This is a genomic window from Demequina subtropica (genome assembly GCF_000971235.1).
Lineage (GTDB): Bacteria > Actinomycetota > Actinomycetes > Actinomycetales > Demequinaceae > Demequina > Demequina subtropica.
In genome coordinates, this window is sequence record NZ_BBMB01000001.1 from 138006 (window position 1) to 195676 (window position 57671).

At 71.8% G+C, this 57671-nt stretch carries 52 protein-coding genes (1 of these 52 only partly in view); 34 read left to right on the forward strand and 18 right to left on the reverse strand.

Features of this window, described 5'->3' with window-relative positions; genetic code table 11:
• From infB to AOM06_RS00795, 18 genes are all read left to right on the forward strand, one after another.
• On the forward strand, window positions 1–2436 hold a 2436-nt coding region (infB, locus tag AOM06_RS00710; protein WP_062301531.1), incomplete at its 5' end, for a translation initiation factor IF-2.
• Complete coding sequence (gene rbfA / locus AOM06_RS00715; protein ID WP_062301267.1) at window positions 2436–2870, forward strand: 30S ribosome-binding factor RbfA; 435 nt, start codon at window positions 2436–2438, stop codon at window positions 2868–2870. The genes infB and rbfA, both read left to right, overlap by 1 nt.
• A 3-nt stretch (window positions 2871–2873) precedes the next feature.
• Complete coding sequence (gene truB, locus AOM06_RS00720; protein ID WP_062301269.1) at window positions 2874–3812, forward strand: tRNA pseudouridine(55) synthase TruB; 939 nt, start codon at window positions 2874–2876, stop codon at window positions 3810–3812.
• A 36-nt stretch (window positions 3813–3848) separates the two neighbouring features.
• Window positions 3849–4823, forward strand: a complete 975-nt coding sequence (locus AOM06_RS00725) for a bifunctional riboflavin kinase/FAD synthetase (RefSeq protein WP_062301271.1) — start codon at window positions 3849–3851, stop codon at window positions 4821–4823.
• A 93-nt stretch (window positions 4824–4916) separates the two neighbouring features.
• A complete protein-coding gene (locus tag AOM06_RS00730) occupies window positions 4917–5666 on the forward strand; it encodes an amino acid ABC transporter ATP-binding protein (RefSeq protein ID WP_062301273.1) in 750 nt (249 codons plus the stop codon).
• A 61-nt stretch (window positions 5667–5727) separates the two neighbouring features.
• Window positions 5728–6618, forward strand: a complete 891-nt coding sequence (locus AOM06_RS00735; RefSeq protein WP_439644712.1) for a glutamate ABC transporter substrate-binding protein — start codon at window positions 5728–5730, stop codon at window positions 6616–6618.
• 57 nt (window positions 6619–6675) lie between these two features.
• Window positions 6676–7326, forward strand: coding sequence for an amino acid ABC transporter permease (locus AOM06_RS00740; RefSeq protein WP_062301277.1), 651 nt, complete (start codon window positions 6676–6678; stop codon window positions 7324–7326).
• Window positions 7323–8390, forward strand: coding sequence for an amino acid ABC transporter permease (locus AOM06_RS00745; protein WP_062301279.1), 1068 nt, complete (start codon window positions 7323–7325; stop codon window positions 8388–8390). Before AOM06_RS00740 ends, AOM06_RS00745 begins: the two co-directional genes overlap by 4 nt.
• Before the next feature lie 138 nt (window positions 8391–8528).
• A complete protein-coding gene (gene rpsO / locus AOM06_RS00750) occupies window positions 8529–8798 on the forward strand; it encodes a 30S ribosomal protein S15 (RefSeq protein ID WP_062301281.1) in 270 nt (89 codons plus the stop codon).
• A 314-nt stretch (window positions 8799–9112) separates the two neighbouring features.
• Window positions 9113–11329 carry a polyribonucleotide nucleotidyltransferase gene (locus AOM06_RS00755; RefSeq protein ID WP_062301284.1) on the forward strand — a complete coding sequence of 739 codons (2217 nt, stop codon included), beginning with the start codon at window positions 9113–9115 and terminating at the stop codon, window positions 11327–11329.
• A 278-nt stretch (window positions 11330–11607) separates the two neighbouring features.
• The gene (locus AOM06_RS00760; RefSeq protein ID WP_062301286.1) at window positions 11608–12927 is read left to right on the forward strand and encodes a M16 family metallopeptidase; all 1320 of its coding nucleotides are present in this window, start codon (window positions 11608–11610) and stop codon (window positions 12925–12927) included.
• Window positions 12928–13066: 139 nt separating this feature from the next.
• Complete coding sequence (locus AOM06_RS00765; protein WP_169747700.1) at window positions 13067–14287, forward strand: efflux RND transporter periplasmic adaptor subunit; 1221 nt, start codon at window positions 13067–13069, stop codon at window positions 14285–14287.
• A 40-nt stretch (window positions 14288–14327) separates the two neighbouring features.
• Window positions 14328–15053 carry an ABC transporter ATP-binding protein gene (locus tag AOM06_RS00770; protein WP_062301291.1) on the forward strand — a complete coding sequence of 242 codons (726 nt, stop codon included), beginning with the start codon at window positions 14328–14330 and terminating at the stop codon, window positions 15051–15053.
• Window positions 15050–16282, forward strand: coding sequence for an ABC transporter permease (locus AOM06_RS00775; RefSeq protein WP_062301293.1), 1233 nt, complete (start codon window positions 15050–15052; stop codon window positions 16280–16282). Before AOM06_RS00770 ends, AOM06_RS00775 begins: the two co-directional genes overlap by 4 nt.
• Before the next feature lie 38 nt (window positions 16283–16320).
• A complete protein-coding gene (locus AOM06_RS00780; RefSeq protein WP_156163520.1) occupies window positions 16321–17292 on the forward strand; it encodes a hypothetical protein in 972 nt (323 codons plus the stop codon).
• Window positions 17292–19229 carry an efflux RND transporter periplasmic adaptor subunit gene (locus tag AOM06_RS00785; RefSeq protein WP_062301297.1) on the forward strand — a complete coding sequence of 646 codons (1938 nt, stop codon included), beginning with the start codon at window positions 17292–17294 and terminating at the stop codon, window positions 19227–19229. Before AOM06_RS00780 ends, AOM06_RS00785 begins: the two co-directional genes overlap by 1 nt.
• 47 nt (window positions 19230–19276) lie before the next feature.
• Window positions 19277–20020 carry a 4-hydroxy-tetrahydrodipicolinate reductase gene (dapB, locus tag AOM06_RS00790; protein WP_062301299.1) on the forward strand — a complete coding sequence of 248 codons (744 nt, stop codon included), beginning with the start codon at window positions 19277–19279 and terminating at the stop codon, window positions 20018–20020.
• On the forward strand, window positions 20017–20475 hold the full coding sequence (locus AOM06_RS00795; protein ID WP_062301301.1) for a hypothetical protein: 459 nt from the start codon (window positions 20017–20019) through the stop codon (window positions 20473–20475). Before dapB ends, AOM06_RS00795 begins: the two co-directional genes overlap by 4 nt.
• 114 nt (window positions 20476–20589) lie before the next feature.
• Here AOM06_RS00795 and AOM06_RS00800 read toward each other — a convergent pair whose 3' ends face one another.
• From AOM06_RS00800 to AOM06_RS00840, 9 genes are all read right to left on the reverse strand, one after another.
• Window positions 20590–21072, reverse strand: coding sequence for a GNAT family N-acetyltransferase (locus AOM06_RS00800; protein WP_062301303.1), 483 nt, complete (start codon window positions 21070–21072; stop codon window positions 20590–20592).
• A gap of 19 nt (window positions 21073–21091) precedes the next feature.
• The gene (locus tag AOM06_RS00805; protein ID WP_439644708.1) at window positions 21092–21415 is read right to left on the reverse strand and encodes an AzlD domain-containing protein; all 324 of its coding nucleotides are present in this window, start codon (window positions 21413–21415) and stop codon (window positions 21092–21094) included.
• Window positions 21412–22104: an AzlC family ABC transporter permease gene (locus AOM06_RS00810; RefSeq protein ID WP_062301534.1), complete on the reverse strand. Its 693-nt coding sequence runs from the start codon at window positions 22102–22104 to the stop codon at window positions 21412–21414. Before AOM06_RS00810 ends, AOM06_RS00805 begins: the two co-directional genes overlap by 4 nt.
• Complete coding sequence (locus AOM06_RS00815; RefSeq protein WP_169747701.1) at window positions 22101–23855, reverse strand: GNAT family N-acetyltransferase; 1755 nt, start codon at window positions 23853–23855, stop codon at window positions 22101–22103. Before AOM06_RS00815 ends, AOM06_RS00810 begins: the two co-directional genes overlap by 4 nt.
• Before the next feature lie 54 nt (window positions 23856–23909).
• Window positions 23910–24431 (reverse strand): dihydrofolate reductase, encoded by a 522-nt coding sequence (locus tag AOM06_RS00820; RefSeq protein WP_062301307.1) that lies wholly within the window; start codon window positions 24429–24431, stop codon window positions 23910–23912.
• Window positions 24431–25234: a thymidylate synthase gene (locus AOM06_RS00825; RefSeq protein WP_062301308.1), complete on the reverse strand. Its 804-nt coding sequence runs from the start codon at window positions 25232–25234 to the stop codon at window positions 24431–24433. Before AOM06_RS00825 ends, AOM06_RS00820 begins: the two co-directional genes overlap by 1 nt.
• Before the next feature lie 61 nt (window positions 25235–25295).
• Window positions 25296–25973 carry a GAP family protein gene (locus tag AOM06_RS00830; protein ID WP_062301310.1) on the reverse strand — a complete coding sequence of 226 codons (678 nt, stop codon included), beginning with the start codon at window positions 25971–25973 and terminating at the stop codon, window positions 25296–25298.
• Between the two features lies 1 nt (window position 25974).
• On the reverse strand, window positions 25975–27606 hold the full coding sequence (locus AOM06_RS00835) for a SulP family inorganic anion transporter (protein WP_267127757.1): 1632 nt from the start codon (window positions 27604–27606) through the stop codon (window positions 25975–25977).
• Between the two features lie 108 nt (window positions 27607–27714).
• Complete coding sequence (locus AOM06_RS00840; protein WP_062301314.1) at window positions 27715–29511, reverse strand: alkyl/aryl-sulfatase; 1797 nt, start codon at window positions 29509–29511, stop codon at window positions 27715–27717.
• A gap of 236 nt (window positions 29512–29747) precedes the next feature.
• On the opposite strand from AOM06_RS00840, the gene AOM06_RS00845 reads away from it, so the two are divergent.
• The 6 genes from AOM06_RS00845 to AOM06_RS00870 all read left to right on the forward strand — a co-directional run bounded on the left by AOM06_RS00845 (window position 29748) and on the right by AOM06_RS00870 (window position 39676).
• Window positions 29748–31619: an alkyl/aryl-sulfatase gene (locus AOM06_RS00845; protein WP_062301316.1), complete on the forward strand. Its 1872-nt coding sequence runs from the start codon at window positions 29748–29750 to the stop codon at window positions 31617–31619.
• An 83-nt stretch (window positions 31620–31702) separates the two neighbouring features.
• Window positions 31703–32035, forward strand: a complete 333-nt coding sequence (locus AOM06_RS00850) for a cupin domain-containing protein (RefSeq protein ID WP_062301319.1) — start codon at window positions 31703–31705, stop codon at window positions 32033–32035.
• Between the two features lie 51 nt (window positions 32036–32086).
• Window positions 32087–32980, forward strand: coding sequence for a 4-hydroxy-tetrahydrodipicolinate synthase (gene dapA, locus AOM06_RS00855; RefSeq protein WP_062301321.1), 894 nt, complete (start codon window positions 32087–32089; stop codon window positions 32978–32980).
• A gap of 10 nt (window positions 32981–32990) precedes the next feature.
• A complete protein-coding gene (locus tag AOM06_RS00860; RefSeq protein WP_062301324.1) occupies window positions 32991–34673 on the forward strand; it encodes a ribonuclease J in 1683 nt (560 codons plus the stop codon).
• A 93-nt stretch (window positions 34674–34766) separates the two neighbouring features.
• Window positions 34767–37433 (forward strand): FtsK/SpoIIIE family DNA translocase, encoded by a 2667-nt coding sequence (locus AOM06_RS00865; protein WP_082105178.1) that lies wholly within the window; start codon window positions 34767–34769, stop codon window positions 37431–37433.
• Entirely contained in the window at window positions 37418–39676 is a 2259-nt protein-coding gene (locus AOM06_RS00870; protein WP_082105180.1) for a putative bifunctional diguanylate cyclase/phosphodiesterase, read from the forward strand. The genes AOM06_RS00865 and AOM06_RS00870 overlap by 16 nt, the downstream gene beginning before the upstream one ends.
• A 19-nt stretch (window positions 39677–39695) precedes the next feature.
• Here AOM06_RS00870 and AOM06_RS00875 read toward each other — a convergent pair whose 3' ends face one another.
• The 8 genes from AOM06_RS00875 to AOM06_RS00910 all read right to left on the reverse strand — a co-directional run bounded on the left by AOM06_RS00875 (window position 39696) and on the right by AOM06_RS00910 (window position 47372).
• Window positions 39696–41036 (reverse strand): CapA family protein, encoded by a 1341-nt coding sequence (locus AOM06_RS00875; protein WP_082105181.1) that lies wholly within the window; start codon window positions 41034–41036, stop codon window positions 39696–39698.
• Between the two features lie 93 nt (window positions 41037–41129).
• On the reverse strand, window positions 41130–41894 hold the full coding sequence (locus AOM06_RS00880) for an IclR family transcriptional regulator domain-containing protein (RefSeq protein ID WP_082105183.1): 765 nt from the start codon (window positions 41892–41894) through the stop codon (window positions 41130–41132).
• Window positions 41878–42561, reverse strand: coding sequence for a TetR/AcrR family transcriptional regulator (locus AOM06_RS00885; protein WP_228372801.1), 684 nt, complete (start codon window positions 42559–42561; stop codon window positions 41878–41880). Before AOM06_RS00885 ends, AOM06_RS00880 begins: the two co-directional genes overlap by 17 nt.
• 49 nt (window positions 42562–42610) lie before the next feature.
• Window positions 42611–43570: a phosphotriesterase family protein gene (locus tag AOM06_RS00890; RefSeq protein WP_228372802.1), complete on the reverse strand. Its 960-nt coding sequence runs from the start codon at window positions 43568–43570 to the stop codon at window positions 42611–42613.
• Window positions 43571–43601: 31 nt separating this feature from the next.
• Complete coding sequence (locus AOM06_RS00895) at window positions 43602–44627, reverse strand: DctP family TRAP transporter solute-binding subunit (protein ID WP_228372803.1); 1026 nt, start codon at window positions 44625–44627, stop codon at window positions 43602–43604.
• A 35-nt stretch (window positions 44628–44662) separates the two neighbouring features.
• Window positions 44663–45568: a shikimate dehydrogenase gene (locus AOM06_RS00900; RefSeq protein WP_062301329.1), complete on the reverse strand. Its 906-nt coding sequence runs from the start codon at window positions 45566–45568 to the stop codon at window positions 44663–44665.
• Window positions 45565–46839 carry a TRAP transporter large permease gene (locus tag AOM06_RS00905; RefSeq protein ID WP_062301331.1) on the reverse strand — a complete coding sequence of 425 codons (1275 nt, stop codon included), beginning with the start codon at window positions 46837–46839 and terminating at the stop codon, window positions 45565–45567. The genes AOM06_RS00900 and AOM06_RS00905 overlap by 4 nt, the downstream gene beginning before the upstream one ends.
• Window positions 46836–47372 carry a TRAP transporter small permease gene (locus AOM06_RS00910; RefSeq protein WP_062301333.1) on the reverse strand — a complete coding sequence of 179 codons (537 nt, stop codon included), beginning with the start codon at window positions 47370–47372 and terminating at the stop codon, window positions 46836–46838. Before AOM06_RS00910 ends, AOM06_RS00905 begins: the two co-directional genes overlap by 4 nt.
• 134 nt (window positions 47373–47506) lie before the next feature.
• Between AOM06_RS00910 and AOM06_RS00915 the strand changes: the two genes are divergently transcribed.
• A complete protein-coding gene (locus tag AOM06_RS00915; RefSeq protein ID WP_062301335.1) occupies window positions 47507–49333 on the forward strand; it encodes a sugar phosphate isomerase/epimerase and 4-hydroxyphenylpyruvate domain-containing protein in 1827 nt (608 codons plus the stop codon).
• Here the strand turns inward: AOM06_RS00915 and AOM06_RS00920 are convergent.
• Window positions 49311–50678 carry a CapA family protein gene (locus tag AOM06_RS00920; RefSeq protein WP_082105187.1) on the reverse strand — a complete coding sequence of 456 codons (1368 nt, stop codon included), beginning with the start codon at window positions 50676–50678 and terminating at the stop codon, window positions 49311–49313. The genes AOM06_RS00915 and AOM06_RS00920 overlap by 23 nt on opposite strands.
• Before the next feature lie 83 nt (window positions 50679–50761).
• Here AOM06_RS00920 and pgsA point away from each other — a divergent pair, with 83 nt between their 5' ends.
• The 9 genes from pgsA to miaA form a co-directional block, all read left to right on the forward strand.
• Window positions 50762–51331, forward strand: coding sequence for a CDP-diacylglycerol--glycerol-3-phosphate 3-phosphatidyltransferase (gene pgsA / locus AOM06_RS00925; protein ID WP_228372804.1), 570 nt, complete (start codon window positions 50762–50764; stop codon window positions 51329–51331).
• Window positions 51312–51800 (forward strand): CinA family protein, encoded by a 489-nt coding sequence (locus AOM06_RS00930; protein WP_062301337.1) that lies wholly within the window; start codon window positions 51312–51314, stop codon window positions 51798–51800. The genes pgsA and AOM06_RS00930 overlap by 20 nt, the downstream gene beginning before the upstream one ends.
• Window positions 51801–51891: 91 nt before the next feature.
• Window positions 51892–52203 (forward strand): helix-turn-helix domain-containing protein, encoded by a 312-nt coding sequence (locus AOM06_RS00935; RefSeq protein WP_062301339.1) that lies wholly within the window; start codon window positions 51892–51894, stop codon window positions 52201–52203.
• A 4-nt stretch (window positions 52204–52207) separates the two neighbouring features.
• Window positions 52208–52444 carry a DUF3046 domain-containing protein gene (locus tag AOM06_RS00940; protein ID WP_062301340.1) on the forward strand — a complete coding sequence of 79 codons (237 nt, stop codon included), beginning with the start codon at window positions 52208–52210 and terminating at the stop codon, window positions 52442–52444.
• Window positions 52445–52629: 185 nt separating this feature from the next.
• The gene (gene recA, locus AOM06_RS00945) at window positions 52630–53712 is read left to right on the forward strand and encodes a recombinase RecA (protein WP_062301342.1); all 1083 of its coding nucleotides are present in this window, start codon (window positions 52630–52632) and stop codon (window positions 53710–53712) included.
• 3 nt (window positions 53713–53715) lie between these two features.
• Complete coding sequence (locus tag AOM06_RS00950; protein ID WP_062301344.1) at window positions 53716–54273, forward strand: regulatory protein RecX; 558 nt, start codon at window positions 53716–53718, stop codon at window positions 54271–54273.
• Between the two features lie 27 nt (window positions 54274–54300).
• Window positions 54301–55761, forward strand: a complete 1461-nt coding sequence (locus AOM06_RS00955) for an HD domain-containing protein (RefSeq protein WP_062301346.1) — start codon at window positions 54301–54303, stop codon at window positions 55759–55761.
• A gap of 3 nt (window positions 55762–55764) precedes the next feature.
• The gene (gene miaB, locus AOM06_RS00960) at window positions 55765–57270 is read left to right on the forward strand and encodes a tRNA (N6-isopentenyl adenosine(37)-C2)-methylthiotransferase MiaB (RefSeq protein ID WP_062301349.1); all 1506 of its coding nucleotides are present in this window, start codon (window positions 55765–55767) and stop codon (window positions 57268–57270) included.
• Window positions 57267–57671, forward strand: the start of a protein-coding gene (gene miaA / locus AOM06_RS00965; RefSeq protein WP_082105189.1) for a tRNA (adenosine(37)-N6)-dimethylallyltransferase MiaA. The gene runs 585 nt beyond the window's last position; only the first 405 of its 990 coding nucleotides appear in the window; the start codon lies at window positions 57267–57269; its stop codon lies beyond the right edge, outside the window. The genes miaB and miaA overlap by 4 nt, the downstream gene beginning before the upstream one ends.

The following is a 57671-nucleotide window of genomic DNA, read 5'->3' on the forward strand; positions in this document are numbered from 1 at the left end:
GCCGCGGCGCAGGCCGCGCCCAAGCCGGCCCCCAAGCCCGCCGCGCAGAAGTCGGCCCCCGCCGCCGAGGCCCCCGCGGCATCGGCGCCCAAGCCCGGCGCGCCGCGCCCGAACGTGCCGCTGCCCAGCGACATGCCGCGCCCGCGCCCGCGTCCGGCCGGCAACAACCCGTTCAGCGACCGCTCCGCCGGTCCGCGTCCCCGCCCGCGTCCCGGCGGCAACAACCCGTTCCAGGCGAACCGCCCGGGCCCGCGTCCCGGCGGTGCCGGTGCGGGTGCCGGTGCCGGCGGCGGCCGTCCCGGCGCGCCCGGCGGCGCCCGTCCCGGCGCGCCCGGCGGCGCCCGTCCCGGCGGCGCCACGGGCACCCCGGGTCGCGGCTTCGGCCCGCGCCCGGTCGGCGGTCCCGGCCAGGGCGCTCCCGGCCGTCCCGGTGGCGGTGGCCCCGGTGGCTTCGGCGGTCCCGGCGGCCGTCCGGCCCCCGGTGGTCGCGGTCGCGGCGGCGGCACCGCTGGTGCGTTCGGTCGCGCCGGTGGCAAGCCGGTCCGTGGCCGGAAGTCGAAGCGCGCGAAGCGGGCAGAGTACGAGCAGCAGCAGGCCCCCGCGATTGGCGGCGTGCAGATCCCTCGCGGCGACGGCAACACGCTGATCCGTCTGCGCCGCGGTGCGACGCTCACGGACTTCGCCGAGAAGATCGACGTCAACCCCGCGTCGCTCGTGACCGTCCTCTTCCACCTGGGCGAGATGGCCACCGCGACGCAGTCGCTCGACGAGGAGACCTTCGAGGCGCTCGGCGGCGAGCTCGGCTACGTCATCCAGATCGTGTCCCCCGAGGAGGAGGACCGCGAGCTGCTCGAGGACTTCAACATCGACATCGAGGCCGAGCTGGCCGCCGAGACCGATGAGGAGCTCGAGGCGCGCCCGCCGGTCGTCACCGTCATGGGTCACGTCGACCACGGAAAGACGCGCCTTCTCGACGCGATCCGCAACGCGGACGTCATCTCGGGCGAGGCCGGCGGCATCACCCAGCACATCGGTGCCTACCAGGTGCACACCACCCACGAGGGCAACGACCGCGCCATCACGTTCATCGACACCCCGGGTCACGAGGCGTTCACCGCCATGCGTGCCCGTGGTGCGAAGGTCACGGACATCGCGATCCTCGTGGTCGCGGCGGACGACGGCGTGATGCCGCAGACCATCGAGGCGCTCAACCACGCCCAGGCGGCCGACGTGCCGATCGTGGTCGCGGTCAACAAGGTGGACAAGGAGGGTGCGAACCCGGCCAAGATCCGCCAGCAGCTCACCGAGTACAACCTGGTGGCCGAGGAGTACGGCGGCGACACGATGTTCGTCGACGTGTCCGCGCTCAAGGGCCAGGGCATCGACAGCCTCCTCGAGGCCGTCCTGCTCACCGCGGACGCGGGTCTCGACCTGCGTGCGAACCCGAACAAGGACGCCCGCGGTGTGGCCGTCGAGGCGCACCTCGACAAGGGCCGCGGTGCCGTGGCGACCGTCCTGGTCAACTCGGGAACGCTGAAGGTCGGCGACGCGATCGTCGCCGGCACCGCCTACGGTCGCGTCCGTGCGATGTTCGACGAGCACGACAACCAGGTCCAGGAGGCGCTGCCCGCGCGTCCGGTCATGGTCATCGGTCTCACGTCGGTGCCCCGCGCCGGCGACACCTTCCTGGTGGCGGACGACGACCGCACGGCGCGTCAGATCGCCGAGAAGCGTGAGGCCGCCGAGCGTGCCGCACAGCTCGCGAAGCGTCGCAAGCGCATCTCCCTCGAGGACTTCAACAAGGCCCTCGAGGAGGGCAAGGTCGACACCCTCAACCTCATCATCAAGGGTGATGTGTCCGGTGCCGTCGAGGCCCTCGAGGACGCGCTGCTCCAGATCGACGTGGGCGACGAGGTCGACCTGCGCATCATCCACCGCGGTGTCGGTGCGGTGACGCAGAACGACGTCAACCTCGCGACGGTCGACAACGCCATCATCATCGGCTTCAACGTGCGCCCGGCCGAGCGCGTCCAGGACCTCGCGGACCGCGAGGGCGTGGACATGCGCTTCTACTCGGTCATCTACCGCGCGCTCGAGGATGTCGAGGCCTCGCTCAAGGGCATGCTCAAGCCCGAGTTCGAGGAGCGTCAGGTCGGTGGCGCGGAGATCATGGAGATCTTCCGCTCCTCCAAGTTCGGCAACATCGCGGGCTGCCTCGTGCGCACCGGTGTCATCCGCCGCAACGCGAAGGCCAAGGTGGTGCGCAACGGCGTCGTCATCGGCGAGCCGACCATCGAGACGCTGCGCCGCTTCAAGGACGACGCCACCGAGGTGCGCGACGGCTTCGAGTGCGGTATCGGCCTCGGCAAGTTCAACGACATCCAGGTCGGCGACATCATCGAGACCTTCGAGATGGTCGAGATCCCGAGGTCCTGATGGCTGACAAGGCGAGGGCTCTGAAGCTCGCGGGCACGATCAAGAAGATCGTCGCCCGCGGGCTTCAGACCGAGATCAAGGATCCGCGGCTGGAGTTCGTCACCATCACGGATGTCCGTGTGACGGGCGACCTCCAGCAGGCCTCGGTGTTCTACACCGTGCTGGGTGACGAGGCGGCCCGCGAGGACGCAGCGAAGGGCTTGGCGAAGGCCAAGGGCCGGCTGCGGTCCCTCGTGGGCGCGGGCCTCGGCATCCGTCTCACGCCGACGCTCGAGTTCCACCTCGACGCGGTCCCCGAGACCGCTGCGAGCCTCGACCGTGCCCTCCACGAGGCGCACGTGCGGGACGAGGAGCTCAAGCGCCTGCGCGAGAACGCGGCCTTCGCCGGCGAGGCGGATCCGTACAAGCGGCCCGCGGACGAGGATCAGGATTAGGCCATGGGCAGACGAGGCCCGGAGCCCGCTCCGGGCATCGTCGTCGTGGACAAGCCTCAGGGCTGGACGTCCCACGACGTGGTCGGGCGTGTGCGGCGCTTGGCGCAGACCTCCAAGGTCGGCCACGCCGGCACGCTCGACCCCATGGCCACCGGCGTCCTGATTCTCGGAATCGGGCGCGCCACGCGCCTGCTGACGTACATCGTCGGGCACGATAAGGGTTACGAGGCGACCATCCGTCTCGGACAGGCGACTGTCACGGACGATGCGGAGGGAGAGGTCACCGGGGCCACGGACACGTCCGCGGTCACGGACGGGGCCATCCGTTCCGCCATCGTCCAGCTCACGGGGGAGATCCTCCAGCGACCGAGCGCGGTGAGCGCGATCAAGGTCGACGGCAAGCGCGCGTATGCGCGAGTGCGCGGGGGCGAGGACGTCGAGCTGCCAGAGCGACCGGTGACGGTCGCGGCGTTCGATGTCCTCGCCATCCGGCGCGCCACGGCCGAGGACGGCACCGCCGTGATCGACCTCGACGTGTCGGTCGAGGTGTCCTCGGGCACCTACGTGCGCGCGCTCGCACGCGACCTGGGCGCGGCGCTCGGCGTCGGCGGCCACCTCACCGCGCTGCGTCGCACGCGCGTCGGCGGCATCGGCCTGGACCTCGCGCGCACGCTCGAGGACCTCGGCGCGGTCGTCGAGTCGGGGGAGGCCCTGCCTCGTACCTCGCTCGCCGAGGCCGCAGCGGCGACGCTCCCGGTCCTCGAGGTGTCCGATGCGGATGCCACGGCGCTCGGCTTCGGCCAGTTCATCGACGCGAAGGTCGACGGCCCGACGGTCGCGATCGCTCCCGGGCCCCGCGCGATCGCGGTGCTCGAGCCCAAGGGTGGCCGTGCCAAGCCGGTGGTGGTGTTCGAGCCCGCCGGCGCATCGTCCCCCTCCTGACGGGCGGTTCCCGGCCGCTCGGGCACAATGTCCCTCATGCATGTGTGGCGCTCGCTCGCGGAGATCCCCGACCTCGGCCCGGCCGTGGTGACGCTTGGGAACTTCGACGGCGTGCATCGTGGCCATCAGGCGGTGCTCGAGGCGATGGTCGCCGACGCTCGCGCGCGCGGCCACGTCGCGCTCGCCATGACGTTCGACCCGCACCCCAAGGCGGTGCACGACCCTGCGCACACCCCCGAGCTCATCACGGGGGTGGACGACCGCATCGAGCGGCTTGCGGCCACCGGGCTCGACGGCGTGCTGGTGGTGCGCTACACGCTCGACTTCGCCCGCCAGACCCCGGAGGAGTTCGTCCGCGACTACCTGGTGCGCGGCCTGCGCGCCTCGTGCGTCGTCGTCGGCCGCGACACCCGCTTCGGGCGCGGCAACGCCGGGGACGTGGAGACGATGCGGGCGCTGGGGGCCGGGCTCGGCTTCGCCGTCGACATCATCGACGATGCCTGCGCCGTCTCCGAGTCGGGGCGGCGCTGGTCGTCGACATGGGTGCGCGAGCTTCTCGAGGCCGGCGACCTGCCGGGCGCCAACGACGTGCTGGGCCGCGAGCACCGCATCCGCGGCATCGTGATCCACGGCGACGCGCTCGGCCGCGAGATCGGCTTCCCGACCGCGAACCTCGACCACTCGGCGGGGATGATCCCGCGGCACGGGGTCTATGCGGCGTGGCTCACGGTGCTCGATGCGCGCGGCAACACGCGTGCGGCGGAGCTGGTGGGGGAGCGGATGCCGGCCGCCGTGAGCCTCGGGATGAACTACACGGTGGGCGGCACAGACCTGCGGGTCGAGGCCTTCGCGATCGACCGCACGGGGATCGATCTGTACGACACCGAGGTGGCGCTCGACCTCGTGGAATGGCGCCGGCCGATGCTCGACTTCGGCTCGCTCGACGCGCTCATCGCGGCGCTGGGGGAGGACGTCGACTGGTGCCGCGAGGTGCTCGCGATCCGCGCATGATGTCCCTCGCGAGGGTGTTACCAGGGGATTAAGTCTCGGTCACGATCGCGTCGCGATCGCGCTTTGTCCGGTTCGTCGGGCTATGGTCGGAAGATGCCAACCTCAAGCGACGCTCTCGTGGTGCTCGACAAGGTCAACAAGCACTTTGGGGACCTTCACGTGCTCCAGGACATCGACCTCACCGTCGCGCGCGGTGAGGTGGTCATCGTGATCGGCCCGTCGGGCTCGGGCAAGTCGACGCTGTGCCGCGCGATCAACCGTCTCGAGACCATCGACTCGGGCACCATCACGGTCGACGGCGAGGTGCAGCCGCAGGAGGGCAAGGCGCTCGCGCACATGCGCGCCGAGGTGGGCATGGTGTTCCAGTCCTTCAACCTCTTCGCCCACAAGACGATCCTCGAGAACGTCACCCTCGGCCCGGTCAAGGTGAAGAAGGAGCCGAAGGGCCAGGCGCGTGACGAGGCGATGGCGCTGCTCGAACGCGTCGGCGTGGCCAACCAGGCCCACAAGTACCCCGCGCAGCTCTCCGGAGGCCAGCAGCAGCGCGTCGCGATCGCGCGCTCCCTGGCGATGAGGCCGAAGGTGATGCTGTTCGACGAGCCCACCAGCGCGCTCGACCCCGAGATGATCAACGAGGTGCTCGACGTCATGGTCACGCTCGCGCATGAGGGCATGACGATGATCGTCGTCACCCACGAGATGGGCTTCGCGCGCAAGGCGGCGAACCGCGTGGTGTTCATGGCGGACGGGCGCATCCACGAGCAGGCGACGCCCGAGCAGTTCTTCACGAACCCGCAGTCCGAGCGGGCCAAGGACTTCCTGTCGAAGATCCTCACGCACTAGGGGATCCCGAGGTTCCAACATCAGCGCCCTGGCAGGGGCGAGGGAGAGGAGAAGGACCATGATGATCCGAAGGAAGGCGGCCGTGGCCGCGCTGGGGGTCGCCGCCGCGGCGATGCTCGCCGCGTGCGGGTCCGATGACGGCTCGGAGACCGACGACTCGATGGCGGGCGACGATGCGATGGCCGCGGGGGACTTCCCCGAGGGCTCGACCATGGCGGCGCTCGCCGAGGCGGGCAGCATCACGATCGGCACCAAGTTCGACCAGCCGCTGTTCGGGCTCAAGCCGCCGTCGGGCGATCCGGTCGGCTTCGACGTGTCGATCGGCAAGATCATCGCTTCGGAGCTGGGCATCGACGAGGACTCGATCGAGTGGGTCGAGACCGTGTCCGCGAACCGCGAGCCGTTCATCGAGGACGGCTCGGTCGACATCGTCGTCGCGACCTACACGATCAACGACGACCGCAAGGAGCTGGTGAGCTTCGCCGGCCCGTACTACAACGCGGGCCAGGCGCTCATGGTGATGGTCGACAACGAGGACATCGCCAGCCCCGACGACCTCGCGGGCAAGAAGGTCTGCTCGGTCGAGGGCTCGACGCCCGCGGCGAACATCGAGGAGAACTACCCCGACGCCGAGCTGTCGCTCTTCGCGGCCTACGGCGACTGCCTCGACCCGCTGCGCAACGGCCAGGTCGACGTGGTCACCACGGACAACGTGATCCTCGCGGGCTACGTCGACCAGTACCCCGACGAGTTCAAGGTGGTGGGCGAGCCCTTCACCGAGGAGCCGTACGGCATCGGCCTCGCGCACGACGACACCGAGTTCCGCATGTGGATCAACGACGTGCTCGAGGAGATCTTCGAGGACGGTCGCTGGCTCGAGGCGTGGAACGAGAACGTCGGCGACATCCTGCCGGAGCCCGAGGTCCCGACCGTGGACCGGTACGAGAACTAGCGGCATCGCCGTGCGGCCCGTCCCCGGACGGGCCGCACGGTCCGTCCGGAGGAGAGCATGGGCACGTTCATCGACGAGTTCGGCACCATCTGGGGCGCGTTCCTCGCGACGCTGAGCCTCACCGTGGTGTCGGGCGCGCTCGCGCTCGTGTGGGGCACGCTGCTCGCGGTGATGCGCGTGTCGCCCGTCGGTCCGCTGCGGACCTTCGGCACGGGCTACGTCGAGCTCGTGCGCAACACGCCGCTCACGGTGATGTTCTTCTTCTGGGTCTTCGTCGCCCCGTCCATCGGCTTCGTGCCGCCGCTGGGCTTCTGGATCGCGGTCATCGCCATGACGCTCTACACGTCGTCCTTCGTGTGCGAGGCGCTCCGCTCCGGCGTGAACTCCGTCGGGGTCGGCCAGGCGGAGGCGGCCCGCAGCATCGGCCTGACGTTCGGCCAGACGCTGTCCCAGGTGGTGCTGCCGCAGGCGTGGCGCACCGCGATCCCGCCGCTCATCTCGGTGCTCATCGCGCACACCAAGAACACGTCGGTCGCGGCCGGCTTCGCGTACTTCGAGCTGGTCGCGAGCATGCAGCGGCTCACCAACAAGCACCCGGCGGACGGCATCGTCATCTTCTTCGGGATCGGCCTCATGTACCTGGTCATCACCATCCCACTCGGGCTGCTCGCGGCCCGGATCGAGCGGAAGGTGGCGTTCGCCCGATGAGCGGATCGATCCTCTACGACGCCCCCGGCCCCCGTGCGAAGCGCCTGGACCGGACCCTCAACATCGTCTTCTCGCTCGTCTTCGTGGGCGTCGTCGCGTGGATCGGCTACTCGTTCTGGCAGCGCGACATCTTCAACGACCGCTGGGCGGTGCTGTGGGAGGGCGCGCGCGGCCAGACCCCGGCGGACGTCTGGGGATCGCTCGCTCGCGGCCTCGGCCGGACGCTCCTGGCGGCCGGCATCGCGGCGCCCATCGCGATGCTCATCGGCGCCGGGATCGCGATCATCCGTCGCGGGGCGCGCTCGCGCTGGGCGTCGGCGCCGCCCACCGTGCTGACCGAGCTCGCGCGCGGCCTCCCGGTGCTGCTGCTGATGTTCCTCGCGAAGCTCGTCTTCGGCTGGCCGTTCCTGTGGTCGGTGGTGTTCGGCCTGGTGGTCTACAACGCGGCCGTGGTGGCGGAGATCCTGCGCGCGGGGCTCGCCGCGCTGCCGAAGGGGCAGCGCGAGGCGGGGCTGAGCATCGGCCTGTCCACCATGCGCACCACGCTCATCATCGAGCTCCCGCAGGCGGTGCGGATCATGCTGCCCGCGCTCATCTCGCAGCTGGTCGTCCTGCTCAAGGACACGTCGCTCGGCTTCATCATCGCGTACGAGGAGCTGCTGCGGACCATGAAGCTCAACTCCGAGTTCTTCGGCTCGGAGTCGCGCATCGTGTTCTTCACGGTGGGTGCCGGGATCTACATCCTCATCAACATGTCCGTCTCGCGCCTGGCCACCTTCGTCGAGCGTCGCCTGCGGGAGGGCGGCGGAGGGAAGGGCCTCGAGCCTCCCGAGATCGGTCCCGCGGGGCCCATCCCTCAGTCCGGCGTCGGCGGGCCCGCCCGGGAGGAGGGGGCGCACGCCGGCGACCCGGTGTTCGGCGCGGGGCGCCGTCCCGAGTCGCGCCCGATCCCGCAGCGGCGTCCCGGCGACGACGACGAGGGAGAGCGCCGCCGTCAGGCGTATCTTGGTGACCCGACCGCGCAGTCCCTGCGGCACAACACGCGCACGGGCGACAGCCGGTAGCGCGCGGGCCTGGGTGCGGTCGCGGGGGAGCGCCCGCGTCCTGTATGCTTGATCGTCGCCGTAAGAACGGCCGCGGATCCCAGAGCACCGGAGAACAAGCCCGGTTGCGCCGCGCAGCGAGACGAAAGAGAGATCACAGTGGCGCTCGACGCAGCAGTGAAGCAGTCCATCATGGCCGAGTACGCGACCCGCGAGGGCGACACCGGCTCTCCCGAGGTCCAGGTCGCCGTCCTGACCCAGCGCATCAAGGACCTGACGGAGCACCTCAAGGAGCACAAGCACGACCACCACTCGCGTCGTGGCCTGCTCCTCCTGGTCGGCCGTCGCCGCAACCTCCTCAACTACCTCCAGCGTGTCGACGTGGAGCGCTACCGCGCCCTCATCGCCCGTCTGGGCCTGCGCCGCTAAGCGCGCAGCCCCGCCAGGCGTCTGCCCGGCCGCTCCCTCCATTCCGAGGTCGTAGCGGCCGGGCTTTCGCGTCTCCGGGGACGAGCGCGCCTTCCGTCCGCCGTGCGTCCTGGGTATGCGCTGATAGGATGTTCGCGGTCCGGTTCGCCGGGCCACCCAACTCAACCTGGCAGGCCAGCCGGATGCTGATCCTCGGTGGTGATGGGCAGAACCTCCTCCCGGGGGAACAGTTCTGAGCATTTCGACTGACGATCAGTGACGCGGCGTGAGCCGCATCCGCCTGCCTGCCACGAATAGGCAAGGAGCAACTCCTGATGGAGGGTCCTGAGATCCAGTTCGCCGAGGCCACGATCGACAACGGTCGCTTCGGCACCCGCACCGTCCGGTTCGAGACGGGACGTCTCGCCAAGCAGGCCGCCGGCTCCGCCGTCGCGTACCTCGACGGTGAGACCATGCTGCTGTCCGCGACCACGGCCTCGAAGGCCCCGCGCGACGGCTTCGACTTCTTCCCCCTGACCGTGGATGTCGAGGAGCGTCAGTACGCCGCCGGCAAGATCCCCGGCTCGTTCTTCCGCCGCGAGGGCCGTCCCACCACGGACGCCATCCTCACGTGCCGCCTCATCGACCGTCCGCTGCGCCCGTCCTTCGTGTCGGGTCTGCGCAACGAGATCCAGGTCGTCGTCGACGTCCTCGCGATCCACCCGGACGACCAGTACGACGTCATCGCGATCAACGCGGCGTCGATGTCGACCCAGCTCGCCGGTCTGCCCTTCTCGGGCCCCATCGGCGGCGTGCGCATCGCGCTCGTCGAAGGCCAGTGGGTCTGCTTCCCGCGCTGGTCGGAGATGGAGAACGCGGTCTTCAACATGGTCGTGGCCGGCCGCGTCGTCGGTGACGACGTCGCCATCATGATGGTCGAGGCCGAGGCGACCGAGAACGCCTTCGAGCTCGTCTCCGAGGGTGCGCAGGCTCCCACCGAGGCCGTCGTGGCCGAGGGCCTCGAGGCAGCGAAGCCGTTCATCCGTGCGCTGTGCGACGCGCAGTCCGAGGTCGCCGCGAAGGCCGCCAAGGAGACCGCGGAGTTCCCGCGCTTCCTCGACTACCAGGACGACGTGTTCGCCGCCGTCTCGCCCGCGATCGAGGGCGACCTCGCCGAGGCGCTCCAGATCGCCGACAAGCAGACCCGCGAGAACCGTCTCGACGAGATCAAGGCCGGCGCGCTCGAGCAGTTCGCCGGTCAGTTCGAGGGTCGCGAGAAGGAGGTCTCGGCGGTCGTCCGTTCGGTCACCAAGCAGACCATCCGCCAGCGCATCCTCAAGGACGGCGTCCGCATCGACGGCCGTGGCCTCAAGGACATCCGTCCCCTCTCGGCCGAGGTCGCCGTGGTGCCCCGCGTGCACGGCTCCGCGATCTTCGAGCGTGGCGAGACCCAGATCATGGGCATCACCACGCTGAACATGCTCAAGATGGAGCAGCAGATCGACTCGTTCTCGCCCGAGACGCACAAGCGCTACATGCACCACTACAACTTCCCGCCGTTCTCCACCGGCGAGACCGGTCGTGTGGGCTCCCCGAAGCGTCGCGAGATCGGCCACGGTGCGCTCGCCGAGCGTGCCCTGGTGCCCGTGCTCCCGTCGCGCGAGGACTTCCCCTACGCGATCCGTGAGGTGTCCGAGGCGCTCGGCTCGAACGGCTCGACCTCGATGGGCTCGGTCTGCGCCTCGACGCTCGCCATGCTCAACGCCGGTGTGCCGCTCAAGGCCCCCGTCGCGGGCATCGCGATGGGCCTCGTGTCCGACACGGTCGATGGCGAGACCCGCTACGCGGCGCTCACCGACATCCTCGGCGCCGAGGACGCGTTCGGCGACATGGACTTCAAGGTCGCCGGTACCAGCGAGTTCGTCACCGCGATCCAGCTCGACACCAAGCTCGACGGCATCCCCGCCTCGGTCCTGGCCAGCGCGCTGCAGCAGGCGTACGACGCCCGCGTCCACATCCTCGGCGTGATGGCGCAGGCCATCTCCGAGCCCGACGAGATGAGCCCGCACGCCCCGCGCGTCATCGCGGTGCGCATCCCCGTCGACAAGATCGGCGAGGTCATCGGCCCCAAGGGCAAGATGATCAACCAGATCCAGGACGACACCGGGGCAGACATCTCCATCGAGGACGACGGCACGGTTTATATCGGCGCCACCGACGGTCCGTCGGCGGAGGCCGCGCGCGCCGCGATCAACGCGATCGCGAACCCGCACGTCCCCGAGGTCGGCGAGCGCTTCGTCGGCACCGTGGTGAAGACCGTCGCCTTCGGCGCCTTCATCTCGCTCACCCCGGGCAAGGACGGCCTTCTGCACATCTCGCAGATCCGCAAGCTCGTGGGCGGCAAGCGCGTCGACAACGTCGAGGACGTCCTGTCCGTGGGCCAGAAGATCCAGGTGGAGATCACCGAGGTCGACCCGCGCGGCAAGCTCTCGCTCGGCGTGGTCGAGGAGGCGGGCGCCGAGGCGGCCGCCGAGGAGACCGTCGAGGCCTGATCCTCGTCTGACGCAGTTCCGCTCGAAGGGCGGTCGGGGCGACCCGGCCGCCCTTCGGCGCATCCAGGCGGCCCCGGCATCGTCCCGTCTCCCACCGTCCATGGAGGTCGGGACGCTCACCACTCCTCGATCCTTGAGGAGCCCATCTCGCGGGACAGCCACCTCCGCCGACGCGCGGGGCCCGGAGCTGAGCGTCCCGCGAGGCGGCCTGCGCGCACATTCGGGAGTGCTGAGCGTCCCGACCTCGGAGGGGCGGTGGCGCGACTAGGCTCGCCCTCATGCCTCACATGCTTCCCCTCGTGCACGCCGGAGCGATCGGCTCGGACATCACCGTCGAGCAGGACCACGGTGCCGTCATCCGCCGCTCGATCCTCCCCGGCGGCGTGCGCGTCCTCACCGAGCAGATCCCCGGCATGCGCTCGGCGACGCTCGGCGCGTGGGTCGGCGTGGGCTCGCGCGACGAGGCGCCGGAGCACGCCGGCTCGACCCACTTCCTCGAGCACCTCCTCTTCAAGGGGACCGCCCGGCGCACCGCGCTCGACATCGCCGAGGAGTTCGACCGCGTGGGCGGCGAGTCCAACGCCCTCACGGGCAAGGAGTACACCTGCTACTACGCCCGGGTGATCGACACCGACCTGCCGATGGCCGTCGACGTCATCCTCGACATGGTCACCAGCGCGCGGCTGGACCAGGCGGACTTCGACATGGAGCGCGGGGTAATCCTCGAGGAGCTCGCCATGAACGAGGACGACCCGGGCGACGTCATCCACGAGCGCTTCACGGAGGCCGTCCTGGGCGGTCACGTGCTGGGCCGGCCCATCGGCGGCACCCCCGAGATCATCAACGCCGTCACGCGCGACGCGGTGTGGGCCCACTACAAGCAGCACTACACCCCCGAGGGGCTGATCATCACGGCCGCCGGGGGAGTGGACCACGATGCCGTCTGCGCGATGGTCGCCGAGGCGCTCACGCGCGGCGGCTGGGACCTCGCCGCAGGAGTGATCCCCGCGGGCAGGCGCGATCGGTTCGCTCCCGTCGAGGCGACCCTCACCCCGGAGGTCCGGATCACGCGGCACGAGCTCGAGCAGGCGCACGTGCTGCTCGGCACGCGCGGCTTCAGCGCCACCGACGAGCGCCGCAGCGTGCTCGCGGTCTACAACGCGATCCTGGGCGGCGGCATGAGCTCGCGCCTGTTCCAGGAGATCCGGGAGAAGCGCGGCCTCACCTACGCCGTGTACTCGTTCGGCGCGCCGAGCACCGAGACCGGCGTGTTCGGCGTCTACGGCGCGTGCACGTCCGCCAAGGTCGACGAGGTGGAGCGGCTCATGGCCGTCGAGCTCGAGCGGATGGCGGAGGGCATCACGCCGGCCGAGCTCGAGCGGGCCAAGGGCCAGATCGCGGGATCGATGGTGCTGCGGCTCGAGGACTCCTACTCGCGCATGTCGCGCCTGGGGAAGGCCGAGCTGGTGTTCGGCGACCTGTGGTCGATCGCGGAGATGCTCGACGACGTCCACGCGGTCACCACCGACCAGGTGCGTGCGCTCGCGGCGGACATCGCGTCGCGCGAGCGCGTATCGGTGCGCGTCGGGCCGGCATAACACCGTCTGCCTGCAGTGCTTATGTTGCCCTTATCCACCTCCCAGGCTTCTCCCAGGTTCCGTTCATAACTTCGCATCGTCAAGGCGTGACGATGCGAACGGACGGACGATGCCCAAGAACACTTCCAGGTGGACCCGCGTGCGAGCGTGGGGGATCCCCACCGGCACCCTGCTGGCCGGTGCAGGACTCGGCGCAGGAGCGATGGTGCTGTGGGGCACCGGGTCGGACCCGGTGCAGGAGACGCGGACGATGGACGCGAGCGGTCAGCAGACCGTGACCGTGTCGCTGCAGACGCTCGAGGAGTCCGTCTCCGCCACGGGCTCGCTCGCGGCGGTCTCCACCGACTCCCTCGCGTTCGAGGCGTCGGGCACGGTGACGGCCGTCAACGTGGAGGCCGGCGACGTGGTCGAGGAGGGCGATGTGATCGCCACCATCGACACGCTGCAGCTCACGGCGTCGCTGCGCGCGGCGCAGGCCGACCTCGCCGCGGCGAAGGCCAACCTCTCCAACCTCAAGGATGAGGACGACGAGTCGGACGCCAGCGCGAAGCAGATCGCGGCGGCGAAGGCGCAGGTCGCGCTGCTCAAGGAGTCGGTCGAGGACGCCGAGGACGCGATGGACGACGCGACGCTGGTCGCGGACATGGCCGGCCTGGTCACGTCGCAGCCGTACGAGGTCGGCGACGTGGTGTCGAGCGGGTCGTCGGGCGGGTCGGGATCGACCGGCATGGCCACCGCCTCGACGTCCTCGAGCTCGTCGAGCGCCGTCACCATCGTCGGCCAGGACGAGTGGACGGTCTCCGTCAGCCTCTCGGAGGACGAGGTCGCGCTGATCGACGAGGGCGACCAGGTGACGTTCACCGCCGAGGACGTCGACTCGGAGTTCTACGGGATCGTGACCGAGATCGCGAACCTGCCGACCACCACGGGCGGCAGCGCCACGTACGCCGTCGAGCTCCAGGTCACGGGCGACGTCGAGGGCCTGTACGAGGGCACGTCCGTCACCGCGGAGATCGTCTACCTCCGCCAGGTCGACGTCCTCGCGATCCCCACCAACGCGATCACCACCGCCGACGGCGTGTCGACCGTGACCGTGGTGGACGATGCGGGCGACGAGGAGGAGCGGACCGTCACCCTGGGCGAGTCGATCGGCACCTACACCGAGATCACCGACGGGCTGGAGGAGGGCGAGCAGCTGGCCGTGACCGTGACCACCGCCGCGGGCGGATCGGGCTCCGAGTCCGGCTCCGACGAGCAGGAATGGGGCCAGTTCCCGGGCGGCGGCGAGATGCCGAGCGGCGACTTCGGCGGCGGGCAGATGCCTGCCGGTGGCATGGGCGGCGGGATGCCCGGCCAGTAGGCCGGCCCCACCGATCTGGATCGATCTGACGAGGACGCACATGACCGCCACCGCCATCACGCCCTTCGAGACCGTCGCACCGGTCATCGAGCTCTCGGGCGCCCGCAAGACGTACCACACGGGGGACATCGAGTTCGAGGCCCTCCGCGGCATCGACTGCCGCATCTATCCCGGCGAGTACGTCGCCATCGTCGGCCCGTCGGGGTCCGGCAAGTCGACCCTGATGAACATCCTGGGATGCCTCGACGTCCTCACGAGCGGCAGCTATGTGCTCGCGGGCGAGGACGTCTCGCACATGGACGAGGTCGCGCTCGCCTCGGCCCGCAACCGCCGCATCGGGTTCGTATTCCAGCAGTTCCACCTGCTCTCGAGCCTCACGGCGCTGGGCAACGTCGAGCTCCCGCTCATCTACGCGGGCGTCGCGCCGGCCGAGCGTCGCAAGCGCGCGATGGTCGCGCTCGAGCGCGTGGGCCTGGGTGACAAGAGCCGCAACCATCCCGGCCAGCTCTCCGGAGGCCAGCAGCAGCGTGTCGCGATCGCGCGCGCGCTGGTGACCGAGCCGGCCATCGTGCTCGCGGACGAGCCCACGGGAAACCTCGACTCGCACTCGACGCGCGACGTGCTCGGGATGCTCGACGACCTCCACGCGGAGGGCAGCACCATCGTGCTCATCACGCACGAGTCCGACGTGGCGGCGCGTGCCGGCACGGTCTACAACGTCACCGACGGTCAGTTCGTCGGCATGGGAACGGAGATCGCCAAATGAGGCCCGCAGACCTGCTCGCCAGCTCCTGGCGGGCGATCCGCTCGCACAAGATGCGCTCGGCGCTCACGATGCTCGGCATCGTGGTCGGCATCGCGTCGGTCGTGCTCACCGTGGGTCTGGGCCTCGGGACGCAGAAGGACGTGAGCGAGCAGATCGCGGCGCTCGGCTCGGACCTGCTGATCGTGTCGCCCGGCTCGTCCACGGACGAGAGCGGCATGCGGGGCGGCTTCGGCTCCGGCACGACCCTGACCCGGGCCGACGCGGATGCGCTGGCCTCGACGGTCGCCGTGCCCGACGCGCTGGCCGTCGCCGCGGAGAAGACCGCGAGCGTCTCGCTCGAGTACGGCGAGAGCAACTGGACCACCACCGTGACCGGGACGTCGACCAGCTGGCCCGAGGTCCGCTCGCGCGAGCTCCTCTACGGCACGTTCTTCACGGACGAGGATGTGGCGTCGGGTGCGAGCGTGATCGTGCTGGGCGCGGAGACAGCGGAGGAGCTGTTCGGCACCGCCGCCGTGGTGGGCCAGGACGTCACGATCGACGACGACACCTACGAGGTGGTCGGCGTGCTGAGCGAGGCCGGGTCCTCCGGCGACACCTCGCTCGACGACATGGCGGTGGTGCCCATGACCACGCTGGTCGAGCAGCTCGACGACTCGGGCTCGAGCGAGTCCGTGGCGACGATCTACATCAAGGCGGCCGCCTCGAACCTGCTGAGCGCGGCCTCGCAGGAGGCGGAGTCGCTCCTGCTCAACCTCCACGGCATCGCCTCGGCGGATGGCGCGGACTTCACCATCGACGTCCAGGACTCGCTGCTGGACGCTGCGACGTCGGTCTATCAGAAGCTCACCGTGCTGCTCACCGGCATCGCCGCGCTGGCGCTGCTCGTGGGAGGCATCGGCGTCATGAACATCATGCTCGTGTCGGTCACCGAGCGGACCCGCGAGATCGGCCTGCGCAAGGCGCTCGGCGCGGCCCCTGCGAACATCCGCAACCAGTTCCTCATCGAGGCGATGATCCTCGGGCTCAGCGGCGGCGCGATCGGCGTCGCGATCGGCGTCGGGCTGGCGCTCGCGCTGCCCACGGTGCTCGGCTCGACCATCGTGATCTCGGGCCTGGCCCTGGTGGTCTCGGTGGTGGTCGCGGTGGGGATCGGCGCGGTGTTCGGCGTGTACCCGGCGGCGAGGGCGGCGAAGCTCGCGCCCATCGACGCGCTGCGTGACCAGTAGACGTGACCAGATCAGAACAGGAACCAAGGACCATGACCATGAACCGCAAGAACACGAACCGGACGACCTTCCTGGCGGCCGCGTGCGGCGTGGCGCTGCTCGCGGGCTGCTCCGCCGACGCGACGGAGACCGAGCCCTCGACCGCACCGTCGGGTGGGTCCGACACCGTGCTCGGTGAGGCTCCCGGCGCCGATCAGGGCGAGCGCGAGGGGATGGGCGGCGGCCGCGGCGGCCTCACCGGCGAGATCGCGTACGTCTCCGACGGCGTCGCGCAGGTGCAGGACGGCGACTCCCAGACCGCCGTCAGCTTCGACTCGTCGACCGAGATCAGCCTCGAGGTGACCCTCGCGTACGGCGACCTCGCGATCGGCGACTGCGTGGTGGTGACGCTCTCCGACGACGAGACGGCGTCCGAGGTGACCGTGTCGGATCCCGAGGACGACGGCACCTGCGCCACCGACACCGGCTTCGGCGGCGGGATGCCCGACGGCGAGATGCCAGACGGCGACTTCCCTGCGGACGCCGACATGCCGACCGACATGCCGAACGCGATGCCTGAAGGCATGGAGGCGCCCGAAGGCATGGAGGCGCCCGAGGGCATGGAGGCGCCCGAGGGCATGGAGGCGCCGGAGGGGATGGAGCAGCCGGGAGACGGCGACGGGGGCTTCGCCTTCGCGTCGCGCGTCGCGGGAACGCTCACCGCCGTCGAGGACGGCACGCTCACCGTCGAGACGTCGGACGGCGCGAGCGAGCTGACGGCGGCAGGCGACATCACGGTGACCGCGATGCAGAGCGCGAAGTCCAGCGCGATCGAGGTCGGCCTCTGCATGACCGCGATCGGCGAGGCGGACGACTCGGGCGGCTACGCGGCGACGACGATCTCGCTGTTCACCGCGGGCGACGACGGCTGCGAGACGTCGATGTTCGCCGGTCGCGGCATGGGCGGCATGCCCGGCGGCGACGGCGACCAGGCAGGCACGGGCGAGCCCGCGCTCGAGAGCGAGGGATGATGGCGAGGCGACGCGTTCGCGGCTGGCACCTGGCCGCCGCCCCGATCGCGGTCGGAGGCGTGGTCGCGGGGGTGCTCCTCACGGGAGCGTCGTCGGCGACGGCCCAGTACCGCGTGGCGTCGGCGGGCACGGGCGACGTGACGCAGACGCTCACCGCGACGGGCTCGCTCGCCTCCGCGAGCGAGCAGGACCTCGCGTTCCAGCTCGACGGCACGGTCGAGTCCGTCGAGGTCGCGGTCGGCGACGTGGTCGAGGCGGGCGACGTGCTCGCGACGCTCGACACGAGCGACCTCGACGATGCCGTGACCGAGGCGAAGGAGGCGCTCGCGGATGCCAAGGAGGCGCTCGCGGACGACCTCGAGGCGCAGGCCGAGGGCTCGTCGAGCGACTCGGACACCACCGCGAGCTCCGCGTCGTACTCTGCGGACGGCTCGACGTCGGGGTCCGTGTCCACCGTCGTCGTGACCTCTGCGGTGTACGTGCCGGCCGATGTGGGCATCGTCACCGTCGCGGACACCTCGACCGACGCCGTCGAGGCGGCGCGTGCGGCGCTCATCGCGGCGCAGGATACGCTGCTCGACCAGTACGACCTCGCGACGGCGCTCCTGGCCGAGGCGCAGGCCGCATCGACCACGGCGCAGGAGGTGTGCGCCGCCTTCGCGAGCGCCACCGCCGACGACGCGACCGACGACTCGACCGGGGACACGACGGACGACGCGACGGACGACGCGACGGACGACGCGACGGACGATGCCCAGGACTCGGCCGATGCGACGGCGGAGGCGCTCGCGGCCTGCCAGGAGGCGACCTCGGCCGCGCTCGCGGCGTCGCAGGCCTCGATCGAGGCGCAGGCCACGCTCATGGAGCTCGCCGCAGCGGTCGACGATGCGGTCGCGACGCTGCAGGAGGCCATCGCGGCGTCAGCCGGTGGGACCACGTCCGACGGCGAGGGCGCCCAGGGCGGCGCGGGTGACGGCTCAGAACCCGAGGCCGGCGACCAGGCAGGTGCCGGGCAGGGCGACCTGAGCGCGGGCGAGTCGCAGTCCACCATCCCGGGTGGCTCGGCGACGGGCGACGCGGGGACCGCGGGCGGCTCGGACAGCGCCGCGGCGCAGTCCTCGGGCGGCATGAGCGGCTCGAGCTCGACGAGCGTGCCGAGCGCCGCCGACATCCTGGCGGACAAGGCCGACATCACGGCGGCGAAGGCGGACCTCGCCGTGGCCAGGTCCCAGCTCGAGCACGCGACCCTCACCGCGCCCGTCGCGGGTGAGATCGTCGCGATCGGCTTCGACGCCGACGACTCGGTGACGGGTGGCGACACGTCCACGGCGGTCACCCTGATCGCGGACAACACCTATCTGGTGTCGCTGTCCGTGAGCCTGACCGAGGCCCAGCTGCTCGAGGTGGGTCAGGATGCCGAGCTCACGCTCACGAGCACGGGAGAGGTGGTCGCGGGCACGGTGTCGAGCGTGTCGCACGTGAACTCCGGCAACGACTACTCGCAGTCCTACGCCGTCACGATCGGGGTCCCCGACCCTGGCTTCGACATCCGCATCGGCGCGGCCACGCGCATGCAGATCACCGTCGCCAGCGCGACGGGAGTGCTCGTGGTGCCCACCTCGGCCATCTCCGACGCGGCCGGCGACGCGACCGTGCAGGTGGTCGGCGAGGACGGCGCCGCGACTCCCGTCGCGATCGAGACGGGGGCGATCGGCGCGGTCTACACCGAGGTGCTCTCCGGTCTCGAACCGGGCGACCAGGTGGTCCTCGCGGACCTCACGGCCTCCGTGACCTCGGACGAGGAGTCCTCCGACAGCTCGGGCGGCCTGCTGTCCGGGCTCGACGGCGAGTCCGACTCGAGCGATCAGCAGCAGATGGGGCAGTTCCCCGGCGGCGGCATGCCTCAGGGCGGCTTCCAGGGTGGGCCGCAGGGCTAGCCCGCACCGTGGAACCCGCGCCCGGAGGCGCCCGGTACGCTCGACGCATGATCTCCGTCGCCGTGCTGGGCGCCTCCGGGCGCATGGGTTCCCACGTGGTCGAGGCGGTGAACGGTGCAGCGGATCTCGCGCTCGTCGCCGCGCTCGATCACGCTGACGACATCGCCGAGGCGGGCCGTGCGGGTGCCCAGGTGGCGGTCGACTTCACGGTGCCGAGCGCGACCGAGGCCAACGTCCACGCGCTCATCGACGCCGGGGTCCACGCGGTGGTCGGTACCACCGGCTGGACGGAGGAGGCGCTGCTCCGGGTCGACGAGCACCTCAAGGAGCGGCCCGAGCTCGGGGTCCTCATCGCCCCGAACTTCGCGCTCGGCGCGGTGCTCTCGATGCGCTTCGCGGCCGCGGCGGCCCGCTACTTCGAGTCCGTCGAGATCGTCGAGCTCCACCACCCGGACAAGGTGGATGCGCCGTCCGGGACCGCGCTGCACACCGCCGCCGGCATCGCGGCCGCGAGGGCTGCCGCGGGGATCGGGCCGTCGCCCGACGCCACCACGCACGATCCCGACGGCGCACGCGGCGCCGTGGTCGACGGCGTCCACATCCACGCCGTCCGCCTGCGCGGCCTCGTCGCGCACGAGGAGATCCTGCTTGGCAACCCCGGTGAGCAGCTCACCATCCGTACCGACAGCTTCGACCGCGTGAGCTTCATGCCCGGCGTGCTGCTCGGGATCCGCGAGGTGGCGGGCCGTCCTGGCCTCACCGTGGGGCTCGACGGATACCTGTCGCTGTGAGCGTGATGCGCCGGCCGGCCTTCATGGCGGCCATCGCGACCACGGTGCTCGCCGCGCTGCTGCTCGGCTTCGTGGTGAACATCGCGGTCGCGCTGCTGCAGTCCACCGGCATGGTCGGCAAGCTGCTGGGCGTCCTGGTGCTCATCATCCCCGCGATCGCCGTCTGGTTCCTCGTCAACGAGTGGCGGCTCGGCATCACGGTGCAGCGGATGGCGGCGCGGCTCGAGGAGGAGGACCGGCTGCCTCGGCACGACGGCGAGCGCTCGCCCGCGGGCCGGCTCACCGAGCAGGCCGCGCTCGACGTGTACGAGATCGCGCGCCAGGGCGTCGAGCTCGCCCCCGACGACTGGGTCGCGTGGTTCCACCTGGCCTTCGCGTACGACGAGGTCAAGGAGAAGGCGGAGGCGCGCAAGGCGCTGCGTCACGCCGCGGCGCTGTTCCGCGCCCCCCGCTGACAGCGGCAACGGAGCTCGATCCGACACGCCGCGTGCCGACGCCCGACGGGACAGGTTCCGCGGGGTGTCGCCGTGAGATCCGTTGGCGCTGTCGCGATGCGGCGTGCTGAGGCTCTACAGGCCCGCGCGGTACATGACCTCCACGAGGTCGCCCTCGGGTCCTTCGAGCGTGCGGCGCAGGCCGCCCTCCGCCAAGCCGGCCGAGGTGAGGAAGGCGATGCGCGCATCGTCCCCGTCGAGCGTCCACGCGCGCACCTCCTCGCGTCCCTGGATGCGCAGCGTGTCGATGCACGCCGAGAGCAGGCGCGAGGCGTGGCCCGCGCGACGATGCTCGGGAGCCACCTCGAGCGCGATGATCTCGCTCGGCTGGAGCGCCGCGAAGCCCACCACGCGCGGACCGTCGCATGCGACGAACACCTTGTGCTCGCGCGACGGCGGCGCCACGATCGCGGCCGCCCACCGTGCGGCGACCTCCTCCGCGGGGAGCGCATCGACCGCGTCGCCCAGCCAGCTGCGCCACGCGGCCAGTTGGATGGCGGCGATCGCCTCCTCGTCACCGGGGACGGCGGGGCGGGCGGAGACGTCGGCGTGGATCATGCGGACCAGCGTAGGCGGCTCAGCCCCACCCGAGAGCACGCAGCCCGGCCGCGACACCCGCGGCGACGGCCACCACCACGATGAACGGCGCGCGCCGCCACAGGAGCACGGCGGCGACGGCCACCGCCGCGAGGCGCGCGTCGACCACGAGCGTCCGTCCGGTCGCGAAGGTCTGGACGCCGACGAGCGCCGACAGCAGCGCGACGGTGACGAACGCCGCGATGCGGTGGACGCGGGGGTTCTCGAGCCAGGCCTCCGGGACCGAGTGACCCGCGAGCTTGGTCGCCCAGGACAGGACCCCTGCCGCGACGATCGCGACCCACATCCATGCGTACGCGCTCACTCGGGCACCTCCTCGGGCCGGGGGTGGCCCCACCCGGCGACGATCGCGACCGCGGCGGCCGCGAGCACCGGAAGGCCCGCGGGGACCAGCGGCGTGAGCGCGAGGGCCAGGACGCACGATGCGGCGGCGACGGCCTGCGCGCGACGATGCGCGAGGCGCGGCCACACCAGCGCGAGGAACGCGGCCGCGGCAGCGGCGTCGAGCCCCCAGTCCGCGGGATCGCCGATGCGCGACCCGAGCAGCGCGCCGAGCAGGGTGATCGCGTTCCATGCGACGAAGACACCGACGCCCGTCCACCAGAACCCCGCGCGCCGCGCGGCGCGATCCTCGGCCGGCTGGGCGAGCGCCACGGCGGTCGACTCGTCGATCGTCACCTGCGCGGCGGCGGAGCGGCGCCACCCGCGCATGGGCCTCAGGACGGGGGCCAGCCCCACGCCGTAGAACCCGTTGCGCAGGCCCAGGAAGGTCGACGTCGCGACAGCAGAGAACGGGCTGCCGCCCGCGCCGATCACGCCGATGAACGCGAACTGCGACCCGCCGGAGAACACCAGGAGCGACAGGGCGCACGTCTGCCACACGTCGAGCCCGGCCGCGACGGACAGCGCGCCGAAGCTCAGCCCGTACGCGCCCGTCGCGAGGGAGACCGACAGGGCCTGCTGACGGGCAGCGTCGAGGCGGGGGCGCGTCACGGCGTCCCGGGCGCCTCGAGCGCCCACGCGGCCAGCGTCTCCCCACCGCGGGTGCGCTGCCCGAGCGGGGAGAAGCCGCATCGTTCCGCCACCGCGTTCGAGCGATCGTTCTCCGGGTCGCACCAGATCTCGACCCGGGCGGCGCCGGAGGCGAACGCGGCGCGCGCCAGCGCCCCCACCGCCTCCGTGACGAGGCCCTCGCCCTCGCGCGCGGCGGTGATCCAGTAGCCGACCTCGAGCGCATCGGGGCCCACCCGCGTGTGCAGGCCGGCGCCGCCGATGAACGCGCCCGTCGCCTTGTCGAGCATCGCGAAGCGGAACTGCTCGCCCGCCTCGGACGCGCGGGCGTACTCCGTGACCTGCGCCTCGCGTCCGGCGAGCGTGAGGGGCTCGTCGGTGGCCCACGGGATGAACGGCAGCAGGTGATCGATGTTCTCGAGGATCGCCGCGTGCATCGCCGGCACATCGCCGTGCTCGTAGCGGCGCAGCACCAGCCGCTCCGTCTCGATGCGAGCCGGGACGTCCCAGACCCGCCACGCGACGGCCGCGCCGGTCGCGTCCGCGAGGCGGGGGAACGCCGTCGTGATCAGAGGCTCGATGCCGAGCGTGCCGAGGTCCGCGACCCACACCCGATGCTCCGAGCCATCGACGGTGTCGGAGCTGAGGCCGGCATCGGTGAAGCCGAGGCGCCGAGGGATCGCGGCCGAGCGCTCGTTGTCGGGGCGGTGGTAGATCTCGACCACTCCGGCGCCCGCGTGCAGCAGCCCGACACGGGTCAGCGCGGCGACGGCCTCGGTCACGAGCCCGCGACCCTCATGCTCGGCGGAGATCCAGTAGCCGATCTCGAGCCCGCGCCCGTCCTCGAGCGGATGGAGCCCGGCGCTGCCCAGGTACTGCCCGGTCGTGCGGTCGAACAGCCCCATGAGGAAGTCCACGCCCGCCTCGTGGCGAGCGATGTTCTCAGCGATCTTCCGGGAGCGCGCCTCGGGGCTCTTCGGCTCGTCCTCGGCCCACGCGAGGTAGCGGACCAGGTGCTCGCGGTTCGCGGCGATCACGCTCGACACGGCGGGGGCGTCCTCGGGGAGGAAGCGGCGGATCGTCAGCCGCTCGGTCTCGATGCGGGCGGGAACGTCCCACACGGGCCAGGCGATCACGTCGCCACCCGCGTCGCGGAGCGTCGGCAGGGGCGTCGAGGCGGCCGGCTCGCGGGTGAGCGTCCCAAGATCGGCGACCCACACCTCCATCGGTTCCTCGCCCTCCCGAGCCGCGATCCCTTCGAGCGCGAAGCCGCATCGCCGCGCGACCGCGCTCGAGCGGACGTTGGCGGGCGAGACCCGGATCTCGACGCGCGTGGCACCGGCGTGCAGGAGCCCCACCGCCGCGAGCGCGATGGTCGCCTCGCTCGCGTACCCGCGACCCATGGCCGATGCACCGAGCCAGTAGCCGATCTCGCGCACGCTCGGATCGTCGGTGGCGTGGAAGCCGCCGGAGCCGAGGAACGCGCCCGTGTCCTTGTCGAAGATGCCCAGGTAGGCGTGGCCGCCCTCGGCCGCCCACGCCGCGCACTGCTCGAGCCACGCGAGGTGCTCCTCGACGGGCTTGGGCTCGTCGGCGGCCCACGGCATCCAGGGGCGCAGATGATCCGCGTCCTCGACCAGGCGCGCGTGGTACGCGTCGACGTCCGCCGCGGGGGAGTACGGGCGCAGCACCAGCCGCTCCGTCTCGATGCGGGCGGGGACGGTCCAGGTCATGGCGTTCATCCTGGCATCCCGCCGAGGAGCCAGTCGCCGCGCGAGCGGCCTGGTCTAGTCCTGGCGGTGCCCCTCGGCAGGCACGTATCTCACGAAGCGGTAGGACAGCCCGGAGGAGGAGACGGCGGCCTCGGTCGAGGCGGCGACCGCCCAGTCGTCGGGCACCAGGGGAGGCGCGAACGTGTCGCCGTCGACCACCGCATCGATCTCGGTGATCTCCAGGGCGTCGGCGTGGGCGAGCGCCTCTGCGAACAGGCCGCCGCCGCCGATCACCCAGCGGTCCGTGCCCGGCGCGAGCGCGGCGGCCGTCTCCAGGGCATCGGGCAGGGACGATGCGCGGGTCGCGCCCGCGGGCGCCTCGCCCGAGGTCACCACCACGTTGACGCGCCCCGGCAGCGGACGGAAGCGCGGCGGCAGCGACTCCCACGTGCGACGGCCCATGATGACCGCGTGCCCGCGGGTGAGCTCCTGGAAGTGCGCGAGGTCCTCGGGGAGGTGCCACGGCATCGTGCCGTCGAGCCCGATGACGGGACGGCCGGACGTGTCGCGCGCCTGCGCCCAGATCGCCTTGATCACTAGACCGCCACGGGCGCCTTGATGCCCGGGTGGTGCTGGTAGTCCTCGATGACCACGTCGTCGATGTCGTAGTCGAACAGCGAGTCCTTCTGCGCAAGACGCAGCGTCGGGTAGGGGAACGGCTCGCGCGCGAGCTGGCGCTCCACCTGCTCGACATGGTTCGAGTAGATGTGGCAGTCGCCGCCGGTCCACACGAAGTCGCCCACCTCGAGCCCGGTCTGCGCCGCGATCATGTGGGTGAGCAGCGCGTAGGACGCGATGTTGAAGGGCACGCCCAGGAACAGGTCGGCGCTGCGCTGGTACAGCTGGCAGCTCAGCTTCCCGTCCGCGACGTAGAACTGGAACATCGCGTGGCAGGGCGCCAGGGCCATCGACGGCACGTCCGCGGGGTTCCATGCGGACACCAGCAGGCGGCGCGAGTCGGGGTTGGTGCGGATCTGCTCGACCACCTCCGCGATCTGGTCGATGTGGCGGCCGTCCGGGGCCGGCCACGAGCGCCACTGGTAGCCGTAGACCGGGCCGAGCTCGCCGTCCTCGTCGGCCCACTCGTCCCAGATGGTGATGCCGCGCTCCTGGAGCCAGCGCACGTTGGTGTCGCCGCGCAGGAACCACAGCAGCTCGCCGATCACCGAGCGCGTGTGGACGCGCTTGGTGGTGATGAGGGGGAAGCCCTGCGCGAGGTCGTAGCGGATCTGGCGGCCGAAGACCGAGACCGTGCCGGTGCCGGTGCGGTCGTCCTTGCGGGTGCCGGTGGCCAGCACCTCGCGCAGCAGGTCCTCGTACGGGGTGGGGATCGCGGTCACGGGGTCCAGGTTACGCGGGGCGCAGGCCGATGCGGTGGTGCCCGGGCCGAGGAGCCGCGCCTCAGAGCTGCCCGAGCCCCTTGCCGACCATCGAGACGCCGATGACGAGCAGCAGCACCGCCATGATGAGCGCGTTGTTGTCGGCCAGCCAGGCGCGCAGGGAGTCGAGCGGGCCGCGCATCCGGTCCGCCGCGACCAGGTAGGCGACGACGGGGACGGCCACGGTCGAGGCCGCGAGCAGCGTGAAGACCACGAGCGCGGCCGTCGTGGTCCCCGATGGCATCGTGTCGGTGGCCCCGACACCGATGGTGATGCCGGCGCTCGCGCACAGCAGGAGGTTCTTGGGGTTGACGCCCGACATGAGGAATCCGAAGGCGAGCGCGCGAGGGAGCGTGAAGCGGTCGATCGCCCCCATCCACGCGGGCAGGGACGGCTCCTCGCCGTCGCGCGGGCGGCCGCGCCACGAGCGGATGGCGAGGAGCAGCAGCAGGGCGCCCAGCGTCAGCTGGGCGATGCCCACGGCGGCGACGGGCTCGCCCGTGCCTTCCGCGACCGAGCCCGAGAGCGCGATGAAGACGGTCGTCGCCACGAGGATCCCGAGGACCCAGCCGAGCAGGAACCCGGTCCCCGTGACCCGCGCTCGCGGCGACAGCAGCATGAGGATCGCCGCGATGATCGGGATCGGGCTGATCGCCACCCCCACGGCCAAGGGCAGCACCTCACCGATGACGGCACCCATGTCACTCCTCCCGCGCGCGCAGCTGCGCACGCATCTCCTCCGCGCGGGCGTGGCCGCGGTCGACCGACTCCATCAACGTGCTCGTCGCGGCGACGACGTTCTCCGGACCCAGAGCCTCGAGCGCACCGGTGCGTTCGAGCAGCGCGTGCAGGCGCGGCGGCACCCCGCAGATCACCAGGCCCACGCCTTGTTCGCGCATCTCCGCCGAACGCCGGCCCAGCATCTTGAGGAAGGTCGCCGAGGGCACGCCCAGCGACCCGCGGACCGAGATCACGAGCGCGGCGTCCGTCACGCCGGACGTGTCCGGCCACTCCTCGTCGAGCGGCCCGACCTCGGCGAAGAAGCCATGGCCCGAATAGTGCAGCACCGTGGTGCGGTGCGAGGGGAGGACGGCGGGTGCATCGTGCACCGTCCAGCCGTCGCGTCCGCGGACCACCTCCACGAGCCGGCCGGCCCGGCTGTTCTGCACCGCGGTGAGCATGATCGACAGCGCCGCGCCGATGAAGATCGCCTGCTGCAGCGGCAGCGCCGTCGTGGCGACGAACGTCACCGCCATCGCCGCGAGGGATCCGGTCGAGGTGCGCGCGACCAGCCGGATGTCGGCGACGCGACCTTCGATGATCTCGGCGCCGATGATGAGCATGAGCCCGCCGATGACGGCCATGGGGATCTCGCCGGCGACCGGTCCGACGAGCAGGACGATGAGGCCCAGCGACACACCGGCGAAGATGCCCGCCCAGCGCGTGCGCGCGCCCGCGCTCGTGGCGACGCCCGTGCGCGAGAGGGATCCGCCCGTGGGGAGCGCTCCGAAGAACCCACCCGCGACGTTCGCCGCGCCCTGCGCCACGAAGTCCTTCGACGCATCGGCCCTGGAGCCGTCAGGGTTGGCCACTGCCGCGCCGATCCCCGCGGCCTGCGCGAGCGCGACGAGCGCGACGGCGACGGCCCCGGCGATGAGGGCGGGGAAGGCCGCGAGGTCCGGCAGCGTGAACGGAGGGAGCGACCTCGGCACCGCCGCGATGTCCGCCACCGTCTCGACGTCGCGGGCGAACAGGAAGGCGACGATGCTCGCGACCACGAGCGCGACGAGCGTGGCGAGCGCACGGAGCGCCCGCACCCGCCTCGCGATGAACCACACCGCGAGCGTGCCGAGCGCGACCGCGACGGTGGGGGCGTCCCAGTCGCCCACGTGCGCGACCGCCTCGACGAGCTTGCCCACCGTGTTCGAGGAGGCGGGGGAGTAGCCCGTGGCGTCGTTCACCACCCCCGCCAGGATCTGCACCGCGATGCCCGTGGTGAAGCCCGTCATCACCGCGGTCGACACGAACGCCATGACGGAGCCCATCCGCAGCAGGCCCATCACGAGCATGATGAGCCCGACCAGGACGGTCAGCGTCGCGATCCCCCCGACGTCGCCGGGATCCAGCCCTGCGGCGGCCATGACGCTCTGGGAGGACAGCGCGATCGCGCTCGTCAGCGTGGTCACCATGAGGACGGTGCGCGCGAGCATCGAGCCGACGATGGTGGGCACCACTCCCGACCAGAGTCCCAGGGGCGCGGCGAAGCCGCCGATGCTCGCGTAGGCCATGCCCTCGGGGATCGAGAACAGGCCCGTCACGAAGCCCGAGGACACGTCGCTCCACCTCGGCCGCGGGACGGTACGTCCGAGCCTTCCGCGCCTCTGCTGTGCGCTCGTCATGCCTCCACCTCGTGGTCGCGTCCCCACGGTGCGCGCCGATGATCAAGGAGTGACGATCGGGAACGTGGGGTCGGGCCTCTGGGTGAGCGACAGGAGGGTCTGGAGCGCCGAGGCGTCGCCGTCGAGCTCCACCTCGTCCGTGTCGCCTGCGAGAAGCGCAAGCAGCTGCGGCTTGGTGAGGGTCACCACGAGGTCGGCGGGATCCTCCTTCGTCGTGGGGAAATGGATGAGCGCGCCGTGGGAGAGCTCCATCCGGTAGGACTCGTCGGTGTCGGTGAAGCGCCACCGGATGGACAGTGCGATGTCCCATGCGCGGGGGCCCACGATCGTGATCGCGATGCTGTCGAACAGCTGGGTGATGGTGAGCGCTGCGGCCATCCCGCCGGGGGACCATTCGGTCGGCACCGTCGGTGCCACCAGCTCCTGCGCTCCGGTCAGGTAGTTGTTGCGCCACGTGCCGTTCTCCGCGCCGTACCCGAGCGCGGTGAACACCGCGGCGAGCGCCGCGCGGGCCTCGACGTTGTCAGGCTCCGCGAACACGCAGTGGCTTCCGAGCTCGGCCGCGAAACGCAGGTCTCCAGCGTCGGCGTACCCCCGGACCTTCGCGATCGCGGCGTCGATCCCTCCGGCGAGGTCGACGTACCGCGTCGCGAGCTCGACCGGGGGGTGCTGCCACAGGTGGGCGGGGTTGCCGTCGTACCAGCCCATGTACCGCTGGTAGATCGCCTTGACGTTGTGCGACACGGAGCCGTAGTAGCCGTGCGTGCTCCACTGGGCGTCGAGCGCGGGGGGCATCTCGATGGCCTCCGCGATCTCGGAGCCCACCAAGCCGGCGTTGAGCATCCTCAGCGTCTGGTCGTGCAGATAGCAATACAGGTCGCGCTGGCAGGTGAGGAACGCGAGGATCTGCTCGTTGCCCCACGTGGGCCAATGGTGCGAGGCGAACACCACCTCGGCCTCGTGCCCGAACATCTCGATGAGCTCGGCCAGGTAGCGCGACCAGCCTCGGGCGTCCCGCACCTCGGCCCCGCGCAGGGTGAGGAGGTTGTGCAGCGTGTGCGTCGCGTTCTCGGCGGTGCACAGCGCCTTGCTGTCGGGGAAGTAGAAGTTCAGCTCCGAGGGGGCCTCGGTGCCCGGCGTGAGCTGGAACACGATGCGCACGCCGTCGATCGTGCGCTCCTCGCCGGTCCGGGTGATGGAGTCGGTCGGGGCCAGCAGCCCGATGGTGCCCTTGGAGGTGCCCGAGCCCAGGCCCGCTCCGAGCATCCCTGTGGCGCCCACGCTCAGGTTGGCGCCCGTGTGGTAGATCGTGCGCCGCATCATCGCGACGCCCGCGTAGACGTTCTCGGAGACCGCGTGCTCGAGGAAGCCTTCAGGAGCGATGATCGGGACGTCCTCGTCAGGCCCCACCACGCCGAGGACGCCGCCGAAGTGGTCGACATGGGAGTGGGTGTAGATGACGGCCCGGACCTCACGCTCACCGCGGTGCTCGCGGTACAGGGCCATACCGGCTGAGGCGACCTCGGCCGAGACCGCGGGATCGATGATGATGACGCCGGTGTCGCCTTCCACCACCGTCATGTTCGACAGCTCGATGCCGCGCAGCTGGTAGAGCCCCGGGACCACCTCGAAGAGGCCCTGGATGGCCGTGAGCTGACTCTGGCGCCACAGGCTGGGGTTCGCGGTGTCGGGGCAGTCGCCTGCCGTGCCCGCGGTGTAGACGTCGGCGTCGAACACGACGGCGCCGTCCGCGCCTGTGATCACCCCGGGCTCAAGCCGGGCGATCAGGCCCCGGTGGGCGTCGTCGAAGTCTCTGCGGTCGCTGAGGTCGCCGGTCATGATTCCTCCTGCATGTGCGCGTGTGGGATCGACGATGCCGGGGGACAGGCCTTGCTCGGAAGCGTGGCCGCATACGTTCCGATTGTGCGCGAAAACCCTCGTTCATGCGCGGTGAGCGCATGGGCCGGCCCCCGAACGTCCCTCGCGAGGGACGATGCGCGGCGGGCGTGCTCCGGTTGCGGTCGCCCGCGCGGGGGTCAAGGCTGGAGGCGGGTCCCCCGAAGCCGGAGGCTGCCATGCGCCAGAACGACCCCATCCCCGCGATCGAGGCGGCGCATGCGCGTCACCTCGCGACGCTCCCGTTCGACGACGAGCGGGACTTCGAGGACGCCGACCGCGGCTTCCTCGGCACGCTGGCGGACCCGGTGATCCGCGACGTCGACGGCAAGGTCGTGTGGGACGCGTCGACGTACGACTTCATCGAGGGCGAGGCGCCCACGTCGGTGCACCCGAGCCTGTGGCGGCAGTCGACGCTGGTGGCACGTCACGGCCTGTTCGAGGTGGTCGAGGGCATCTACCAGGTGCGAGGCCTCGACCTCTCGGTGATGTCGCTGATCGAGGGCGACACCGGCGTGATCGTGGTGGACCCGCTCATCTCCAAGGAGACCGCGGCCGCCGCGCTCGCGCTGTACCGCGAGCATCGGGGCGACCGCCCGGTGACCGGCATGGTCTACACGCACGCGCACCTCGACCACTTCGGCGGCGCGCTGGGCATCGTCTCGGCCGAGGAGGCGGCGGACCGGGCGCTCCCCGTCATCGTCCCGGAAGGTCTGGTCGGTCATGCCGTCGCGGAGAACGTGTACGCCGGCACCGCGATGGCGCGGCGGGCGGGCTACATGTACGGCGCCGCGCTCGCGCGGGGCCCGAAGGGTCAGGTGGGTGCCGGGCTCGGCCAGACCACCTCGACCGGCCACCCCGGCATCGTCGTCCCCACGCACGAGGTCACGGCGACGGGGGAGAAGGTCACGGTCGACGGCGTCGAGCTCGAGTTCCAGATGGCTCCCGGGACCGAGGCGCCCGCGGAGTTCCACTTCCTGCTGCCACGCTATGCGGCGCTGTGCATGGCCGAGAACGTCACGCACAACCTCCACAACCTGCTCACCCTGCGCGGCGCGCTGGTGCGCGATCCCAACATCTGGGCGCACTACCTCACTGAGGCGATCGAGCTGTTCGGCGACCGCGCGGACGTCATGTTCGCCTCGCATCACTGGCCCACGTGGGGTCGCGAGCGGCTGGTCGAGTACATCGGCATCCAGCGCGACCTCTACAAGTACCTGCACGATCAGACGCTGCGCATGCTCAACAAGGGCCTCACGGGCGCGGAGATCGCGGAGGAGATGACCCTGCCGCCGGCGCTCGAGAGGGTCTGGGGCACGCACGGCTACTACGGATCGGTCTCGCACAACGTCAAGGCGATCTACCAGCGCTACCTGGGATGGTTCGACGGCAATCCCGCGCGCCTCTGGCCGCATCCGCCGCGGGCGCTCGCGGAGCGCTACGTCGCCGCGATGGGGGGCGTCGCCAGCGTCGTCGGCCTCGCCCGCACCGCGTACGACGAGGGCGACCTGCGGTGGGCGGCGACGCTCCTCGATCACGCGGTGTTCGCGGCTCCGGACGATGCGGCGGCGCGCGAGCTGTACGCCGACACGCTCGAGCAGCTCGCGTACGGATCCGAGAACGGCACGTGGCGCAGCTTCTTCCTGTCGGGCGCCACGGAGCTGCGGGAGGGCACGTTCGGCACCCCGGTGGCGACCGCGGCCCCGGATCTGGTCGTGCAGTTGAGCCCCGAGCAGATCTTCGATGCCATCGCGATCACGGTGGACGGCCCGCGGGCGTGGGACCTCGACCTCGCGATCGACGTGGTGCTCACCGACCTCGACCGGACGTTCCATCTCACGTTGCGCCACGGCGTGCTGGTCGCGTCCGAGGGCGCCGTCGCGGCAGGTGCCGGGGTGACGCTCGCCCTCACGAAGCCGCGGCTGCTCGCGGTGCTCGCGGGAGACCTCGCATCCCCGGGGATCGAGACGACCGGCGACCCTGGCGTGCTCCAGCAGCTGCTGGGCGTGCTCGACCCGGGCGACCCGGGCTTCGAGATCGTCCTGCCGTAGCGCGGCATCGTTCCTCCGGCCGCGGTGCTGTCGCGGTCGGAGGGACGATGCGCTTGACTGGCCGGGGAGGGAAGGAGCCGCGCATGGACGTGGAGAACCTCGCCGCGGTCGCGGAGGACCAGCTCGAGCTCGCGCGGGTGGAGTCGAGCGGGCGCCACGCGGTCACCCTGATGGGGGACCGGGGCAGCGACCTCAGGCAGACGGTGATCGCGCTCGCGGCCGGCCAGCGGCTCCAGGACCATGAGAGCCCGGGGGAGGCGACCCTCCAGGTCATCAGCGGCGAGGTCGAGCTCGGCACCGCGTCCGGCGGCGCGACGCTCAGCCCCGGCGACTACCTGGTGCTCCCACCCGAGCGGCACGGCCTGCGTGCGCTCGCGGACTCCGCGGTGCTGCTCACGGTCGCGACGCGTGCCTGAGCCTGCCGACGCGACCACGGGTCACCCGCCGCGCGCGGTAGGTTGAGTGCCATGACTTCCTCCACGCGCCCGTTCGGAACGGTGCTGACCGCGATGGTCACCCCGATGCACGAGGGAGGCGCGCTGGACCTCAAGGGCGCCCAGGAGCTCGCGAAGTTCCTGGTCGCGCACGGTTCCGACGGGCTCGTCCTGTCGGGCACCACGGGCGAGGCCCCGACCACGCACGCGCCCGAGAAGGTGGACCTGCTCGTCGCCGTGCGCGAGGCCGTGGGGCCCGACGTCACGATCCTCACGGGCGCCGGCTCCAACGACACCGCGCACGCGGTGCGCATGGCCGAGCAGGGCGAGGAGGCCGGCGCCGACGGCATCCTCGCGCTCACGCCGTACTACTCGAAGCCCACGCAGGCCGGCGTGGTCGCGCACTTCCGCGCGATCCTCGGCGCGACGGGCCTGCCCGCGATGCTCTACGACATCCCGGGCCGCACCGCGCTCGCGATCAGCGACGAGAGCTACGACGAGCTCGCGGCGCACCCGCGCGTGGTCGCCGTCAAGGACGCCACGGGCGGCGTCGAGGCGGCCAAGGAGCGGATCGCGCGGACCGGGCTCGCGTGGTACTCGGGCGACGACCCGCTCACCCTCGACTTCCTCCGGGCGGGCGCCGTCGGCGTCGTGTCCGTCTCGTCCCACGTGGTGGGGCGGGAGATCGCGGCGATGATCGCCGCGCATGAGGCGGGCGACACCGCGGAGGCCGAGCGCCTCCACGAGTCCCTGCTCCCGGTGCACGAGGCCGTCTTCTCCGGCCCCGGCGCCATCAACGCGAAGTCCGCGGTGCACTGGCTGGGCGTGGTCCCGAGCCGTGCGATGCGCCTTCCCCTGCTTCCCAACCCGCCGGCCGAGCACGACGCGCTGATCTCGCGCCTCGAGGCCGCCGGCATCCACCCCTGACGGAGACCGCATGACCTTCAATCCCGACCTGCTCCCGCCCCCCGCGCTCGAACCCGGCACCCTCCGGCTCGTCCCGCTCGGCGGCCTGGGCGAGGTGGGCCGCAACATGCACGTGCTCGAGCTCGACGGGCGCCTGCTCATCATCGACTGCGGCGTGCTCTTCCCCGAGGACCACCAGCCCGGCGTCGACCTGATCCTTCCCGACTTCAGCTACATCGAGGACCGGCTGGACGACGTCGAGGCGATCGTGCTCACGCACGGCCACGAGGACCACATCGGCGCCGTCCCGTACCTGCTGCGCATGCGCCGCGACATCCCGATCCTGGGCTCGCAGCTCACGCTCGCCTTCGTCGAGGCGAAGCTCCGCGAGCACCGCATCAGCCCCGTGACGCTCGCGGTCAAGGAGGGGCAGCGCGAGAAGATCGGCATCTTCGACCTCGAGTTCCTCGCGGTGAACCACTCGATCCCGGACGCGCTCGCGGTCTTCGTGCGCACCTCCGCGGGCACGGTGCTCAACACCGGCGACTTCAAGATGGACCAGCTGCCGCTCGACGGCCGCATCACCGACCTGCGCGGCTTCGCGCGCCTGGGCGAGGAGGGCGTCGACGTCTTCCAGGTGGACTCCACCAACGCCGAGGTCCCGGGCTTCACCACGGCGGAGGTCGAGATCGGCCCCGTCCTGGACCGCCTGTTCATGCAGGCGACCGGGCGCATCGTGGTGGCGTCCTTCGCGAGCCATGTGCACCGCGTCCAGCAGGTCATCGACGCCGCCGAGTCGCACGGCCGCAGGGTGGCGTTCGTGGGCCGGTCGATGGTGCGCAACATGGGCATCGCGGCGGACATGGGCTACCTGCGCGTGCCCGACGGCATCCTCATCGACCCCAAGAAGGCCGACGACATGCCCGGCGAGCAGGTGGTCTACATGTCCACCGGATCGCAGGGCGAGCCGATGGCCGCGCTGAGCCGCATGGCCAGCGGCGACCACAAGGTGACCGTGGGGGAGGGGGATCTGGTGATCCTCGCCTCGTCCCTGATCCCGGGCAACGAGAACGCGGTCTTCCGCGTCATCAACGGGCTCATGCGCCTGGGTGCCACGGTGGTCCACCAGGGCAGCGCGCGCGTCCACGTCTCCGGCCACGCGAGCGCGGGCGAGCTGCTGTACTGCTACAACATCCTGCGCCCCAAGAACGTGATGCCGATCCACGGCGAGGTCCGTCACCTGCTGGCCAACGGGCACCTCGCCATGAAGACCGGCATCCCGCACGAGAACGTGATGTTCGCGGAGAACGGCACCGTGGTGGACCTCAAGGACGGCGTGGCCCGCGTGGTCGGCGCGGTCGAGGTGCACAACGTCTACGTCGACGGATCGTCGATCGGCGAGATCACCGACGCCGAGCTCAAGGACCGCCGCATCCTCTCGGAGGAGGGCTTCGTGTCCGTGTTCGCGGTGGTCGACTCGAGCAACGGCCGCGTGGTCTCGGGCCCGGAGGTGCACGCGCGCGGCCTCGCGGAGGGCGACGCGGTCTTCGACGCGATACTCCCCGAGATCAAGAAGGCGATCGAGGACGCCGCACGCGGCGGCTCGACCGACACCCACCAGCTCCAGCAGGTCGCGCGACGCGTCCTGGGGCGGTTCGTGGGCACCAAGCTGCGCCGACGCCCCATGATCGTCCCGATCGTCATCGAGGCCTGAACCGCGTCCCGCATCGTCCCTTCCGGGGACGATGCGGGTCCGGGCGGGGTGGCAACACCACGCGTCCCCCTCGGGGCACTACCGTGCTGTGCCATGGCACAGACGCGACAGTCACGACCCGCGCCGAGGACGCAGCAGGCGAAGCGCTCCTCGTCGTCGAGCTCGCGCTCGGCAGCGCAGGCCAAGCGCCGGCCTCCCGCCCTCCTGCGCGCGATCGCCGCGATCGGCCGTGGCACGGCCAACGCCGTCGGCTCCGGCGTCCGCAGCATCGGCCACGGCGCGCGCGACGTGCCGCCCGCCGTCCGCCGCGACGGCATCGCGATCACGCTGATCATCCTCGCGATCCTGGTCGCGGCGCGGGAGTGGTTCGAGCTGCCGAGCTGGGCGGGCACCGGGATCCACTGGGTGGTCGCGGGCGCGTTCGGCGTCCTCGCCTACGGGGTGCCCGTCGTGCTCGCCGTCATCGCGGTGAGGCTCATGCGCGCCCCGCAGGAGGAGGGCACCAACCACCGCATCACGTTCGGTGTGCTGCTGCTCGCGATCATGGTCGACTCGATCATCCACCTCGCGAAGGGCCAGCCCGGACCGACGGACGGCGCCCAGGGGCTCCAGGAGGCCGGCGGGGTGCTGGGCTACCTCATCGGCACGCCCCTCGCGTCGCTGGTGACCGTCCCGCTCGCGATCGTGGTCCTGGTGCTGCTCGCGGTGCTGTCCGTGCTCATCATCTTCGGCGTCTCCGTGCGGGAGGCGGTCGCCTGGGTGGCCGAGGTCACGGGCAAGGTCCGTGCCGACGGCGACGGCGAGGACACCGGCTCGGGCGAGCTCGACCTCCCGGAGCACCGCACCCTCGAGCGCCCGGGTGAGAAGACCAAGGTCCTCAAGCCCGCGAAGGGCCGCGCGAAGCGCATGATCGACCGCGCGCTGCACGGAGAGCAGCCGGGCGAGGCGACGATCGACGAGTACGAGGCCGACGAGGCGTTCGCGCACGCCGCCCAGGTGGACCGCACCGAGTTCGACGACATCATCGACCCGGACGGCGGCCAGGTCCCCGTCACCGAGGTGATCTCGCCGTACGACTTCGGCGCGATCGAGGAGTCCGCGCCGTGGGACGAGGAGCCCGCGCCGGAGGACGTCCCGACCCAGGCGATCGCCGTCGCCGCGGACGAGCACGCCGCGCCCGCCACCACCAGCATCGTGCCGGACGGCGAGCAGGGCGTCCTGGAGAACTCGAGCCCGTACGTGCTCCCGTCGCTCGAGATCCTCGCGAAGGGCGCCCCGCACAAGGAGCGCTCGGCCGCGAACGACCGCGTGGTCGCGGCGCTGCGCGACGTGCTCCAGCAGTTCGGCGTCGACGCGGAGGTCACGGGCTTCACCCGCGGCCCGACCGTCACGCGCTACGAGGTCGAGCTCGGCGCGGGCGTCAAGGTCGAGAAGATCACGCAGCTGAGCAAGAACATCGCGTACGCGGTCGCCAGCGCGGACGTGCGGATCCTGTCGCCCATCCCCGGCAAGTCGGCCATCGGCATCGAGATCCCCAACGTCGACCGCGAGACCGTCGCGCTCGGCGACGTGCTGCGCTCGTCGGTCGCGCAGCGCAACGACCACCCCATGGCGATCGGCATCGGCAAGGACGTCGAAGGCGGCTACGTCATGGCGAACCTCGCGAAGATGCCGCACCTGCTGGTCGCGGGCGCCACGGGCGCCGGCAAGTCGGGGTTCGTCAACTCGCTCATCACGTCGATCCTCATGCGTGCCACGCCGAACGAGGTGCGCATGGTCCTCGTCGACCCGAAGCGCGTCGAGCTCACCATCTACGAGGGCATCCCGCACCTCATCACGCCCATCATCACCGATGCGAAGAAGGCCGCGCAGGCCCTCGAGTGGGTGGTGAAGGAGATGGACATGCGCTACGACGACCTCGCGCTGTTCGGGTACAAGCACATCGACGACTTCAACAAGGCCGTGCGGGCGGGCAAGGTCAAGCCGCTCCCGGGCTCCGAGCGCAGGATCAAGACCTACCCGTACCTGCTCGTGATCGTCGACGAGCTCGCGGACCTCATGATGGTCGCGCCGCGCGACGTCGAGGAGTCGATCCAGCGCATCACGCAGCTCGCGCGCGCAGCGGGCATCCACCTGGTGCTCGCGACGCAGCGCCCGTCGGTCGACATCATCACGGGAACCATCAAGGCGAACGTGCCGTCGCGTCTCGCGTTCGCGACCTCCTCGCTCGCCGACTCGCGCGTGGTCCTCGACACCCCCGGCGCGGAGAAGCTCATCGGCCAGGGCGACGCCCTGTTCCTGCCGATGGGCGAGAGCAAGCCGATGCGTGTCCAGGGCTCCTGGGTGACGGAGACCGAGATCCACGGGGCCGTCGACCACGCGAAGCGTCAGGCGGACCCCGAGTACCGCGACGACGTCACGCAGGCGGCGACCGGGACCGCGGCGGTCGCGGAGGACATCGGCGACGATCTCGACGACCTGCTGCAGGCGGCCGAGCTGGTCATCACGACGCAGCTGGGCTCGACGTCGATGCTCCAGCGCAAGCTCAAGATGGGCTTCGCCAAGGCCGGCCGGCTCATGGATCTCCTCGAGACCCGCGAGATCGTCGGCCCCTCCCAGGGATCGAAGGCGCGTGACGTGTTGGTCACACCGGACGAGCTGGCATCCACCCTGGCTGTCCTGCGGGGCGACGGAGGCGCTACGGTAAGCACGGCCGCCGTCAACCCCGATGCTGAGGACGAGGAATGGGTGGAGTCCTAGAGCTCTTCGCGCAGCCGGCGTTCGTCGCCGGGGTCGGCGCGCTCCTCGTCCTGCTCGCGCTGTGCGCGTTCTACTTCTTCTGGCGGTCCGGTCGCGAGCGCGCGGCACGGGACCGCGCCCTGGCCCGCGAGCGTCGCCTGCGCCACCAGTTCGACGCGGTCATGACCTCGTCGCGCGACGGCGTGCTGCTGGTGACCGAGGACGGCGAGGTCGCCCTCATCTCCGACATCGCGTGCGCGATCCTGGGCCTCAGCGCCTCGGACGCGACGGGCACGGCGCTCAACCGCATCCCGGTGCGCGCGGTCGACTCGAACCTCCGCCCGCTGCTGCCCGCGGACGCGTTCGCGCCGACCGACGACGGGCGGCCTCGTGTCATCGGGGTGCCGGGACGTCGCGGCGCCGAGGACATCCGCTGGCTGCATGTGCGCTCGCGCAAGGTGCAGGACCCGGGCGACGGCCAGCAGGTGCGCATCATCACGGTGATGGACACCACGGGGCTGCGCGAGGCCGCCGAGGCGCTGAGCCGCTCGGACGCCCAGTTCCGTCGGGCGATGGAGAACGCGCCCACGGGCATGGCGCTGGTCGACCTCGAGTGGCGGCTCATGGAGGTCAACCGCGCGTTCGCGGAGATGATGGGGTCGACGGTGGCGGCGCTGCGCGGCACGCCGTTCAGCGCGCTGTCGCACCCGCAGGACCTCCACGCCGAGCGCGACCAGCTGCAGCGCCTGTACGACGGCCACCAGAACCGGTTCTCGGTGGAGAAGCGCTACGTCAAGGCGGACGGGAACGTCGTCTGGGCCGTGCTCGAGGTCGCGATGGTCCGCTACGCGGGCGGCGCGCCGGACCACTACGTGGTCCACGTCCGCGACACCACCGAGGTGCGGATGCGCTCGGAGCTCATGCAGCATCGTGCGATGCACGACCCGCTCACGGGGCTCGCCAACCGCAACCTGTTCAACGACGTCCTCGAGGAGCTCCTGGCCAAGCCCGATGCCGACACCCGCGTGGGCGTCATCGCGGTCGACCTCGACGGCTTCAAGGGCCTCAACGACAGGTTCGGGCACGCCGCCGGCGACAGCGCGCTCGTGCACGTCGCCGGGGTGCTGCGTGCGGCCACGGGAGGCCGCGGCACGGTGGCGCGCCTGGGCGGCGACGAGTTCGTCATCGCCGTCCACGACCCGGACTGCTCGAAGGCGCTCGTCGAGATCGCGGCGGCGATCCACGAGGGCATGCGCAAGCCGCTCGCGGTCAAGCGCCACCAGCTCCAGCTCGCCGCGTCGCTCGGCATCGCGATGGCGGATGAGGAGACCATCGCGGGCGGTGGGGCGAGCCTGCTCACCGCCGCCGACGCGGCGATGTACCGCGCCAAGGCCGCGGGGAAGAGCCGCACCGAGGTCTTCGAGCCGTCGATGCGCGTCGCCGACGACCACCACTCGGCGCTCGCCGCCGAGCTGGCACGCGCGATCGAGCACGGCGACCTGGTGCTCCACTACCAGCCGATCCTCGAGCTCGCCACGCGCACCGTGGTGGGCTACGAGGCGCTCGTGCGGTGGCAGCACCCCACGCGGGGCCTGCTGCTGCCGGGCGCCTTCCTGCCGCTCATCAGCGACAAGGGCCTCGCGGCGACCGCCGGCGCGGCGCTGGTCGAGCAGGCCGCGCAGTTCCTCTCGCGCACGCCCTCCGACACCACCTGGGTGTCGCTCAACGTCTCCGCCGACCAGCTGGGCGACTCGGCCTTCGCCGATGGCGTGCTCGCCTCCATCGGGCGCTACCACCTCAGCCCTCAGCGCGTCGTGGTCGAGCTCACGGAGGCCTCGCTCGTGGCGCCGAACACCCGCATCCGGCACGAGCTCACCGAGCTGCGCAACGCCGGCGTGCCCATCCTGCTCGACGACTTCGGGACCGGGGTATCCCCGCTGTCCTACCTGCGCGACCTCCCGGTCTCCGGCGTGAAGCTCGATATGTCCTTCGTGGCGGGAATCCCCGAGGACCCGGCGGGAGCGCGCGTGTCCCGCGCGCTCGGTGCCCTCGCGCGCGAGCTGGGCCTCGCGACCATCGCGGAGGGCATCGAGACGGAGGCGCAGGCGGAGTTCCTCGCGGACTGCGGCTGGCGCTACGGCCAGGGCTGGCTATTCGGCGTGGCGCAGCCCGCCGCGACCGTGCTCGCGCAGCACCCCTTCACCGGCTCGAGCCTCATCGACCCGCGTCCGGCCGAGCCCGACGCGATCTTCCGCGACCGGTAGCGCGGCCGCGCCGATGCCGCTACGCGGCCGGCGCGGGGTCGAGGAGCGGGAAGGCGTGCTCAGCGCGCCGCCCTGGAGGAGCGGTGAGCTCGGTCGCGGCATCCCCGACGGCGTCGCGCATCATCGCCAGGCGGGCCGCCACCTCGGCAGCGCTCAGGGTGCCCGCACCGTCGGGGATCGCGGTGAGCACGTGCATCGCATGCGCGCTGCTGCGGTCCACCGTGATCGGCACCCATCCGGCCTCGACCGCGACGGCTCCGCCGGGGGCGACGGTGAACGTCGTCGCGAGGAGCACCCCGGACGTCGACGCCGGCGCGCAGCAGTCGGCACCCTGGCTGGACAGGAAGTTGCCGAGGCCGAACGCCGTCCACATGCCCTCTCCCGTGGGGCCGCCCGGCAGCAGCTCGATGGGCTGCGGCACGTGGGCGTGGTGGCCGATGTACAGGTCGACCAGGCCCGACTCCGCGACCTTGGTCGCGAGCGCTCGTTGGGCGGCCGTCGGCTCCGTCTCGTACTCGACGCAGCAGTGCACCGACGCGACCACCACGTCCGCTCCCTCGTCGCGAGCGCGTTGCGCCGCCTCGACGATGGGCGTGGCGTCCGCGGCGTGGACGTTGACCGTGCCGACCTGCCAGGGCGCGCTCACGGGGAGGCCGTTGGTGCTCCACGTGAAGCTCAGGTGCGCCACCTTGACGAGCGTGTCGCCGTCCTGGACCACGTAGAACGAGGTCCGCTCGGACTCGGCCTCCGTGCGCGCGGTGCCGGCATGCTGCATGAGGGCGTCGTCGAACGCCGCGAGCGTCGCCGCGACGCCTGCCGTGCCCTGGTCCACGCTGTGGTTCGAGGCGGTGGAGCAGCCATCCCAGCCCACGGCGCCCAGGTCGCGCACCAGCTCGGGCGGCGCGGCGAAGATCGGGTGGTCGGAGGGGCGCGTGCCCTCCGGGGCCACGGGCACCTCCATGTGGCACAGCGCGAGGTCGGCGCCCTCGATGTAGGGGCGGACGCCCTCCATCAGGGCGGTGTAGTCGTAGCCGTCCGCGGTCGAGGCCGAGGCGTTGACCGAGCCATGCGGGAGCACGTCCCCGCCGGCGACCAGCGTGAACCGCACCGGGCCCGGGGTGGCGGACGGGGCGGGGGACGCGGACGGGGAGGGGGAGGCCGACGCCTCGGTCGCGGTGGGCGCCGGGCTCGGGAGCGCGACCGCGGCGGGTGAGGCCGCTGCCGCGTCAGGCGTGACCGCATCGTCCTGCGTCGCCCCGGCGCTGAGGGCGAGCCCGACGGCGATCGCCGCGACGAGCGCGGCGGATGCGAGCGACGTGCGAAGCGCGCGCGAGGGGACGGTGCGGTCGGGAGAGGTCACCGAGGAATTATCGCGGCACCGTGTGACTTTTCCTGACGGCTCGCGCCGGGCCCGCCCTGCGAGGCCCGTGCGCGCGGGGGTACGCGACGGCGCTCAGCTCTCTGGACGCGCGAGGTCGACCGCCCGCAGCTCGTCCTCGATCGCTCGCACGGTCTCGGCGAGGCGCTCGGCGAGACCCCGTGCGTCGCCCCGCCCGGACGGGGTCGTGACGCCGATCGCTGCGGCCACGCCCCGGAGCCCGTGCACGGGCACGGCCACCGAGCGCAGGCCGTGCTCGACCTCGCCGTCGACCTCGCACCAGCCGCGCGGGAGCGTGGCGCGCAAGGAGACGCGCAGGTCCTCGAGGCGCGTGACGGTGCGCGACGTGAGCGGCTCGAGCCCCGTGGCCTCGAGCCGCGCGTCCCAGTCCTCCGCGGGAAGCTGGGCGAGCATCGCCCTGCCCATCGCCGCGGCATGGGCGGGGAGCCGCGTCCCGATCGTCACGTGGGTGGCCGCAGCACCCGGCACCGCCGCGCGCGCGACGTAGACGATGGACGCACCGTCGAGCACCGCCGCCGAGACCGACTCGCCGAGCTCGCTCGCGAGGGCGTCGAGATGCGGCTGCGCGATCCGCGGCAGCACGAGCGAGGAGAGGTACCCGATCCCCAGACCGAGCACGCGCGGGGTGAGGCGGAAGGCGCGCGCCTCCGCTTCGAGGTAGCCGAGCGACGTGAGCACGCCCAGGAGGTGCGCGGCGTCGTCGGGGTCGAGGCCCGCCCTGTCCGCGACCTCCTCGGCGGTGAGCATCTGCGCCGCGGCGTCGAACGCGCGGATCACCGCGAGGCCCCGCGCGAGCTCGCCGTCAGCCGCCGCTGCCATGAGAGCCGTCGGTCGCCGCGGGCGGCTCCGACGGAGCCGCGCTCAGCCATGCGGCGACCACGTCGCCGATGATGGTGCGATGGTGGTCGCGCAACGCGGGATCGAGCAGGTCGCGGGCGAACAGGTGGCCGAACGTGTGCCGGTTCGCCACCTGGAAGAAGCAGTAGGAGCTGATCACCAGGTGCACGTCCAGCGCGTCGACGTCGTCGCGGATGAGGCCCTGGGCGCGCCCCCGCTCCAGGGCCGCGTCGAGGATGCCGAGCGCGTCCCGGTTGATCTCGCGCAGCGAGCCCAGGCGTGCGATGTACCTGCCGTGGTGGATGTTCTCGATCGACACGAGCCGGATGAACTCCGAGTGGTCGAGGTGATGGTCGTACGTGAGCTCGGCGATGCGGCGCACCGCCTCGAGCGGCGCCAGGTCTCCCGGATGGAGGGCGCGCTCCGCGGCACGGATGCCGCGGTAGGCGTTCTCGAGCACGGCCAGGTAGAGCTTCTCCTTGGACCCGAAGTAGTAGTAGATCATCCGCTTCGTCGTGCGCGTCCGGGCGGCGATGTCGTCGACGCGGGTGCCCGCGTAGCCCGTCGCCGCGAACACCTGGGTCGCGACGTCGAGCAGCTCGGCCCGCGTGCGCTCGGCGTCGCGCCGTCGCGGCATCGTGTCGGTCACGGCGTCAGCCTACCGAGCACGGGCCCGGCGGCCGGCGGGCGATGGCGTGTCATGGTCCCTCCAGGAGGTGTCGGGGGTTGTCGATCATGATCGTGTCGAGCGTGCTCTGCGGGATCCCGGCGGCGCGTAGCGCGGGCAGCACGGTGGTCGACAGGTGGTCCATCCGCCAGTGCGGCGCGGCCCGCGCGCGCCACGACGGCGGCGTCACGCGGGAGAACACCGCCGCATCGTGCGACAGGACGATGCGTCCGGCGTAGCCGCGCTCGAGGAGCGCGAGCAGGGTCGCGATCCGCGCCTCGTCGGACTGCGTGTGCGCCATGCCGAAGCGGTCGAATCCCAGGGACGATCCCCGGTCCGCGATCCGCATGAGGTAGTCGAGGTCCTGCGAGTCGCCGCAGTGGCCGATGACGACCCTCTCGAGGTCGACCCCTGCCGCCGCGAGGACGTCCTGCTGCTCCAGGCCTCCCCGTGAGGCCGCGTCGGAGTGGGTCATGACGGGCGCGCCCGTGCGGCGGTGCGCGGCGGCGCCTGCGGCGAAGACGCGCGCGACGTCCGCGGTCATCCCGGGGGAGTCGGAGACCAGCTTGATGACCCCCGCGCGCACGCCCGTGCCGGCGATGCCCGTCTCCAGGTCCTGCACCATGAGCCGCTCGAGCGGGTCGGGGCCCCCCACGAGGCGGCCGGGGCCGTGCGTGCCGAAGTACGGCGGCAGGGAGGTCGCGGTGTACCAGCCCGTCGCGACGACGATGCGGACGGGCACGAGCGCCGCGACGCGCTGCACCCGTGCGACGTCCCGGCCCAGCCCGGGCACGGTGAGGTCCACGACGGTGCCGATCCCGAGCGAGGCCAGCCGCGTGAGCAGCGCGACCGCCTCCGCCACGGCCCGCTCGTCGTCCCACTCCGGATGGGGCAGGTCGCGGTCGAGCCCCGGATCGAGGACGAACAGGTGCTCGTGCATGAGCGTGGTGCCGAGCGTCTCGCCCGGCACCACGCCCATGACGGTGGGCACGCTGCGCGCCATCGTGTCGGGGCCGTTCAGGTCAGCCCGCGGTCGCGCGCATCGCCTCGTAGACGGCGAGGGAGTCACCCGTGTAGGTCTCCATGAAGAAGGCCTCTGCCATCTCGGAGAACGCGTCGCGGTCGACGTCCTCGACGACCTCCCACTCGTCGCCGTTGCGCCACTCCTCGAGCGTGGCCTCCTCTTCCTCGGCCACGCACGAGGTCACCTCCGTGACCGCGTGCTCCGTGGCCGCGGTGAGCGCCTCCTGCTGCTCGGCTGAGAGCTCGTCCCAGATCGGTCCCATGATCACCAGGTTGGTGTTGAGCTGGTGCGCGGACATGCTGAGGTAGTCCTGCACCTCGGCGAAGTTCTGCGCCACGATGTTCGTGATGGGGTTCTCCTGCCCGTCCACCGTGCCGTTCTGGAGCGCGAGGTACAGCTCCTCGTACGCCACCTCGGTCGCCGTGGCGCCGAGCGCCTGCGCGTTGAGCAGGTACTGAGGCGAGCCGGGGAAGCGCATCCGCACCCCGGCGAGGTCCTCGGGGGTGCGGATCGGCGCGTCGTTCGTGGTGAACTGGCGCGCGCCCGCCGACCACACGCCGATCACCTGGACGCCGGCGGCCTCCTTGAAGCCGTCGACCAGCACCGCCGACTCGTCGGACGCCATGAAGGCCGCGAGGTGGTCGGGGTCGTCGAAGCCGAACGCCGCGTCCATCACGCTGATCGGCTCGTACACGGCTCCGAGCGCCGAGGCTCCCTGGATGTCCATGTCGATGTCGCCGGAGACCACCGAGGCGATGCGGTCGGCGTCGCCCCCGAGCTGGCTCGCGGGGAAGATCTCGATGGACAGGCCGACGTCGGCCGCCGCCACATCGTCCGCGATGATCTGCGCGCCGCAGCGGTGCTGGGGCTGGTCCTCGGTGTAGCTGTGCGCGAGCGTCAGCTCGACGGACTCGGTCGTCCCGCCGCCCGTGCCACCGGTGCTCCCGGTGGTCGGCTCGTCGGACGGGCTCTCGGAGTCGCCTCCGGAGCATGCGGCCAGCATCAGCGCTGGCACGGTCGCCATGGCGATCCACATCGATCGCCGGGCTCGTGTTGCGGTCATTCTCCCTCTCCCTTCCTCTGGTCCCGCGGTGCGGGTACCCCAGCCGCCTCGGCGGCGATCAGGTCTGTGAGATCGGCGAGCATCGCTCGTCGATCGGCGTGCTCCCCGGTGAAGATCTCGAAGGCCTCGGCGGCCTGGTGCATCGCCATCCCGGTGCCGGCCATGACGCGGCATCCTCGTGCACGAGCGGCGGTCAGCAACGCGGTCTCGACCGGTCGGTAGACGATGTCGGCGACGAACATCCGCGGAGCGAGCAGCGCGAGGTCCACGGCCGCGCCGGGGTGCGCCGCCATGCCGATCGGGGTCGCGTTGACCAGCCCGTCCGCGTCGCCGAGGAGGCGCGGGAGCGCCTCCGGCGTGGCATGCCGGGCGCCGGTCGCCTCCGCGAGCGAGGCGGCGCGCTCGGGGTCGACGTCCACCACGACCAGGTCCCCGACCTCGCGGTCGAGCAGGGCTCGTGCGACCGCGGCGCCCGCGCCGCCCGCCCCGAGCATCACCACGCGGTCCCGGGCGCAACCCGCCAGCGCATCGTCCATCGCGGCGCCGAAGCCGGTGACGTCGGTGTTGTGGCCGACGGCGCGACCGCCGTCGAACACCACGGTGTTGACGGCGCCGACGGCCGCCGCGCTCGGCGCGAGCGCGTCGAGCAGCGGCATCACCGTCTGCTTCGCGGGGTGGGTGATGTTGAGGCCGTCGTAGCCGAGCCTCCGGGCGGCCTCGAGCAAGGCCCCGACCACGGCCGGGCTCGCCTCCGTCGACGAGATCTCGATGGTCCGGTAGACGTAGCTCATGCCGTGCCGCGCGCCCTCGAGCTCGTGGAGCGCCGGCGTGAGCGACGGGCCGATGCCCTCGCCGATGAGCCCGACCAGGACGGCGGGCCTCCGGGTCGGTGCGGTGGTCATAGGCCCAGCACCCCGGGCAGCCACAGGACCGTCGCCGGCGCGAGGATCACGATGAGCACGATCGCGAGCAGCGGGACGATGAACGGGAGCGTGCCGCGGAACACCTCGCCCACGCGCGTATGCGACACCGCTGCCGTCACGAAGAGCACGGTCCCGACGGGCGGCGTGAGCAGGCCGATCATCAGCGAGAGGATCAGCACGACGCCGAGCACGATGGGGTCGACGCCGAACTCGCTCGCGATCGGCAGCACGATGGGCACCACCAGCACCAGGATCGCGGTCGCATCGATCACGGTGCCCAGCACGAGCATCATGAGCGCGGCCAGCACCAGGAACACCGTGCCGCTCGACGTGATCGACAGCGCGAGCTCCGTGAGGATCTGCGGGAGGCGCTCGCGCGCGAGGATGTACCCGAGCAGCGAGGCCGTCGCCACGATCAGCATGATCCCCGCCGTCGTGGTCACGGCGTCCTTGACGGCCTCGACGAATCCTCGCAGGCTCAGGCTGCGCTGGATCACCCCGACCACGATGATGAACACCACGCCCACCGCGGCCGCCTCGGTCGGGGTGAAGTAGCCGCCGAGGATGCCGCCGAGGATGATGACCGGCGCGAGCATCGGCAGCAGCACGCCGCGCGCGGACTCCAGCAGCTCGTGGCGGTCGAAGGCGCCCGCGGTCACCGTCTCGCGACGGCGCACCAGGATGAACACGACGATGCACAGGCCCACCGTGATCGCGAGCGCGGGCAGGACGGAGGCCGCGAAGAGCGCGCCGGTCGAGACGGCCGCGAGGCCGGCGAAGATCACCGCGGGGATCGAGGGCGGCATGATCGGCGCGACGAGCGCCGACGATGCCGACACGCCGGTCGCGAACCGTCGGCTGTAGCCGTGCTTGAGCATCGCGGGGATCTGCACCTTGCCCAGTGCCGCCGCATCGGCGACCGCGGAGCCGCTCATCCAGGAGAAGGCGAGGCTCGTGCCCACCGACACATAGCCGAGCCCTCCTCGCACCCGGGCGAGCAGCGCGAGAGCGAAGCGGAAGAAGCGCTCCGCGATGCCCGCGTGGTTGGCCAGGGTGCCGAGCAGCACGAACAGCGGAACTGCCAGCAGGGGGAAGCTCGCCGCGGCGTTGGTGACGTTGCGCAGGGACATGCCGGTCGACTGGCCGATCGTGGCCATGTACACGAGCGACGGGCCAAGGAAGGCGAAAGCGACGGGGACCCGGAGATGAAGGAGCACCGCGATCGCGAGGCCCATGAGTGCGAGCGTCACGCGGCCGCCTCCTCGGTCTCGCGCAGCACCGGTCCATGGAGCGCGACGTCCACGGCGGCGACCGCGGCGCGCACCGTGATGGAGGCCGCGCCGAGCAGCACCGGCAGGTAGACCCAGGACATGGGCCACCGGAGCACCGGCGACTTGATGATCCCCTGCGTGGTCACCAGGGCCCAGGCCTCGAGCGTGAGGCCGACCCCCGTCGCGGCCACCACGGCCATCGCGAAGACCTGGACCGCGCGCACCACCATCGGGTGCGGGATCGCATCGGCGATCTCGAGCGCGATGTGGCCGCGCGTCGACACCAGCAGCCCTGCCACCACGAACGTGAGCCAGACGAGCGAGAAGCGGGAGATCTCGCCCGTCCACGCGATCTGGTCGATGGGGAGGTAGCGCTGCAACGCCTGGTAGAACACGAGCACCAGGATGGTGAGCAGGGCGAGCGCGCCGAGCGTGAGCTCGATCGCGGCCATGACGCCGCCGAGCCGGCGCAGCACCGCGAACGGCTGCCGGAATGTGTCCTTGTCGGTCACGAAGACGTCCTTGTCTCCTCCGCGGATGCCGCGGGGTCGGCATCCAGGAGTGAACGTACCGGTGGTTACATTAGCCGCGCAAGGGGTGCGACCGGATCGTGACCTTGTTATGTACCGTCTGTTACATTGCCAGCATGCGCACCTCGATCGCGACGGTCTGCCTCTCCGGAGGGCTGGTCGAGAAGCTGCACGCGTGTGCCGCGGCGGGCTTCGACGGCGTCGAGATCATGGACGCGGACCTGGTCGCCGCGCACGAGTCGCCGGAGGAGATCAGGGCGCTGTGCGACAGGCTGGGCCTGCGCATCGAGATGTTTCAGCCGTTCCGCGACCTCGAGGGCGTCGACGACGCGACGTTCGCCGACAACCTCCGCCGCGCCGAGGCGAAGCTCGCAGTGATGGAGCGCCTGGGCGCCGACCTGCTGCTCGTGTGCAGCAACGCGGGCACGGCGACCATCGGTGACGATGCGGTCGCGGCACGCCAGCTCGCCGCGCTCGCGGACCTCGCGGCGCCGCGGGGGGTCCGCATCGCCTACGAGGCGCTGGCGTGGGGCCGGTACGTGGACGACTACCGCCACGCGTGGCGGCTGGTGCAGCGCGCCGACCGGCCGAACCTCGGCACCTGCCTGGACAGCTTCCACATCCTCTCGCGCGGTCACGACCCGAGCGGCATCGAGGAGATCGAGGGCGACAGGATCTTCTTCCTCCAGCTCGCGGACGCCCCGGCGCTGCGGATGGACGTGCTGTCGTGGAGCCGGCACCACCGGCTCTTCCCCGGGGAGGGGTCGTTCGACCTCAGCGGCTTCCTCGCGCACGTGCTCCGCGCCGGCTACGCGGGCCCGCTCTCGCTCGAGGTGTTCAACGACACCTTCCGGCAGACGGACGTGGTCCGCACCGCGGCGCACGCCCGCCGGTCGCTCACGTGGCTCGCGGACCGCACGGCTGCCCGGGAGGGGTGGTCGTCGGATCGGCTCGAGCCGCCGCAGCCCGCGCGCGGCGTCGACTTCGTCGAGATCGCGGGGCAGCGGCTCGATCAGGTCGACGGGATGCTCGACCAGCTCGGCTTCACGTTCCGCGGACGCCACCGCAGCAAGCCCGTCCGGCTGTGGAGCGCCGGCGAGGCGCGCATCGTGCTCAACGAGCAGCGCCCCGAGGAGCATCCGACGCTCGCCGGGCTCGGGCTCACCGTGGACGATGCGCGGGCGGCGGCGGCGCGTGCCCGCGCGCTCGGCGCGCCGCCCGTGTTCCGGCGCACCTACGCGGGGGAGCAGGAGCTGCCGGCGGTCGCCGCGCCGGACGGTACCGAGGTGTACTGGAACGACCGGCCCGAGGACCTCTCGTGGATAGGCGAGTTCGTGGGTGGCGAACCGGTGGAGCGCCCGCTCGCGGGCGTGGTCGACCACGTCAACCTCGGCTACCGCTGGCAGGACTTCGACGAGGCGGTGCTGTTCGCGAGCTCGGTCCTGTCGCTGGCGACCGAGTCGACGGAGGACGTCCAGGGACCGCTCGGGCTGCTGCGCAGCCAGGTGATGCGCACCGAGGACGGCGTGGTCCGCATCCCGATCAACCTCGCGCCCTCGTCCGCGCCTCCGCCGGCGCGTCACATCGCGGTCCGCTGCGACGACGCACGCGCCGCGGCGCGGCGCGCACGGGCCGCGGGCCTGCCGATGATGGCCGTCCCCGACAACTACTACGACGACCTCGACGCGCGCTTCGGGCCGTCGCTCGAGGCTGCGCTGCTCTCCGAGCTGCGCGAGCTCGGCATGTTCTACGACCGGGACGCGCGCGGGGACTTCCTGCACTTCTACTCGCCGATCGTCGGCGGCGTGTTCGTCGAGATCGTCGAGCGGCGTGGCGGCTACGACGGCTACGGTGCCGCGAGCGCTCCAGTCCGGCTCGCGGCCCAGCGCCGGCCCGGACCCGTGCGGGGCGCGTCGGTGGTCAGCCCGTGGGTGCGAGCGTGAGCAGCGCGCTCGCGCGCTGAGCCAGGCTCGCGGGCGGCGTGGTCTCCTCGGGCGCATCGTCCCCGACCGCCTCGCGCACGGCCTGGTGCCGCGCGGCGACCTCGCCCGCGCTCAGGGTGCCCACGCCGTCGGGGATGTCGGCGAGCGCGTAGATGCGGTGGCCCCCGCGCTTGTCGACCGTCGTCGCGAACCAGCCGACGTCGACGCCGACGTCGCCCTCGGGGCTCACGGTGAAGGTCGCGTCGAGCAGCACGCCGTTCGCGGTGGCGGCGACGCAGCAGACCGAGTCCTGGTTCGAGAGCATGTTCCCCAGTCCGAAGGCCGTCCACATGCCATCGCCGGACGGTCCGCCCGGGAGCAGCTCGATCGGCTGGGGGACGTGAGCGTGGTGGCCGATGTAGAGGTCCACCAGCCCGGAGTCGGCGATCTGCTGCGCGATCGAGCGCTGCGCGTCCGAGGGCGTCGTGCGGTACTCGACGCAGCAGTGGACCGAGGCGACCACCACGTCGGCGCCGTCGTCGCGGGCGCGCTGCGCCGCCTCGATGATCGGCGTGGCGTCCTCGGCGTCCGCGTCGAAGAGGTCGACGGACCAGGGGTTGGCGACGGGCATGCCGTTGGTGCCGTACGCGAAGCTGAGGTGCGCGACCTTGATCAGCCGGTCGCCGTCCCCGACGACGTAGTACGACACCTGCTCGGACTCGCTCTCGCTGCGCGCCGTCCCCGCATGCTGGAGCAGGGCGTCGTCGAACGCGTCGAGCGTCGCGGTGACGCCGGCCATGCCCTTGTCCACGCTGTGGTTCGACGAGGTCGAGCAGCCGTCCCAGCCGACCGCGGCGAGGTCGCGCACGAGCGCGGAGGGGGCGGAGAAGATGGGGTAGCCCGACGGCTTGCCGTCGCCGGGGGAGACTGGCACCTCCATGTGGCAGATCGCGAGGTCGGCACCCGCGATGTACGGCTCGATGCCCGCGAACAGGGCCGTGTAGTCGTAGCCGTCCGCCGTGGTCGCCGAGGTGTTGACCGGGGTGTGCGGCAGCACGTCGCCGCCGGCGACGAGCGAGAAGGTGATGTCCTGCGCGACGGACTCCGTCTCCGTCTCCGCGGGCGACGGCGACGATGCGGGTGACGGGTCGGCGCCCTCGGGCTCCGTGGCGTCGGCCGTCGCGGACGGCTCGGGCATCGTGACGGCGGCGTTGGTCGGCGACGCCCCCACCTCGTCCGCATCGTCCCCGCTGCCCGCCGTCCATCCGACCGTCGCGCCGACGACGAGCGCGGCCACCGTCGCGAGGGAGAGCCCGAGCGGGACGGCGGAGGCGCGCGCGGGGCCATGGCGGGTGGGGCGGGGCATGGCTCAAGTATCCCGCGCCGCGGACGACCCGCCGTGCGCCCGCGGGGCGCGCCTCGCACCCGCGTCCGCATTAGGGTGTGTGCGTGACCTCCGCAGTTCCGAACGTGCTCACCGTCGCGCGCCTCGTGATGGTGCCCGTGGTGCTCGTGCTCCTGCTCGTCGACGGGGGCGACGAGGGCGTGGCGCGGGTATGGGCGCTCGTCCTCTTCATGATCGCCGCCGCGACGGACTTCTTCGACGGCTACCTGGCGCGCCGTTGGGGGGTCGTGAGCCCCTTCGGGAAGCTCGCGGACCCGATCGCCGACAAGGCGCTGGTGCTCGGCGTCCTCGCGGTGCTCGTGATCACGGACGGCGTGCCGTGGTGGCCGGTCGCGATCATCGCGGTGCGCGAGCTGTGGGTCACCGTGGGCCGCCTGCTGGTCGCGGCGGGGACCGTGATCCCGGCCTCGCCTGGCGGCAAGCTCAAGACCATGGCGCAGCTCCTGGCGATCTGGCTCTACCTGCTCCCCGGCGTTCCCGCATGGGTCGACCAGGCCGCGTGGTGGGTCCTGCTCGTCGCGACGGCGCTCGCGCTCGTCACGGGCGTCGACTACACCGTGAAGATCGTGCACGCGGCACGGGGCCAGCGCGCGGATGGCCGTGCCCCGGCCTGAGCCCGTGGTCGCGGCGCTGCGCGAGCGCGGCCTCACGATCGCCACGGCGGAGTCGCTCACCGGCGGTGCGCTGTGCTCGGCGCTCGTGGACGTGCCCGGCGCCTCGGCCGTGGTGCGAGGCGGCGTCGTCGCCTACACCGCCGACATGAAGGTGCGCCTGCTCGGCGTCGACCCGGACCTCATCCGGGATCACGGCCTCGTCTCCGCGGAGGTGGCCGAGGCGATGGCGCGCGGCGTGCGCGAGGCGACGGGGGCGACGATCGGCGTCGCGACCACCGGCGTCGCCGGCCCCGAGCCTCACGATGGCGCCCCCGTGGGCTCCGTGCACCTCGCCGTCGCGGGGCCCGCGCGGGCGCTGCGGGTGCATCGTCGCCTGACCGGCGACCGTGCCGCGGTGAGGGCCGGCGCGGTCGAGGCCGCGCTCGCCGCGGTGCTCGAAGCGCTCGCGCAAGACGTGACCGAGGCGTAACACTCCCGCGACGGTCGCGGAACACCCGTGGGGTATGGTGCGTTGTGTCACCATGGACCAAGGCCGCATGACGACGATGAGGGGAGGGCGCATGCCCGTGCTTCGCAACGAGATCGGCGAGGTGTTGCGCGACGCGCGCCTCACCCAGGGCAAGACGCTGCGCGACATCTCCTCGGGCGCCCGGGTCTCCCTCGGATATCTCTCCGAGGTCGAGCGGGGTCAGAAGGAGGCGTCCTCGGAGCTCCTGTCCTCGATCTGCGACGCGCTGGACATGCCCATGTCGATCATCCTGCGCGAGGTCTCGGACCGCTTCGCCGCGGCGGAGTCCCTCGAGACCGTCCCGGTCATGCCGTCGATCCCCGACACGGTGCCCGAGCTCCTCAGCTCGATGCGCACGCGCTGAGGTCGTGCGGCTCAGCGAGTTCTGGGAGCTCGCGGACGCGGTGTTCGGGGAGTCCTACTCGCGCACGCTCGCGCGCGAGCTCGCGTTGACGGGGCTCGACTCGCTCACGCCGGCCGACGCTCTCGAGGCCGGTCGTGCCCCGCGCGACGTCTGGCATGCCTGGTGCGAGCAGATGGATGTGCCTCTCGCGCGCCGCGACGGCGGCGACGATCGCCGCATGGTGCCTCCGCCACGGCGGTAGCCCTCGGCGCGCCTGACGGCGTGTCGTTTCCCTTCGAACAGTTGTTCGATATAGCGTGGTCCCCAGGACGCCGCGCGGTCCGCCTCCTCCCCGGAGGGCGACGGTCGCCGCGGCGGTGTCAGTGGTCCGGCGTAGCGTCGGATGCGACACGGCAGACCTGCCCCGGATGGATGTGAGGAACCGACATGGCACAGGCACAGGACCGCGCGAAGGCGCTCGAGGCGGCGCTCGGACAGATCGACCGCCAGTTCGGCAAGGGCTCGGCGATGCGGATGGGCGAGAAGACCGTCGTCCCCGTCGAGGCGATCCCCACCAGCTCGCTCGCGCTCGACATCGCGCTCGGCATCGGCGGCCTCCCGCGCGGCCGCATCGTCGAGATCTACGGTCCCGAGTCCTCGGGTAAGACCACCGTCGCGCTGCACGCCGTCGCGAACATGCAGAAGGCGGGCGGCACCGCGGCGTTCGTGGACGCCGAGCACGCGCTCGACCCCGAGTACGCGCGGAAGCTCGGCGTGGACGTCGACAACCTCATCGTGTCGCAGCCCGACACGGGTGAGCAGGCGCTCGAGATCGCGGACATCCTGGTGCGTTCCGGCGGTATCGACATCCTCGTGATCGACTCGGTCGCGGCGCTCGTGCCCAAGGCGGAGATCGAGGGCGAGATGGGCGACAGCCACGTGGGTCTCCAGGCGCGCCTCATGTCGCAGGCGCTGCGCAAGATCACGGGCGCGCTCAACACCACGGGCACCACCGCGATCTTCATCAACCAGCTGCGCGAGAAGATCGGCGTGTTCTTCGGCAGCCCCGAGACCACCACGGGTGGAAAGGCGCTCAAGTTCTACGCCTCGGTGCGCCTCGACGTGCGTCGCATCGAGACCCTCAAGGAGGGCACCGAGCCCGTCGGCAACCGCACCCGCGTCAAGGTCGTGAAGAACAAGATGGCCCCGCCGTTCAAGCAGGCCGAGTTCGACATCCTGTACGGCCAGGGCATCTCGCGCGAGGGCGGCATCATCGACCTCGGCGTCGAGCACGGCTTCGTGAAGAAGTCGGGTGCCTGGTACACCTACGAGGGCGACCAGCTGGGGCAGGGCAAGGAGAACGCCCGCAACTTCCTCAAGGACAACCCGCAGCTCGCGGACGAGATCGAGCGCAAGGTCAAGGCCAAGCTCGGCGTGGGGATCCAGCCCGCGGGCGAGGAGAACCAGGACGTCGCCTCGGACGCCCCCGCCCCCACCCCCGCGGGCAAGAAGGGCAAGAGCACCTTCTGACGCATGAGCGAGCAGGAGTACAGGCCCGCGGGACGGCGTACGCGCCGTTCCGCGGGCCGCGCCGCGTCCCCGGACGACGCCCCCATCACCGATCCGGAGAAGGCACGCGAGATCGCGCTGGGGATCCTCACGCGGGCGTCGCGCTCATCGGCGCAGCTGCGGGACTCGCTCGTCGCGAAGCGCGTCGAGCCGCGCCTCGCGGAGGAGATCGTGACGCGGTACGCGGAGGTGGGCCTCATCGATGACGCGGGGCTCGCGGCGACCATCACCCGCACCCGCCACGCCGAGCGCGGCCAGTCGCGGCGCGCCATCAGGATGGAGCTCGCGCGCAAGGGCTTCGAGGACGGTGACATCGCTGACGCCCTCGGTCAGATCGACGACGACGACGAGCGGGAGCGTGCGGCCGCGCTCGCCCGGCGGCGGTGGGACCAGCTCGCCGCGCATCCCGAGGACGTGCGGGCACGGCGCGTGGTCGCGATGCTCGGACGCAAGGGGTACCCGAGCGCTCTCGCTTTCGCACTCGTGAAAGACTTGCGACGTGCCGATAGCGAGGATGACTAGTCTCGCGCGACAGGGAAGGAGCGGCCGGTGGGGCAGACCCTGACGATCCTGGTGCTGCTCGGCTCCAGCCTCGTCGCGCTGCTGCTGGTGCTGTTCGCCAGGCGAGAGGCCTCAGCGGAGCGCCACGCCGCACGGAGCGAGGCGGCGATGCTCCGGGAGGAGGCGAGCGCACGCCTGGCGGAGGTCAAGCGCCGCGAGGAGCACTCCCTCCAGCGCGAGAAGGACGCCTCGAGCGATCAGCGCAACGCGCAGCAGTACGCCCGATCGCTCGAGGAGCGCACCTCCGTGGTCGTGCGGGACGAGCGGCGCCTCGCGCGCGAGCGTGCGCACCTCGAGGATGAGCGGGCCGCAGCCCTGGCCGCCGTCGCGAGGACCACGGTCGAGGAGGCGCGCGCCGAGCTCACCGCGACGCTCCTCAGCCGCGCCGAGGCCGACGCCGCCGTCGAGCTGCGCCGTCTCGAGCGGCGCACCCAGGCGACCGCCGAGGAGCGGGCCCGCGAGATCCTCGTCGAGGCGATGCAGCGGCAGGCGGCCGCATCGTCCGCGGACCACTCGACCACGTGGGTCGAGCTCCCGAGCGAGGAGATGAAGGGACGCATCATCGGGCGCGAGGGGCGGAACATCCGCGCGTTCGAGGCGCTCACGGGCGTCACGGTGATCGTCGAGGAGGGCGTCAACGCCGTCCAGCTGTCGAGCTTCGACCCCGAGCGGCGCGAGATCGCCGAGGTCATGCTCGCGGCGCTCGTCGAGGACGGGCGGATCCAGCCGCAGCGTGTCGAGGCGGCCTACGCGCGCGCGGTCGCGGGAGCGGTCCAGCGCCACCGCGGCGCGGGGCTGGACGCGCTGTCCGCCGCCGGGGTCTCGGGGGTGACCACGGAGGTGGTCGACGCGCTGGGACGGCTCCGCCTCCGCACCTCGTACGGCCAGAACGTTCTCGCGCACCTGGTGGAGACGGCGCAGATCGCCGCCGACATCGCCGCTGCCATCGGCGCAGACGTCGAGGTGGCGCGGCGCGGAGCGCTGCTCCACGACATCGGCAAGGGCTTCACCCACGAGCAGAAGGGGACCCACGCCGCGCTCGGAGCGAGGTTCGCGGCGGAGCATGGTGAGGACGGCGCGGTCGTCAACGCGATCGCGGCCCACCATGACGAGGTCCGCCCCGAGTCCCTCGAGGCGGTGATCGTGCAGGTGGCGGACGCGATCTCGGCCTCGCGCCCGGGTGCCCGCAAGGACGACCTCGACGCGTACGTCAACCGCATGGCGAACCTGGAGCGCATGGTGCTCGAGCACCACGGCGTGACGCGTGTCCTCGCGATGGCGGCCGGGCGCGAGGTGCGCGTGGTCGTCGAACCGCATGAGATCGACGATCAGGGGACCCAGGCGCTGGCGCGTACAATTGCTGAGCACATCAGCCAGGACTTCACCTTCCCCGGAGAGATCAAGGTGACGGTGATCCGCGAGCTACGCGCGGACGCCATCGCCGGATAGAGCATGACCGACACCACCCTCGCACCCACGTACCTCGTCAGGACGCTCGGGTGTCAGATGAACGTGCACGACTCGGAGCACATGGCCGGCCTCCTCGAGGGCGCCGGCTACACGGCCGCACCCGCAGGCGCCGACGTGGCCGACATCGTCGTGATCAACACCTGCGCCGTGCGCGAGAACGCCGCCACCCGCCTCTACGGCAACCTGGGACAGCTCGCCGCGGTCAAGGCCGAGCGTCCCGGCATGCAGATCGCCGTCGGCGGCTGCCTCGCCCAGAAGGACCGCGGCGAGATCGTCAACCGCGCTCCGTGGGTCGACGTGGTGTTCGGCACCCACAACATCGACGTCCTCCCGGCGCTGCTCGAGCGTGCGCGCCACAATGCCGCCGCGCAGGTCGAGATCGAGGAGTCCCTCAAGGTCTTCCCGTCGACGCTGCCGTCGCGCCGGGACGCCATCGCGTCCGGCTGGGTCTCGATCTCGGTGGGCTGCAACAACACGTGCACCTTCTGCATCGTCCCGTCCCTGCGCGGCAAGGAGCGTGACCGCCGCCCCGGCGAGATCCTCGCGGAGGTCGAGGCGCTGGTCGCGCAGGGCGCCGTCGAGGTGACGCTGCTGGGCCAGAACGTCAACTCCTACGGTGTCGAGTTCGGCGACCGCGGCGCGTTCGCGAAGCTGCTCCGCGCATGCGGCGAGATCGAGGGGCTCGAGCGCGTGCGCTTCACCTCGCCCCACCCGGCGGCCTTCACCGACGACGTCATCGAGGCGATGGCCGACACGCCCAACGTGATGCCGAGCCTCCACATGCCGCTCCAGTCCGGCTCCGACCGCGTGCTGCGCGCCATGCGCCGCTCGTACCGCTCGGAGCGGTTCCTCGGGATCATCGAGCGCGTGCGGGCCGCGATGCCCGATGCGGCGATCACCACCGACATCATCGTCGGCTTCCCCGGGGAGACCGAGGAGGACTTCCAGGAGACGATGCGCGTGGTCGAGGCCTCGCGGTTCACCTCGGCCTTCACCTTCCAGTACTCGCCGCGCCCGGGCACCCCCGCGTACGATCTCGAGCCCCTGCCGAAGGCGGTGGTCCAGGAGCGCTTCGAGCGTCTCGTGGCGCTCCAGGAGCGCCTCACGCTCGAGGACTCGCAGCGGTTCGTCGGGCGCACTCTCGAGCTCATGGTGCTCGACGGCGGCGGGCGCAAGGACGGCGAGTCCGCGCGCCTGTCGGGCCGCGAGCCCGGCAACCGCCTCGTCCACTTCGCCGTCCCCGACGGCGCCGACGTCCCGCGTCCGGGCGACATGGTCACGGTGCGCGTCACGCACGGCGCGCCCCACCACCTCATCGCCGACTCGGGCATCGACGGCGGCCCGTACGAGGTCCGGCGCACGCGCGCGGGCGATGCGTGGGACGCCGCACAGGGCGGCGACCACGATCACGGCGGGGACTCGTGCGGCACCGGCGGCGGCCCCGCCGGTCCCGTGGGTCTCGGCATCCCGACGCTGCGCCGCGCGTGAGCGAGCCCCACGGCGCCCGGCCTGCCCCGGCCGACGCACCCGCGGTCGATGCGCCCGTGATCGTCGCGGTCGTCGGCGCGACCGCGACCGGCAAGTCCGCGGTGAGCCTCGAGCTCGCGGAGCGGCTCGGGGGCGAGGTGGTCAACGCGGACTCGATGCAGTTCTACCGGGGCATGGACATCGGCACCGCGAAGCTGAGGCGCGCGGAGCGCCGAGGGATCCCGCACCACCAGATGGACATGCTCGACGTCCACGAGGACGCCTCGGTCGCGCGCTTCCAGGAGGAGGCGCGCGCGGACATCGCCGCGATCCACGCGCGGGGGCGCCGCGCGATCGTCGTCGGCGGATCGGGGCTGTACCTGCGGGCGCTGCTCGACCGCTTCGAGTTCCCGGGGACCGAT

Bases quoted from the DNA above. Each gene is read 5' to 3' on its own strand.
- rbfA (WP_062301267.1), top strand. From the start codon at position 2,436: ATGGCTGACAAGGCGAGGGCTCTGAAGCTCGCGGGCACGATCAAGAAG.
- truB (WP_062301269.1), top strand. From the start codon at position 2,874: ATGGGCAGACGAGGCCCGGAGCCCGCTCCGGGCATCGTCGTCGTGGAC.
- AOM06_RS00725 (WP_062301271.1), top strand. From the start codon at position 3,849: ATGCATGTGTGGCGCTCGCTCGCGGAGATCCCCGACCTCGGCCCGGCC.
- AOM06_RS00730 (WP_062301273.1), top strand. From the start codon at position 4,917: ATGCCAACCTCAAGCGACGCTCTCGTGGTGCTCGACAAGGTCAACAAG.
- AOM06_RS00735 (WP_439644712.1), top strand. From the start codon at position 5,728: ATGATCCGAAGGAAGGCGGCCGTGGCCGCGCTGGGGGTCGCCGCCGCG.
- AOM06_RS00740 (WP_062301277.1), top strand. From the start codon at position 6,676: ATGGGCACGTTCATCGACGAGTTCGGCACCATCTGGGGCGCGTTCCTC.
- AOM06_RS00745 (WP_062301279.1), top strand. From the start codon at position 7,323: ATGAGCGGATCGATCCTCTACGACGCCCCCGGCCCCCGTGCGAAGCGC.
- AOM06_RS00755 (WP_062301284.1), top strand. From the start codon at position 9,113: ATGGAGGGTCCTGAGATCCAGTTCGCCGAGGCCACGATCGACAACGGT.
- AOM06_RS00760 (WP_062301286.1), top strand. From the start codon at position 11,608: ATGCCTCACATGCTTCCCCTCGTGCACGCCGGAGCGATCGGCTCGGAC.
- AOM06_RS00770 (WP_062301291.1), top strand. From the start codon at position 14,328: ATGACCGCCACCGCCATCACGCCCTTCGAGACCGTCGCACCGGTCATC.
- AOM06_RS00775 (WP_062301293.1), top strand. From the start codon at position 15,050: ATGAGGCCCGCAGACCTGCTCGCCAGCTCCTGGCGGGCGATCCGCTCG.
- AOM06_RS00780 (WP_156163520.1), top strand. From the start codon at position 16,321: ATGAACCGCAAGAACACGAACCGGACGACCTTCCTGGCGGCCGCGTGC.
- AOM06_RS00785 (WP_062301297.1), top strand. From the start codon at position 17,292: ATGGCGAGGCGACGCGTTCGCGGCTGGCACCTGGCCGCCGCCCCGATC.
- dapB (WP_062301299.1), top strand. From the start codon at position 19,277: ATGATCTCCGTCGCCGTGCTGGGCGCCTCCGGGCGCATGGGTTCCCAC.
- AOM06_RS00800 (WP_062301303.1), bottom strand. From the start codon at position 21,072: ATGATCCACGCCGACGTCTCCGCCCGCCCCGCCGTCCCCGGTGACGAG.
- AOM06_RS00815 (WP_169747701.1), bottom strand. From the start codon at position 23,855: ATGACCTGGACCGTCCCCGCCCGCATCGAGACGGAGCGGCTGGTGCTG.
- AOM06_RS00830 (WP_062301310.1), bottom strand. From the start codon at position 25,973: ATGGGTGCCGTCATCGGTGAGGTGCTGCCCTTGGCCGTGGGGGTGGCG.
- AOM06_RS00840 (WP_062301314.1), bottom strand. From the start codon at position 29,511: ATGACCGGCGACCTCAGCGACCGCAGAGACTTCGACGACGCCCACCGG.
- AOM06_RS00845 (WP_062301316.1), top strand. From the start codon at position 29,748: ATGCGCCAGAACGACCCCATCCCCGCGATCGAGGCGGCGCATGCGCGT.
- AOM06_RS00850 (WP_062301319.1), top strand. From the start codon at position 31,703: ATGGACGTGGAGAACCTCGCCGCGGTCGCGGAGGACCAGCTCGAGCTC.
- dapA (WP_062301321.1), top strand. From the start codon at position 32,087: ATGACTTCCTCCACGCGCCCGTTCGGAACGGTGCTGACCGCGATGGTC.
- AOM06_RS00860 (WP_062301324.1), top strand. From the start codon at position 32,991: ATGACCTTCAATCCCGACCTGCTCCCGCCCCCCGCGCTCGAACCCGGC.
- AOM06_RS00865 (WP_082105178.1), top strand. From the start codon at position 34,767: ATGGCACAGACGCGACAGTCACGACCCGCGCCGAGGACGCAGCAGGCG.
- AOM06_RS00870 (WP_082105180.1), top strand. From the start codon at position 37,418: ATGGGTGGAGTCCTAGAGCTCTTCGCGCAGCCGGCGTTCGTCGCCGGG.
- AOM06_RS00880 (WP_082105183.1), bottom strand. From the start codon at position 41,894: ATGGCAGCGGCGGCTGACGGCGAGCTCGCGCGGGGCCTCGCGGTGATC.
- AOM06_RS00895 (WP_228372803.1), bottom strand. From the start codon at position 44,627: ATGGCGACCGTGCCAGCGCTGATGCTGGCCGCATGCTCCGGAGGCGAC.
- AOM06_RS00900 (WP_062301329.1), bottom strand. From the start codon at position 45,568: ATGACCACCGCACCGACCCGGAGGCCCGCCGTCCTGGTCGGGCTCATC.
- AOM06_RS00915 (WP_062301335.1), top strand. From the start codon at position 47,507: ATGCGCACCTCGATCGCGACGGTCTGCCTCTCCGGAGGGCTGGTCGAG.
- AOM06_RS00920 (WP_082105187.1), bottom strand. From the start codon at position 50,678: ATGCCCCGCCCCACCCGCCATGGCCCCGCGCGCGCCTCCGCCGTCCCG.
- AOM06_RS00930 (WP_062301337.1), top strand. From the start codon at position 51,312: ATGGCCGTGCCCCGGCCTGAGCCCGTGGTCGCGGCGCTGCGCGAGCGC.
- AOM06_RS00935 (WP_062301339.1), top strand. From the start codon at position 51,892: ATGCCCGTGCTTCGCAACGAGATCGGCGAGGTGTTGCGCGACGCGCGC.
- recA (WP_062301342.1), top strand. From the start codon at position 52,630: ATGGCACAGGCACAGGACCGCGCGAAGGCGCTCGAGGCGGCGCTCGGA.
- AOM06_RS00950 (WP_062301344.1), top strand. From the start codon at position 53,716: ATGAGCGAGCAGGAGTACAGGCCCGCGGGACGGCGTACGCGCCGTTCC.
- miaB (WP_062301349.1), top strand. From the start codon at position 55,765: ATGACCGACACCACCCTCGCACCCACGTACCTCGTCAGGACGCTCGGG.